The following is a 57,671-nucleotide window of genomic DNA, read 5'->3' as shown; positions in this document are numbered from 1 at the left end:
GCAAAGGCTGGAGAACTGACGAGGGGCTGGCCGTCTAGCTCGGTGACGATAACGGTGTCTAGCTCGCTGTCCCAATAGGCGCGGATTGGGCGACCGTTGAAATCGAGCTGAACTTCACCCTGATCGCGGATTTCAGCATTAACAAACTGGTGGCTCTCGCCAGAGAACTCATTGAAGGGGGTGGCGCTGTCGGCTTCCCAGATGTAAGTGATGTCTGCTTTGGGATGTAGCGATCGCTGCTGCTGGTTTCTTACCGGGAAGATGATATTGGTGTCGGTCAAATAGGTGCCGTAGGGATAGCGAAAATAGTCGCGATCGTACCCTGTGTCAGCAGACAGCACCTTAGTTTCGGGATGAAGGGCTGTCCATTTGTCCAACGTTGTCTTGACAACGGGGTAACGCTGTAAAGGCTGGTTCATTTGGGATCCAACGATCCCCAAACCCCATGGCTGAGAGAACAGGGAATCATCTGTGCGATCGTACATCACGAGACAACTTTGATAGAGTTTGCCAGATACGCCAAAAGTTGTTGCCCCTCGGTCAAACACAATGCCGGTATCGCACAGGGGACAGTAGGTGACGCTCACATTGACGCCACCAATGGTATCGTTGACAATCTCATGCCAGTTCAAAATGCCGATGGGATACGCGACGGATTCTCCATTGAGTTCTAAACCCAAAACTGGGGCATTGGCTGGAAAAGGCGATGCTGAAACGGTGTCAAATTGAGGCGTATCAATGCTGGGAATGCCGTCCTTGGGCGGGCCACCGTTCAGCAATTCTGTCAGTTCAATGCGGGTATTGGTCTCAGGATTGACCGACTGCTTTCGCAGGTCATCAAATTCAAGGCTCTGATTGTGAATGATCTGACTGATGAATCCATGCTGAAGCTTAAAGTTATCCCAGCCTCCGGCGTGAACCACGAGTCCTGTAAACGAGAAGGCGATCGCGCCCATAACCCCAAGCAGTAGCAATTTCAAATTTTTCTGCATCAATTGACTCCTAGCCTACCCGTCACCCCCTTGATTTTGTTTCAGCTTCTAAAGGAGGATCTGAATCCAACCTGAAAGTTTCCTGAGAAGACGAGCGATAGGATTAGTGACCTCACTTGAACAGAACGAAACCCCTTTGCTGTCGGCACTAGCCCAGGCCGCATCCCGACCGCACGCTGCTTTCTATGCGCCGGGTCACAAACAGGGGCAGGGCGCCTCAAATGCTTTGCGATCGCTGATGGGAACACAAGCTTTGCAAGCCGACCTGCCGGAACTGCCGGAGCTGGACAACCTGTTTGCTCCCGTAGGTCCCTTGCGCGATGCTCAACGTTTGGCGGCTGAGACCTTCGGTGCGGAGGACACTTTTTTTCTAGCTAATGGCTCAACCTGTGGCATTGAAGCTGCGATATTAGCGGTCTGCTCACCGGGACAGAAAATCCTGGTGCCTCGCAATGTCCACCGTTCGGTCCTGTCTGCCTTGGTGCTGTCCGGTGCTGAACCAATCTACCTGACCCCCCTTCACCAAGAGCCGTGGGATCTTGCCTTTGGCGTAACGGCAGAGCAGATATGCCAAGCCTTTGAGACCTATTCTGATCTGCAAGCTGTGCTTATCGTATCGCCGAGCTACCAGGGCGTTGGCGCTGACATTACGGCGATCGCTAACCTCGTTCATGCCAATAACTGCCCCCTGATTGTGGATGAAGCGCACGGGTCACACCTGAGTTTCCACCCTCAGTTTCCCCCCAGCGCGATCGCCAGCGGGGCCGATATCGCGATTCAATCCACTCACAAAGTCCTTTCTGCTCTATCTCAAGCAGCCATGCTTCATGTTCAGGGCAATCGCGTTGACCGCGATCGACTCAGACAAACCTTGCAGTTAACCCAATCAACGAGTCCCAACGCTTTGCTCCTGGCGTCCTTAGATGCGGTCCGGCAGCAGATGGCAACAGCAGGAACACAGCTGATGACAAAGACGCTGGAGTTGGCCAGCACTGTGCGATCGCACCTAATCGCTCTTCCCCCGCTCAGAGTCCTATCGTCTGAACAGGTCACAGACTCACCCGGGCATTTTCAACTGGATCCCACTCGCTTGGTGGTAGATGTCTCAGCTTTGGGGGTAACAGGATTCGCGGCAGATGAGTTTCTGCATACGCAACTGGGAGTGACGGCTGAGCTGCCTACATTACGCCAGTTGACCTTTATCTTGAGTTTGGGAAACAGTCAGGAGGATTGCGATCGCCTCGTCAATTCCCTAAAGACGCTCATCCAAACAGCACCCGATTTCAAACTCGATTGCAAACTCGATTGCAAACTTCAATGGCCTGCACTAGATCACAGCTCCCTCAAAAACATGCCGCTCTTGAGCCAGCCGCCCTTATCCCCTCGGCACGCTTTTTTTGCTGAGTCGGAAGTTGTCGAGACGATGGCCGCGATCGGGCGAATTTGTGCCGATGCAATATGCCCCTATCCTCCTGGCATTCCGGTGATATTGCCCGGCGAAATGATTACTGCTGAGGCGATCAGTTATCTACAGCGGATCCGCAACGCCGGCGGCGTCATCACAGGCAGTCCCGATGAAAGCTGTCAGTCCCTACGAGTGGTTCGTTAATTCACAAGCTGCGAGGTTCAATTTGTTCTGGTTGTAGGCCAAAGGAGGCGCGAAGCCGGTAGAGTTGCCTTATGCCCCATTGCAAGCAGCCGCCAGAAGCCCCACCGTCTGAAGCTTTAACCAACTTAAAAGCCCATAACCTCAGAAAGCGCTTCTAAGTTTGCCGGAATGCCCGTTTTGACCGCGTTCTTGCAGTGATCGATCGCGCTCGAAGGATCCTTCAACCCATTTCCTGTCAGCACACACACAATAGTTGCGCCCTCAGGCACCTGGTCTTTAACTTTGAGGAGACCTGCGACCGAAGCTGCACTGGCCGGTTCACAAAAAATTCCTTCCTCTCGGGCCAGGATACGGTAGGCATTTAAGATTTCGTCGTCCGTTACCGCATTAAACTGTCCCTGACTGGCTTCTTGGACGGCAACGGCTTTCTGCCAGCTTGCAGGATTACCAATTCGAATCGCGGTCGCCAATGTTTCAGGGTTAGCAACGGGCTCGCCGGTAACGAGAGGAGAGGCCCCGGCAGCTTGGAAACCCATCATCGTCGGCAGTTTCCGACAGGTCTGCTGCTGGTGATATTCACAAAAGCCCATCCAGTAGGCTGTGATATTGCCCGCATTGCCCACTGGGATGCACAGCCAATCGGGAGCATCTCCCAATGCATCAACAATTTCGAAAGCCCCAGTTTTTTGTCCCTCTAGGCGGTAGGGGTTGACGGAGTTCACTAAGGTTACGGGTTTCGTCTCGGCTAATTGTCGGACCATGGCCAAGGCGTCGTCAAAGTTGCCTTCAATGGCAAGGACTTCAGCACCATAGAGCAGCGCCTGAGCCAATTTGCCGAGGGCAATGTAACCGTCAGGCACCACAACATAGGCCCGCATACTTCCCTTCGCTGCATACGCGGCAGCGGCAGCAGAAGTATTCCCCGTGCTGGCACAAATAATCGCTTCCGCGCCCTCTTCCTTAGCCTTGGAAACGGCCATCGTCATGCCCCGGTCCTTAAAGCTTCCCGTGGGGTTGAGGCCGTCATATTTAATGTAGACCTGGACTTGGCGACCAATGTGGCTGGCGATCGCGGGTGCTGGAATTAACGGTGTGTTGCCTTCGTTCAGCGTCACCACAGGGGTGCGATCGCTCACAGGCAGATAATCCCTATAAGCATTGATCAACCCATTCCATCCCTGGTGGGCTGCAACAACGGAACCAACTCGGGCAGCTGGCATCGACAGTGGAGAGGGATTTAAGCTTAGGGTCACGACAGCCTACACATGCTTCAACATCATTAAATTTCTATGCAATGGCTCAGCTCAGACTTAATAGCATCACTAGATTAGCCACAGCTGACAAACCTGCATATCATCTATACCGAACAAACTTCGTGTCTCTTAACACACCGCGATTGCTCGCTACATCAGTTTACCGCGTTGGTTCTAGCTTTCTTGCTCAGCTAAAGATGCCCTTTATGGATTCAAGATTTCTCAGTCTATTGACCTTGCGCCTGGACCTGAGACGGCAAGCCGTTTGACTATGGGCTGCACCCGAATGCTATTGGCGGCATAAGCCTAGACGATGAAAGCTGTCATTCCAAGCAATTAGGAATCAGCTGTACCACTTTTCAACATCTTCGCTATCCTTAAACGCAAAAGTGGGGAGTGTGCCTCAAAGGCGGTGGATCACATGAATACAACGGCCCTATATCGACGACCTCAATGGCTCGTTATTGGTGCAGTCATTGCGGCAGCAGCGATCGGTGGAACCGTTCGACTTCTCTCGCTTCCAGACCGTTCTGGGAAGACAGGCGAGCTGACGACAACCGAGCAGCCAGCGCCAGCGCCAGAAACGACAACCCTGTTCGAATCACCTATGATCACACTGTCGACCGAACTCCGCAAAGCCGCAACGCCCAGTGAGTTGGTAAACTCGACTTCACGCGAAGAAAGGCTCTCGGATATTGTGACAGGCCGTGTTGATCCCTTTGCTCCCATTACCCAGAGAATTGGGGCAACTACGTCTTCTCAAACCGATGAGGAGTCTCCGAGTGACAGCACGCCTGCAACAGCGGTGAACCCAAGTCCAACTTCACTACCGACGGCTCCCGTGTCTAGCGTGCCTAACTTGCCCCCTGTTCCTGTTGCTGTCCCTGCGCCTCAGCTACCTTCGCTGCCCCCTATCCCAGTTGCTAGAGGACCGATTTCGATTCCGGCTGCGCCTGATCCAGGGATTCCTCAAGGAATTCCTCAAGCGCGTCCAGTTCCTCAAAGTCCGGTGGAGGCAGTTGAGCTGACTGGCGTTGTGCAGGTCGGCGATCGCGTTGGTGTTATTGTTCGCGAAGGTTACGGTCAAACAAGCCGACATCTTTTCGAAGGCGATCTGCTTGCAGGCGGACAGGTTCGAATCAAATCAATCGACCTATCTTCCCAAGAACCTCTCATCATCCTGGAATATCAGGGCAAGGAATATCCTCGAATTGTGGGCTAGAAAAACTGATTTCAGCGGAAAGGCAACAACTAAATTCCCGCCAAAAGTTACGTTTAGCGGAAAATGAGCTTTCTCCCAGGCAAAATTTAGGGAAGTATGGCAGCATTAGAGACGTGACTTCTCTTTTTTGTGAGACTTTAATACCTGCATCTGCAACGGCATGGCCCCACAAAATGAGCGCCTTCTGAATTTGAGTAGTTCCTATCCCTGTCCGGTTTGTCGTCAGGGAAAGCTGGAGGCCATTGTGCTGACGGATGCTTTTTCATGCACGTTTTGTCGCCATATTCTTGCTGCCAACTTGGAAGCACAGCAGGTTCAAATCGTTGATAGCACTCAGCCCTTGACTTGGTCATGGAACGGTGAGCAGTGGAGGTTAGTCAGAGGGGAAAATGCCGAAGGCTTTACAAGACTTGTGATTTTTACGGCTGTCGTGTTGACGATAGTGCCCGCAGGGCTAGTTTGGCTTTCAGGCTCTATTTTTCCTCCCCTTGAACCTCAACCCCACATTACTTTTTCAACAGCTTGGGCTGTGGTTACCCTGCTGGCTCACCTCACTTTCGTGCTGTGGCTAGTTGGAGAGTATTATCAAATTCCGTTCTACGTTGCGGCCAAAGTCCGCATCTTGCGACGGCGGCTATCGAGTAGACCCTAGCATCGCTACGCGGAATTGAAAACTAAGGCAGATCAGCTAGGTGCATCTCACCTTTGTAGCCCTCACTCTAAATCCTCTCCCAAGACTGGGAGAGGGACTTTCTCCGGCTCCCCTTCTCTCAAAGTGGGAGAAGGGGTTGGGGGATGAGGGCAGAATTGAAAACTGAGACCGATCAGCTTTAGCCCCAAGACGCTGGTTCTCAGCTAGCGTACCACTGATCCGATAAGAGGGAAGCAGTGAGCTGTTTCCGCATCATCACATGCATAATGCCAACTTCTGTAAAGGCGTCCCCTTCTCGTCGAAAGCCGAGCTTTTCATAGAACTTAATAGCGTGATATTGAGCTGCTAGAACAACTGCTTGATGATTGTCCTGCTGAGCAACCTCAAGCAGTTTTTGCATAATACTGAAGCCCACCCCCCGCCGTCGAATTGGACGAGATACCGCAACTCGACCAATTCGGCCTTTTGGAGTCAGACGGCCAGTACCCACTACTTGCCTTCCGCAGCAAGCTAAGACGTGCTGCGACAGCAAATCATCACTATCCTTTTCTATTGCCGCTGGGATACATTGCTCATTCACAAAAACCGCTTTTCTAATAGAGCGAATTAAGTCTTCATACAACCTGTAATCAACGACTGATACTGTAATAGTCGGCTTTGCAGGCAGTTTTTCAAGTGTAATTACCATCTTAGAAACTATTAGTAGATGCCGGTTTTATTTACTTCTGCTGCAGCATAATACTGCTGATTCAAGCCTGAAAATCGAATTATTCAAATGTCGTTCCCTATGACTTGGGAGTGTTCTTCAGCCGATTTTCAGGCTTACTTTCGTGATATTAAATCATGAAATGACCCAAAGAAATCCGCGATATTAGATAGAACACTTTCATGAAAAGGCACATCTCCGCAAATTCTCCCGTACCGCTGTCCATGCGCAAAAAAATGTTTAATTTCTGTACTTTAAAAGACGTTGATCACCCCAAAACAATCTCAATTAATGCCCACAACTTCAAGAAGAAGTGATCTTGACAGAAATAGATGTATTCCTAAATATTAAAGATCCGATTGAGATGCAAACAGCCATCACGATCGCAAGACAAAGGTAAGTCCATAAAGTTGAGACTCTTTTTGAAAGCGTCTTCGAAGCAACAAAAACCACTGGAACTTTATCAGATCCCATTCAGAATGTATAGTGTCTCAGACATAAGACTTGCAAAGCCTATTCTATTTCAAGACTGTCATGCATTGAAAAGAACAAATCTCATGTGACTTTGGTACAAGATTGAAGGTCCCTTTAACACCATAAGCATCAGCATGATCTAACAAAAGATCAAACCACGAATGAGGACGCAATATCGATTGAGCCAAACGTTACGCTAAAAGCTACGTTAAGGTTTTCAAACATTTTGACTAGCCATTCGACATTGTTTTGAGAGACTGCTTCGTAATGATTGAACAGAATGGAAAATCGCCTTTCAAGATAGGGTCTAATTTTACGGCAAATAAGAACAACTTTAAGGAGTAAGCTTGTTGCTAACAGCGGTCCGAGATTGTTAATCAAATCAATGAACACAAAGTGCTGAGGACAAATAGGCGATTCTAAAACCATGAAGTTAAGCAATTGACTACATGTTCTAATGACTAAGAAATCGCTGATTTGCTGTTCTTCATTCTGGGGAAAGATATTCTCTAATTGGCATGAAAGTAGCTTATTAAATTTACGAGAACCGTAAGCGGGATCAATAGAAGCGCTAAGATGCTCATAAAGGTCGCGCTTGAACTCGCCGAAGCTAGACATTTGGTTCCGCTGTAGGAAGACTTGAGCCGAGTCAGCATAGCTCCGGCCATGATCGACCTTGCCAGAGAACTGATTCAGAGAACTGACCAATTCGCGATCGCTCAACAGGGTTGGATTATCAATTGGGCGCAAACGAGATAGGATGTCAGGCTCCGAAGTCTGTCGTTTGAGACGAGCTTGACGCACACGGTAAGTGACATATTGAGAGAGATTGACCTCGAATTGTCGCTGGGCCTTAGCTTGAATCCGCCGAATGTTTTTATAGTGCTCCTCAGGACTACCTTCACTGACTAGGCAGTGCTCATAGAGGTAGGGATATCTCTGAATAAGATTTCCCAAAGGACGATTTTGGTTGTTGGTTAGGCGATCGGCATTAACCAACCGCGCTAAGCGCTTTAGCGTTAAATACTGCTCAGTTTCGGAGAACTTCCCCACGACCTGTCGCAATTGCCGGACCTGGCGGGTTCTCCCATAGTCTCTGATCTCTCGACAAGGCTCAAGATCAAAGACATCAATCAATAGTGGGACAGCATATTGTAGCTGTGGACGGCTATGCCAACGATTTAGCAAAATATGACAGCAGCGATTCAGGATGAAGTGGAAGTATTCTTCTATCTCCCCAGAGGACACAATTTGATCTAGAGCAATGACAGCCTCTGGGTCGGAATAACCTACTCCATCAATAAAGAGAGATTTGAAACGATTGATGAGCTGCTCTGGAGTTTCCTGCTCAACAGACTCCAGCAGGTGGTTATAGAGCGCCTGCTCATGAGGACTAATTGATCGACTTTGATAGGCTGTCCGTTGGCTCACAGTTTAAAACGCCTCTTTCTAGGCACAAACAGCAATCTCTTTATTCTTGATACCAAAAGCTGCATCCGGGAGCAACAGACTTGTTCTATCAACGCTTTGCTGGGGGCCGATTGATAACATCAAGCCTAACCAATCTACGTATGAATTACGTCAGTTTTTACACCTGAAATACAGACTCTTCATAAAAGGGCATCAGATGTAAACACCGAAGCTGAAGCCAACCCACCGACTGCTTATGTAGTAATAAAGCAGCCCTATGCCACTTTTGTAAATCGATAATCCCGCAAACTTGCCCAATGCTGAATTAAGAGAATCTTTACATTTCCCATAGGGAAATATAGCACTTTAGATTGAATTTGGCATGATCAACTTGAATTTATGAAAACCTTAGCTGAGAAGCCTTTCATTCTTGTTTATCCTCTCGGGCCTGTAAACTAGAATCCCAACAAATTGAGTCTAGGCAACCGTGTTTTTGAGGATGTAGCCTTGTTCATTGAACGTCCGTATCTCCGGCAAAACACGGACGCAGTGCCAAACGCACATTGGCGAATGTTCTTTAAGAGCAGTGCTGTAGCTGACATCTGCAGGAGCCAAGAACACTGAAATCTAGTCGGCAGGAAACTGCGCATTGCTAAACCAAATCAGCCAAGACTGACGCAGTTGAATCTGACTTCCTCCAAAAATTGAAGACAGGGGTCAAAATACACCAGCTCTGTCTTGTGCTGGGAGCCTTTGCCCTGACCTACCACTATCGTTTTTGCAGATGAAGGGGCGCTACTGTGGGAGAATTTGGGTTTAGAACAATAAGACTCGCTGGGTGTAGGTTTACCAATTCAGGATTTAGTGTGATTGAATCTGGTTTCAGTTCCCCAGCCCAATTCTGGAAAACCTAGATTCCAGAACTTTGTTGCATAAATCGGGGAATGAGCTAAATGGGTTTTCAGGCATCACTGCAAGCACTTGCTGATGTGACAGGCGCAACTATCGAAGCAGCAGACGCAGATAGTCGCTCAATATCAGCAAGGGGAATTTCGACAGATACTCGTTCCCTGAGACCACAGGACGTTTTTTTAGCACTGAAAGGCGATCGCTTCGACGGGCATCGATTTGCGCAACAGGCTTTGGATCAAGGCGTGGCGGCTGTCATTGTTCAGGAGCCAATAGGTCGGGGGCCACAGCTCATCGTGGAAGACACGCTGGCTGCTTATCAGGCGATCGCTCAGTGGTGGCGGCAAACGCTCGAAACTCCCCTCGTCGGCATTACGGGATCAGTGGGCAAAACCACGACCAAAGAGCTAATTGCGGCGGCTTTATCAACTCAAGCCACGCCGGTTCTCAAGACGCAGGCAAATTACAACAACGAAATCGGCGTACCCCAGACCCTGTTGGAATTGGATGAGACCCATCGCTACGGTGTGATTGAGATGGGAATGCGGGGACCTGGGCAGATTGCTCTCCTAGCCAAGATTGCTCAGCCTGAGGTGGCTGTGATCACCAATGTGGGAACGGCCCATATTGAGCTATTGGGATCTCGGCAGGCGATCGCCAATGCGAAATGCGAACTCTTGGCAGAGCTGTCCCCATCTGGCACTGCGGTGCTCAACGCCGATGATGAGCGACTCATGCAAACTGCTGCGGGCGTTTGGTCAGGCAAACACATTACCTTTGGGTTGGAAAGCGGCGATATTCGGGGTCAGCTTGTCGATCCCGATACCATTGAGGTTAACGGCATCTCGTTGCCGCTACCATTGCCCGGCAAGCATAATGCTATGAACTTTTTGGCAGCGATCGCCGTTATGGAAGCCTTTGAGCTGAACTGGCGCGACTGGCAAACTGGACTGGTGGTGAACTTGCCGAGTGGCCGCTCAACTCGCGTCGTCCTGCCCCACGACATCGTGCTGCTAGATGAAACCTACAACGCTGGCTTGGAGTCAATGAAGGCCGCGTTACAGTTATTGAAAGATACGCCTGGTCAGCGTCATATTGCAGTTTTGGGCACGATGAAAGAGCTTGGTGAACATGCCGTCAGTCTTCATCGTCAGGTTGGTGAAACGGTCCAGGCGTTGCAGATTGATCGTTTACTGACCCTCGCTGATCCCACTGAAACCGACGCTTTAATTGCCGGAGCCGCTTCGGTGCCCGTGGAGTCATTTAACAGTCCTCGTGCTTTACAAGACCGCCTACAACAACTAATTCAGCCAGGCGATCGCATTCTGTTCAAAGCCTCCCGCGCTGTCCTGTTGGACAAAGTTGTGGATGCCCTGAGAGACCATCTCAGCTCGACGCCTGTCTAAGGGGATCTCCAGAAAAGAATTTACTGCTGGTAGGATGTCATTAGAGCAGCGTAATCACCACAGCCGAGTGTTTTTAAGCCGTTGGCAGTTCCGTTAGGACAAGACAGCGAAAGCTACAGCAGCGACATATCCATGTCCGATGCAGTGGGAAGTGCTCCAATAGCATCTCGGCTTTGGTTGCCACACTGGATGCTGAGCGTTAAGTCGCTCATGCCCCAGACATCGAAAAATTGCTCCGATAAAATCTCGCTGGCAATTGTCATATCGCCATCTTCGCCAATGAGCCCACCTTCTAGAACTCTGCCGCGATCAGTTTCCAGATTAAGACGCAAACCATCCTCTTGGTGACTGATGAATAAACGTCCGTAGGCCAAGACTTGTCCCGCTCGGCTAACGATGGTGCAGCGCATAGAAGATAAACTCCGGTAAATACGAATCTGTTCATTCTGCTGAAAACGGGTGAAGCTTTACTCACCAGCAGAAAGACAAGGTGGTCAATAGTCGCCCCTTTACTACTTTAGACCGACAACAGCAGTAAGGGCGGTCTTGGTCTTGGTTGCAGAACAACTTGTGTAGAGCGGATAGAAATTTGGGGGTAAGGGGGCAAGACAGTCAGCACAAACTCAACTGCGAGATCTGAGTATAAAAAGATTTGAATCCTACAGGAGATAGAGGTATAAGGTTACGACTCTAAGGAAGATAGGAGTCTACCTTTTCTTGAAAGCATGACTGCCACATCGACAACCGTTTCTCATAGTACGAACGATCGCTGGGTTCCCAGCTCTATTCAATCGCCTATGGCGTTATCCAGTTCTTTGCTACAGGCTGCGATCAAGGTTGCTGACCATGCGGCTGTGCGGGCGGTCACACTGGATCGCACCGGTCAATTTCCAGCAGAAGAGTTTCAGCGGCTTGCTGATGCTGGTTTGTTATCAGCGCCTTTGCACTCAGATTTAGGGGGTGAGGGACTGGGGTTTCAGGCAGAGCAAACAGGGCTGCTCCTACAAATCTTGCAGCAAATCGGTCGCGGTAATTTGTCTTTGGGACGAGTTTATGAAGGTCATGTCAACGCGCTACAGCTGATTCAGACCTTTGGCTCACCCACTCAAGTGGAGAAGTTTGCCCAAGATGCCCATGACGACCGTATTTTTGGAGTTTGGAATGCTGAGGCTGAAGACGGCGTCAAGCTGTATCCCCTCAGTGGAAATTGTTATCGGCTAGAGGGAAGCAAGACGTTTTGCTCTGGATGCGGCTACGTGAGTCGTCCCTTTGTGAACGGTGTGCTGCCAGATGGCGGTTGGCAAATGTGCATCGTGCCGATGGAACAGGTCAACGTGCAGACCTACCCTGACTGGTGGCAACCTTCTGGGATGAAAGCCTCTGTGAGCTACAAAGTTGATTTTAGCGGGGTAGAGTTAACGGCTGATGATCTGCTGGGTCAACCCGGAGACTACTTTCGACAACCTTGGCTGACTGCGGGAGTAGTGCGCTTTGCAGCGGTGCAGTTGGGGGGAGCAGAAGCTCTGTTTGATGCAACTCGTGCCTACTTGCAAGACATGGACCGCACCGATCATCCGCACCAGCAAGCTCGTCTCGGTCGAATGGCGATCGCGCTTGAGCAGGGCAACCTCTGGCTACAGGGAGGGGCTGCTCAAGTCGCTGACTATGCTCCTGTGTTTGGGGGATTGCCCCACGCATCTCATCCCCAGACTGCACAGCTGACCAGCTACGCCAATATGGTCCGTACGGCGATCGAGCAAATCTGTATTGACACCATAGCGCTCGCAGAACGCTGTGTGGGTACACGAGGATTGCTGCCGCCTCACCCAATGGAGCGAATTATTCGAGACCTGACGTTATACCTGCGGCAACCCGCCTTTGATGTTGCTCTCACCAGTGTTGGGCAGCATGTGCTTGCCCACCCAGAGCCAAGCAGAGTGCTGTGGCATAGGAACGACAGAGAAAAGGAGACGGATGGTGGCGGTGTTGATGGGGCAGAATCATTCATCTGATGGCATTGAAGAGGATAAGGAATGAATGAATTTTAAGTTCTCAGTTTTGAGTTTTGAATGATTGAGTCATCGGCGAATCCAAAGCTCAAAGTTGATACTTCAATAAGTTCCCGTTCCTAAGTGGGAAAAAACCTGGAGACCAGTGAGGTCAAGGGAGCGCTGAATGGATCAGCTTTATACTGCTGCTGCAACTGAGATTGATAAATTGCCGTTGTATTCAGCGGATCAGGTTTTTTCGGAATGTCGTTGCGCGGTGGTGGTGGCCCCTCATCCCGATGATGAGAGTCTGGGCTGTGGGGGCGCGATCGCCCTTTTGCGGCAAAGCGATATCCCTGTGCAGATATTGGTCGTCAGCGATGGCACTGGTTCCCACCCTAATTCTCGCCGCTATCCGCCGTCCCAGTTAAGACACCTGCGAGAACAGGAAACCCGTTTAGCTGCCAAGCGTTTAGGTGTCGATGCTCAAGCTATTACCTTTTGGCGCTGGCCGGACAAAGCGGTTCCTGGCTTAGGAACTCAAGACTTTATCATTGCTGTGGATCAGGGGCGTCGTTATTTACGCCGTCACAGTCCGGCGCTGCTGTTTGTGCCTTGGCGAGGGGATCAACATTGCGATCATCGGGCTGCATGGCAGATTATCCAAGCTTGCTTACAGGACTGGAGCCATCCTCCTCGACAAGTCGCTTATGCCGTTTGGGGAAGTCGATCGGCCGGTTTACCCCTGTTGCCACCGGGTGAAACTGGCTGGAGACTCGACATCCGTTCTGTTGAGGAAATCAAGCGCTGGGCGATCGCGGCCCATCGTTCCCAAACAACCTTGTTAATCGACGATGATCCCAATGGCTTTTGTTTGACGCCAGACATGCTGGCTAACCTGATTCAGCCTTGGGAGACCTATTTAGACGTCACTGATAAAAGATAAGCCCTATGCCACGAGAATCTTTTGAATCACGGGTCAGTCGCAGTTCAGAGCGAAAGTCTTTGCCTTCCAGCTACTTTGATCAGCTATATGCAGCTGATCCAGACCCCTGGGATTTTGAGACGAGTGAGTATGAAGCGAAGAAATATGCCGCCACCTTGGCGGCGCTGCCCAAATTGCAGTATCGCTCTGCTTTCGAGATTGGCGGATCCATTGGGGTCCTTACTGAGAAGTTAGCCGAGCGCTGCGAATCCCTCCTTTCGATAGACTTGTGTCATCAAGCCCAGTCACGGGCCATAGAGCGCTGCCGCCACCTATCTCAGGTCGAGTTTGCCCTGATGCAGTTTCCGCAGCAGTCTCCTAATCGTACTTTTGACCTAACTCTGGTATCGGAGGTGGGGTACTACTGGGGTTGGGATGACTTGTCAAAAGCCCAGCAGCACATTATTCATCATCTTGAACCGGGTGGACATTTGCTACTCGTTCATTGGACTCCTCAAACGCGAGACTATCCTCTGACAGGTGATGAAGTGCATGATGCTTTTTTATCGCAGGTAGACATAGCTTTTCGTCATTTAGTAAGTCAGCGAGAACAGCGGTATCGGTTGGATTTGCTGGAGCGACTCCCAGATGGCTGAGTTGTCTAAGGGCCGTTCTGCAAGGGGTGACTGTCGCAGGGTTTGTATGCGCTTTCGCAAGTGCATATTAGCTGAGCTAATCTCTACCATCGCCTGCTGACCCAGATGAAAATCTAGCGTTTCTCTCTGTTCCGTTGTTAGGCTCTCGATGAGCGCTCCGAAGGTAGACGCGGTTGTAATTTTTTCCTGGATGTCTTTTTCGGAAAATCCTAGCCATTGAGCCAGTCTTTGGGTGGCAACTTGATTCTGAACTGGTGGCAGAAAACAGTTTTGTTTCAAACCTGTCCAACTCTGTCGCAGTTGATTGCGGACCACAATTCGAGCTTCTGTAATGTGGGGCGATTCGACCCAGACAGCTTGATGCTGCTGACTTGCCCTTGTGAGCTGATTTAAACGCTCCGCTAATCCGCCACTGGTTCGGCCAATGCGTCGTGCACTGGTCAAAACTCGGACGTGAGGACTGTGGCGAATCTTGGCATCCACCCGCTGTAGCTTTTTATAAAGGGCAACGTCTTCCTGGATTTTCACGTCAGGCACGCCACCTACACGACCATACAAATCGGCTAACACAGCCATATTGGCACCAAAGTGCTGATAATGCCGAGGCCATGAGTCGTGGGGTAGGGGATCAAGACACGCTTCTAGTTGTGCTGTCAGATATCGATGACCGACATAGCGCAAAAAGTAAAGAGAGGTTCTGGAATGGATATCTGCTTCGGAAGAGCGGCGGGTGAGAATGCGTCCGCAGACGACATCAACGCCTTGCGCAAACTCATCCGCTATCGAAGCCAACCAGTTTGGAGAAACCTCTGTATCGCCATCTGTCGAAGCGATGATGCGACGATTAAGCCCAATCTGAGACAGTCGTCGATAGGCTTCATTCATGACCATCTGACGAGCTTGACCGACGTTAGCTTTAGATTGAGGCAAGTCAACTGAGATAACGTGTAGTCTCAATTGAGGATAGGTCCGACCAATGGCGGCAGCGATCGCCTCTGAACCGTCACTACAGTTGTTAGCCAGTAGCAGAACTTCATAGCTGTCTGGGTTGAGGCGCTGCCCTTGATGATCAACCTGATGCGCCAATGCACCCAGCATTACAGGAAGGTGTTGGGCTTCGTCGCGCACGGGCACGACAACACAGACCTGACAAGTTTTCAGAGGAATATCGGAGGTTAGAGGAGGAAGTGTAGCTGCCTGTAGAGGCGCAGCCGCCTGCTCCACAAGAGTCGTGACCATAAATCGAGATGTAAAGGAAAAAGCGGCTTTAGTGAGCCTTCCAAATCTTTACAGGTTGCTCTACTCCGCATGTCCCTACAAAGTCGTATCTTCGATAACAAAACATGCGTATTTTATGGTTTTAGTCTCTAAGGCTTATAGCGGCATGCATTTATGACCACAGACGCGGTATGCCGCTTAAACGCTATTTAACGCTGGAGGTGAATTTTAGACGGTGGCGATGGCTGGCAACAGACTCGACAATACCCAACGCCATGAAATTAGTAATCAGAGCGGATCGCCCGTAGCTCATCCATGGAAGCGGAATGCCTGTCACTGGCGCTAAGCCGATTGTCATGCCGATGTTGATAACGACCTGAAAAATCAGCATTGAGAAAACACCGATCGCCAACAGCGAACCAAAATTGTCCTTCGCATTTTGAGCAATCAAGACCAGTCGTAGACAGATGAGCCAATAAGCCGCCACAACTGCCATCGCGCCAACAAATCCCCATTCCTCACCAATGGCTGAAAAAATGAAGTCGGTATGCTGCTCAGGAATGAAATTGAGCTGAGTCTGCGTTCCCTGATGGAGTCCTCGTCCCCATAGTCCGCCGGCCCCAATCGCAATGCGAGACTGAATCAGGTGATAGCCGCCGCCAAGGGGATCTTTATCGGGGTCAAGAAACAGAATTAGACGATCTTTCTGATAGTCCTTCAAAAGCCCCCAAAAGACCTCGCCGAGCTTACCTGAGATGAGATTGATAGCCGTGGCAGTGACCGTGCTGAACAAACGCCAGGGTAGTGTTAGCCAAGCGATAATGCCCATGCCAACAGACCACACGAGCCAAATTGGGATTGAAAAGTGAAAGATGATTGCGGCTACCAGGGGCGAAATCATCAGCACTAGCCAGCCAGGGTTCACATTGGCCCAATAGAGCATCCCTAAGGTAATCGCACCAAAAACGAGAGAGGTTCCCAAGTCAGGCTGGACGAAGACTAGGGACCAAGGCACAGCGGCGATCGCCAGCGCCCGTAGAACTCCTAACAGCGTTGTTGAGTGCTTCTCCTGTAGCTGAGAAGCCAGCATGATAATGAGACCGACCTTGGCGAACTCGGAAGGCTGCACATTAAAGCCAAAAATTGTGATCCACCGCTGAGCACCCATGCCCGTGGTGCCGATGAAAATAACGGCAATAAGGGAAAGATTGATTAGGCCATAAATTGCCCATCGCCACTGCAAGAGAACCTCATAACGAATCCGAGATATCCACAGCGCCAGCACAACACCAACCATAGCCAGCATGAAGTGATTCCAACCATACACGGTGGCTTCAAGGTTCAACTGAGTGCTGGCAATGACAACGCTGGCAAAGATCGACAACACAGTCGGCGTCAGCAACAGCAGCCAATCAATCTGCTGCCAGGTCTGGAACCAGCGTTTCCATTTCGGACTGGTGCGAAAAGAGTCAGCCATACGAGAAATCTGCTTGTGAACTCTGCAAAGGCAGAAGACAGTGCTATTGGCTAAGCGGTCAACGCTGCCACTGAAACTTTAGCAGCTACTGCTTTAGCAATGGTAACCAATGCTTGAGCTGAAGCTGAGTCAGGGGAGGCCGCCACAATGGGAATCCCGCGATCGCCCCCTTGCCGCACATCCATCTCTAGAGGAACGCAGCCCAGTAGTGGAACGCCCAGTTCTTCAGAGGCTTTTGCACCCCCTCCGGAACCAAAGATGTCGTATTTTTTATCGGGCATGTCGGGGGGAATAAAGTAGCTCATATTCTCCACAATGCCGAGAACAGGAACCTGAAGCTGCTGGAACATCCGTAAACCTCGGCGGGAATCGGACAGGGCAACATTCTGCGGCGTTGTCACAATCACAGCTCCTGCCATGGGCACAGCCTGCGCTAGGGTCAACTGAGCGTCTCCGGTTCCGGGGGGAAGATCAATGACGAGGTAGTCCAATTCGCCCCAAGTGACCTGATAGAGAAATTGACGAATCACACCATTGAGCATTGGACCACGCCACACAACGGGCTGGTCGCGATCGATCAAAAAGCCCATGGAAACCATCTTGACGCCGTGGTTAAAGGCAGGCTCTAGGACTTCTCCCTGTGCCCCCTGCTGGACCATCACATTGGCGTTTTCGAGGCCCAACATGATGGGTGCATTGGGACCATAGATATCAGCGTCAATCAGCCCTACTTTGGCTCCCACCTGAGCCAGCGCAACGGCAAGATTAACCGCGACGGTACTTTTCCCCACACCGCCTTTGCCACTGGAGACCGCGATGATATTCTTGACGCCCTCGATGCCTTGGCGATCAGGAAGCGATTTTTGCTGAGGTGTTTCAGCCGTAACTTCAACGTCAACCGTATTGACTCCAGGGAGCTGACGGACTGCTTTCTCGCAGTCTTCTACGATAAATTCTCTTAGCGGACAGGCAGGTGTGGTCAGCACCAGCGTGAAGCGGACCGCTCCCTCATCCACTGACACGTTCCGAATCATGTTCAGTTCAACTAAGCTCTTTTGCAGCTCGGGATCCTGTACAGGGCGCAGAACGTTGAGGATTGAGGGTACGTCCAAGGTCATGATTAAGAAGTGTTAAATAAGGCGATTGAGAGTAGCACGCTTGTAACGGCGCATTTCTTAATCTTAGAGGGTGATCTACGACCTTTGGATAGAAAGTATTCGAGATGTGGATTTAGAGGTTGGCTTTGCCTTTTGTCAGTTCAAAGCCCAATATTGTTCAAAAGTTGGGCAGTCAAGATTTGACGGTTTGAGCTGCGGTTTCTTCAGCAGCTTTCGCGATCGCCCCAGCAACCCGCGCGACAAAAGGACGCATGACTGACCAGGCCACAGGAGACAGCCATCCCCGCAAAACGATTGAGTATGACACTTGGGTGCCCAAGACAGTCGATTCCAGCCGATAGATGATCCGCTCTTCCAAACCGGGAACTGGAAATAGCCGTACACTCATTAATTCTTGAGGCGAAACTCGTTCTACAAAAATATCAACAGGCAACGGGAACCATCGAGGAATGACTCTGTAGATGAGTCCTGGCTTAGCTGTCAATCCTTGGGGAACGTTGGTGCTGTTGATCAACGGATGCCAGGAGGACATGTCTGCCAAATTGGTCAGCTTTTGCCATAGCGTTTCCACTGAAGCAGAACTCAAGGCTCGATAGGTTTTCTGCAAGAAGCGCTCTGAGCCAATTTGATGTGAGTATCTTGGAGCAGGCTTATGGATTTTTTTGCTGAAGAGGAACCGGAAGGTTTTCATGATAAAACGTTGGACGATGGAACTTAGCAGAAGGAATAAGGCCCAAATACGACTAGAGCGATGGCAAACGTCTTTTTACACACTCAGAGAATCAATTAGCCTGTCGCTCATACTCTGACAGCACGATGGGGATCTCCGTATACACCTAAATGGTGAATGTTTTCCTATGTTTGACAACAGCAGAGATTTCCACAGCTCGTGTCGTAAAAATTTAAGCTTCTCAATGTAGAGAAATGTTTTTCCAGCTAGGGTTGGGACCTCAATTCGCGATAGGGTGAGTTGCGTTTGGGAACAGTCTGCACTGAGGGACGGTTGCCTTAGCCACAGAGTTTCGGGGATCTGTTCCTGGCAGAATCTCACCGTCTATGTGGGCATCTCTATTGTCTGGGGAGAGCCATCTTCGCGAGATTGCTTTCTCCAGAGTGTCTGGCCTAGTTACGAAGCATTGGCTAAGACGCTATTTCTATAGGATAGAATGCTGCTTATCTTGAAGATGTACCTTTGTTGCAGGCTAATTCATTTGTTGGTTGGGTTGGTTAGTTCATGACGATTTCTTCTGCTCGCAATCTGAGTCAAGCTTCGAATACGACTAGTTCTCCTCCCCCTTCTGATTCTCGCGATCGCGTCAGTCAGTTTATGAAGGGAATTCAAGACGAAATTTGTCAGGGGCTGGAAGTTTTAGACGGTGAAGCAACTTTCCAGCAGGATCAGTGGGAACGCCCTGAAGGGGGGGGTGGTCGCTCACGAGTTGTGAAGCAGGGCCGCGTGTTTGAACAGGGCGGCGTCAACTTTTCGGAAGTGTGGGGCAAGCAGTTACCCCCCTCCATTTTGGTGCAGCGTCCTGAGGCTGCGGGCCACGGATTTTATGCGACAGGCACTTCTATGGTGCTGCATCCTCACAATCCCTACATTCCGACCGTCCATCTCAACTATCGCTATTTTGAGGCTGGACCTGTGTGGTGGTTTGGCGGTGGTATTGATCTCACGCCCTACTATCCTCAGGTGGATGATGTCCAGCACTTTCACCGGACGCTGAAAGAGGCGTGCGATCGCCATCACTCTGAATACTATCCGACCTTCAAGCGCTGGTGCGACGAGTATTTCTATCTGAAGCACCGGGATGAAACCCGAGGCGTCGGCGGCATCTTCTTCGATTATCAAGATGGGCGTGGTGAGCTATATCGGGGTCCTAGTGAGGATGGCTTGGCAGCCCAACACAGTCAGCAGGTCGGTGAGCTACCCCAGCGAAGTTGGGAAGACCTCTTTGGGTTTGTCGAAGATTGTGGGAAAGCGTTTTTGCCGGCCTATGTCCCCATTGCTGAGAAGCATCAGGACAAAGAGTATGGCGATCGCGAACGCGATTTCCAACTCTATCGTCGGGGCCGTTATGTCGAGTTCAATTTGGTTTACGACCGGGGTACCATTTTCGGATTGCAGACGAATGGACGCACCGAATCTATCTTGATGTCGCTGCCCCCCTTAGTCCGCTGGGAGTACAGCTATCAACCTGAGGCAGATACCCCAGAACGTCGACTTTACGATGTTTTCCTGAAGCCTCAAGACTGGTTGACGGATGACAGCCTCGCCTAAGCTTCCTGCAGGCTGCATTTTTATTCAAATTGCGTTGATACTTCATCCGGTTGGGCATTATCCTGTCATAATGTCCTTCTCGGTCTGACTCTACATAGATTTATGCCTGCCAAAGGTGAGATTGAAATCTCCATAAAATTCAAGGGTATTCCGCTAGTGAAATCGGATTCGCGGGGCGGTACTCGACTTGAGGTGTATTCCGACGGCTATGTCGTTTTGGCAGATGTGAAGACAAGAACCTACAAACGATTCGTTGGCAAAACGATGGAGTATGACTATTGGGAAGGCATCATTCACGGGAAGCTGAAATACATTCAGGGCCACCAGCTCATTTTGGATCATGCAGGTATTCAGTGTTACGAGCGAAAAGCGAAAAGCGGTGCCGCTTCAGATTAAGCTGTTGTCGATTTGGTACTCAATTTGGGTGAACCCTGACATTGATACAGAGCTTTCTTGCCGAAGATACAGGGGTTTAGACAAGGAATGAACCAAACCTATGCCGTCCCCCAGAAGTACAGGCATCACCGAAACGCTGATATGTGTCAGTAAGTTCTCTTTGATCAGCGTTTCGACCAAACGTCCACCGCCAACAACCCAGAGTGTTGCCACGCCCTGTCTCTTAGCCTGCTGTATGGCCGCAGCTGGGTTCCGCTCGTGTTGAAGATTGCATCCGTCCATCCGTGACACCTCTTGGCTAGTGCAAACCCAAGTCGGTTTGTCGCCATAGGGCCATTGCCCATGATGGTAAACAAAGACATAGGTCTTACGGCCCATTAGGAGTGCGTCGACAGTATCGAAAAAAGAGTCATAGCCAGTAGCCTGGTGATTGATAGTGAGCTTTTCGAGCCAGGCAACGCTTTCGTTGACGTCAGCAATGAATCCATCCAAGCTAGTGGCTAGGTAGTATACAACTTTCATCAATCCACCTACGATATATGTCGTTCCCAATCACTTGCTGAAGAAAACCTCTAGGCAGATCGCTTTTTGTCAGTCAGGTGCATGAGCATTTTTAGGTCATGCTTGCGGATGTGAAGAGCGAATCCCTGCCTGCAAAATTTTTAACCCATAACCCAAAGATCCAGGTTTAGCAACATCTAATCTTTCAATCAAATTGTTCAATATTGAATCAAGTTCAGTTAGTGTTTTATCTTGAAGTATTTTATGGATATCCCGACCAAGCAGATAGATACTGGCATTGAGAAATTCAATTGTTCCATCAGCGAGTTCTCCGGCCAACTCAGAATAGACACGCTCATCATCTTCATATTTCAATAGAACAAATTCAATATCTTCCAAATCTTTGTTTGTCCGTTCTCCTCGATCTCCCCAGGCAAAGATTTTGAGGACTACAAAAGCTGGCGTATCAATCACTGGGATTTCCAAATCATCAATAACAGCAGTTTTTGCGTGTAAGAGAGCTTCGGTGAAGCCTGAGACATTCATGGAATTACCACTGTCGGACCAAACAATTTTTTGATCTGGTTCGCTGATTTCTCCAAATGGAACTATGTCGACCTCGATTTCAGTTTCACTATGTATGAATTTATGGGGGTTTTTTGTAGACTTAAAACGCGGCGGTTTGCCAGTTGTTAGGTATTCACAAAGCCGCTGATAGGTTTCCCAGCTATCTATGGAAATTGCTATGTCCCAATCTTTTGTGCCTCTTCCTTCTCCAAATTTACGATCAAATATTAAAAGCCTAGCTCCTGCGCCAACTAAAATCATAGGCAAGTCTAGTGAGCCGACTAAATCGATCAAATCAACTAAAACTTGCTTTTCATCGGAGCTAATCATGCCTTTGTGCTAATTCCTCAATATATCTATCGTAGATAAGTTCAGCAGTTTCTTTTAATCGGCTATTTCCAGTTCGCATTAATTCTGCATGGATAAATAATGGATTGATTAGAGTTTGTTGAAATTTTCCAAGGTCATTTTGGTGATACTTAACATGACCAAAGGTTTGAAGGAATGTGATACTACCCTCAAGATCAGGTTTTAGTTTCAAATTGACAGCTAATTCACGACTATCAAAATTATTACTTAGATGTAAAGTCGCACTAATGGGTCGAAGATACTCAGTCATTATTGAAGCGGCAAGTTCACCACCTATTAGATAATCGTAACGCTCTGCATATTCTTCAATTTTATCTGCAACTTCTGAAAAACCAATGTTTCCGATGGGAGCGAAAATTCCAAGAGTTAGTTTTGCACGTAATCTTTCAGAATAGCCTAACTCCCAGCGTTCAAGAAGCCTGACATAATCAACGATTTCATATCTTCCGTGCCTGTATGTGATGTAATCTAAATCTTGAAGTTTTTTAAGCGTATTCTTCACCGTCTTTGGAGTAACACCGGAGATGCAACCAACCTCTTCATCGAAATCATATCCTTGCTTGAAAATTTTGGGTTGACTGAGTAAAGCGTATATAACTTGTAGTGAAGCAGCAGTAATTTCTAAAGATTTACTTGTGTTTTCTTTATGGATTTGATTACGGACCAATACATAGAACTTTGAGCTATTAAGATAAATGCTTCCATCAATATCTATAAACTCAACGTTTCTCTTTAAAAGTTGTTCTACAACCAAATTAGATAAACCACGCGTAATCAGCAGGGGTCTCTCGTTATGCTTTAGTCTTCTACCCAAATTTAAAAAATATTCAGTTACTTGTTCGACTACATCGTTTGTGAGTCCAGTTTTAATCTCGCAGACATAATCAACACGTTCACTTGAAGTATTAATTATTAGTTTCCCATCAGCTAAAACTTCATTGGAAAAATATGCTTCTCCTTGAATCACTGCCTTAATACTGGGAAGTGATTCAAGATAAGCAATGCATTTTTGGAAAAGTGGGTTTTTAGGATGCATTGAAGTAACTGCCCACTTAACTGAAAGAAGTATAGAAATTAATTATACACTTTTGATGGGATTTGAAGAAAGGCTTATGAGCGTTTTTATTTTACGATGTGGATGATTTTAAGGGAGTTACATTATCCAGGTGATTACTACGATACAGTTTTGTGTAGTCTGTTTGCTCCAAAAGTCGCGTAGTTCAACAACTTACTGCAGAGACTTCTATCTGAGATTTCTTTTACTTGATAAGTGTAGAAAGATTACTGGCAAAGATTCTTGCTAAAGGTTCATAGAGGAAGCTGCATCTGTCTAAGCTTCTCATACAAGCGAAGAATGGGGAGTCTTTTTAAGAAGCCAAGTGCTAGTCACACACCCATCGAATCAACATTCAATAACGTTGACGGCTAGGCCGCCGCGAGACGTTTCCTTATATTTCTCGTGCATGTCGTGTCCGGTGTCACGCATGGTCTTGATTACCTTGTCTAGATGTACGCAGTGCTGACCGTTGCCTTTGAGCGCCATGCGAGCCGCATTGATGGCCTTGACGGCCCCCATCGCGTTGCGTTCAATGCAGGGCACTTGTACCAGCCCACCGACTGGATCGCACGTCAGACCTAAGTTGTGCTCCATACCGATCTCAGCTGCATTTTCGACCTGCGCTGGGCTACCGCCGAGAACTTCCGCCAAGGCTCCCGCAGCCATCGAACAGGCAACTCCGACCTCTCCCTGACAGCCGACATCCGCCCCTGAGATAGACGCATTTTCTTTATAGAGAATCGCGATCGCTCCCGCCACTAACAAAAAGCGAACAACACCAGCCTCATTTGCGCCGTGACAAAAGCGACTGTAGTAATGAAGCACCGCTGGTATCACCCCCGCTGCTCCATTCGTAGGTGCCGTGACCATACGCCCGCCCGCCGCATTTTCTTCATTCACCGCCATGGCGTAGACATTGACCCAGTCCATCACGCTCAGGGGATCTGCTAAAGAATGTTCCAGTCGCTGCAAGTGTCGGTAGAGTGCTGCTGCCCGTCGCTTCACCCGCAGTCCACCGGGCAGCGTCCCTTCGGTATGACAACCCCGCTCAACACAGGTCTGCATGACTGTCCACAGACCCAATAGCTTAGTTTGAATGTCGGCCTGCGATCGCCACACCTGTTCGTTCGCCAGCATGATTTGACTGATGGAAAGACCGCTGTCCTGACACTGCTCTAGCAACTGCCGTGCAGTGGTGAAAGGGTATGGTAACGCCGAGCGATGCAGCTGCAACTGGTCGATACTCGCAGCGTTTTCATCGACGACAAATCCGCCTCCGATGGAATAGTACGTCTTGGCATAAAGCACTTTTCCTGCTGGGCCCAATGCTTTGAACGCCAATCCGTTGGGATGAAACGGCAACGGCTCCCAGTGAAAACTCAGATCCTGCTGATAGCAGAAAGGAATCGCTTGCTGACGTAAAACCCACACCGATCCTGTCTGCTGAATCCGCTGCCAGTGTCCTGCCACCATGGCGGGATTGACGCACTCTGGTGTTTCGCCCTCAAGACCCAACAGCACCGCGCGATCGCTGCCGTGCCCTTTCCCAGTGGCCCCCAAAGATCCATACAGATCAACCCGGATTCGCGCCACTCGCGTCAGGAGATTTTCTCTCGCGAGTTCCTGCACAAACCAACGAGCAGCCTTCATTGGACCTACTGTGTGAGAGCTAGAGGGACCAATACCGATTTTGAAGATGTCGAAGACGCTGGTGGACATAGGGGTGCATGAGTGAGGAGCAGGGGGCCGAATCCGAGAATCTCAATCGCGCTTTGCTTGAGCCGTTCCATCGCGATCATCGGTCATCAAATCAGTCATCAAAGACGTGATGAAAACCTCTGGATGGATTTTGAGGCAGCTGGGAGAGGTTTGTTTTCGCGATGATTTTGAGGGGAAATTGCAGGGGTGCCCAATCCTCGTCGTCTTTTACAGCAGCTTTTCAGTAACGGTTGCGGCTAAGGGCTGCCCAAAATAGTCCACTGAAACGCGGGTTCCCGGAGTTGCATAGGCCAGGGGCAAATAAGCGTAGGCCACGCATCGACCTAAACTGTAGCCATAGCCAGCGCTGGTGACGTAGCCCAACACTTTGTCGTCAGCGAGAACAGGCTCTTTACCCATGATGACAACATCGGTATCATCCAAGGTCAGGAAACAGAGCTTACGAGAGGCATACTCTCGTCGCTGGAGCAGGGCTTCTTTGCCAATAAAGTCGCCTTTGTTAGATTTGACCGCAAACCCAAGCCCCGCCTCGTAGGGATCATATTCCGTATGAATATCGCTGCCCCAGAGCAAAAATCCCTTCTCTAACCGTAGCGTTTCAAAGGCGCCAAGACCCGCCGCAATCATGCCGTAGTTTTGACCAGCGGCCCACAGCGTATCCCATAGGGTCAGCCCACATTCCGTTGGCGCGTAGATTTCCCACCCCTCTTCGCCCACATAGGAAACGCGCATGGCTCGGACGGGAATGTTGCCTATGTAAAAGGACTGATTGGTGAAGAATTTGAACGATCGCTTCGATACATCTATCGCGGTGACCGCCTGTAGCACTGCGGCAGCTTGTGGTCCCCAAAGCCCGACACAGCAGTAGCTGGAGGAGAGATCAGCAATCTGGACGGAGCCGTCCTGGGGGAGGTGCGATCGCATCCAGGCTAAATCATGTCCGTGAACGGAGCCCCCTGTGATCACCCAGTAAGTTTCTGGTCCAATGCGGCTTACTGTTAGGTCACACATGATGCCGCCATTGGGGTCCAACATAGCGGTGTAAATGACCTTGCCAACAGGCTTGTCCACATCATTGGCGCAGAGCATTTGTAGATAATCCACAACGCCCGGTCCTGTCAACTCAAATTTGGCAAAGGGAGACAGGTCATAGAGCGCCACTCTTTCGCGTGTCACCCAATGCTCTGCGCCTTGAATCGGCGACCAGTTGCGAGCTTCCCAACCCTGTCGAGCTGGAATGGGATACTCCTCTAGCAGAGCTGCATTGGCCTCAAACCACTGGGGTCGTTCCCAGCCCGCGCTGAACACAAACTGTGCTCCGAGTTCCTGCAAGCGCGGGTAAAAGGGACTCACTCGCAAGTTTCGAGAATGGGTCTGCTGATCGAGGGGATGAATGATGTCATACACCTCGTCGTATTGTTGTGCGCCCGCTTTAACAATGAAGTCGGCACTCTTGCAAACCTCTGGAAAGCGATATATGTCCAGCTCATGCAGATCGAGGCTAGAAACACCGTTGGTCATCAGTTCTGCAACGACCTTACCGACACCGCCGCCGTGAGTTACCCATACAGCTTCTGCAACCCAAAATCCTTTAGCCTTTGTGGATTCTCCAACAACAGAGCCGCTATCCGGCGTAAAGGAAAACATGCCGTTGATTTTGTCGGGTAGTTCGACATCGGTCAACGTTGGAAACAGCTCCTGAGTCGATTCCCAAGCCGGGCCAAAATGTTCTTCAGTGAAAGGCTTAACCGATGGCATTACGGGCGCTTCAGCATAGGGCAAGATGTTGTCTGGATCGACCAGCAAAGGCTCGTGCTGATAAGAGCCAATGCCCCAGCAGTCGCCATGCTGCCGAAAATACATGGCGTGGTCTTGGTGGCGCACGATGGGGTAAGACACTTCTTCAGTCGCGCCTGCCAGTGCTGAAATGGGAGCCGTTTTGACGTACTGGTGCTGTACCGGCGTTAGGGGAATGACCTCTCCGACCATGCGTCCGATGCGCGGTCCCCAAATGCCAGCACAAACGAGGATCTTAGCGGTCTCAATGCGGCCCTTATCCGTCACAACCGCCTGTACCTGACCCTTCATCACTTCAATGTCGGTCACCGTGGTGTGGCCTCGAAATTCTGCCGCACCCGCTGAAATGGCGTGTTTCGCCAGCGCTTCTGCGGCTCTCAACGCTTTAGCAATTCCATCGGTGGGAACAAAATAGCCGCCTAGAATTTTGGCTTCGTCGATGAGCGGCAGCTTGGCCTTGACTTCTCCAGGGGTCAACAAGCAGGCCCCCTCAACGCCCCAGGACTTGGCCCACCCTAATTTGCGCTGAAGTTCCTGCATCCGAGCGGGCGTATAGGCTACTTCAATACCGCCGACAGGATAGTACGCAGGTCCCTCTTGAGTCCTCAGCTGGCTATATAGCTCCACGGTGTACTGAGCTAACTGGGTCATGGTTTTAGACGGGTTTGTCTGAAACACCAGTCCAGGGGCATGAGATGTGGATCCCCCGGTGGCAAACAGCGGTCCCTGCTCGACAACAACAATGTTCTTCCAGCCCAGCTTGGCGAGGTGATAGGTTGTGCTACAGCCGACGATCCCAGCACCGATGACCACCACGGATGCATTGGATGTCATAGGAAATCTCCTGTTGAGTAGGGTGTACCCGTTTTTGAGTTTTGAGGCGTAAGGTGGGCGCTGCGTACCTTGGAAAAAGCTGGTTGAGGTGCAGGTGGGCAGCCCACCCTAAAGACTATGAGGGATTATCAACGGCTTGAGCGATCGCTTGTTGAAAAAGGTAGACTGGCTTTTCGAGCGCCGGAGAAAAACAGCCCCCATCGAAACGGGGAGATTGGCGGCCCACCTGCATCCGCTCAATCATTTCAATGTCTTCATCGTTAGTTTCTGTCCAAAGATCGATAGGCAGATGTCGCAAGGTTTCGGTCTCCGGGGTCATTGCCTCATCTCCCACAAAATAAAACAGCATCCTTTCCCGCGTTTTTGATGGGCTAAGGGGGTTAACGAGGAACATCAGAAAGTAATCGGGATGAACACCCAGCATGAGATTGGGAAAAACGGTGATGTATTCAGCAACCGTTTGTTTGTTGCTTGCCCCTAGTCCAGGAAAAGTGGGTAATGTCTTGCCATTGATCTGACCCCTGCGATAGCGCAGACTGCCTTGACCAACATGGGGAGCCCTGATCTCGAAGCTGAAGTGATCCTCCATGCGAGAGCAGCTGTTGAGAGCTGGGTGAACCCAATTCAAGTGATAGCTTTCGGAGAAGTTTTCGACGGCAAGTTTCCAGTTAGCATCGCACTGTAGGGTAACCTCGCGAGACTCTCGCCGGAGCAAGCCCAAATCATAGTCGGCCCAGCGATCGCGCACAGGCTGCAAGTAGTCCTCTAACGGTGGAGCATCTCCCGACAAGTTGACAAACACCATATCAAGCCACTGATCACAGCGAATAGCCTGGAGCCCCTTGCTGTCGCGATCAAATCCGTCGTAGCTGTCTTTGTAGTAGCCCCCAAAATGAGGTGTGCTTTTAAGGCTACCGTCGGCTCTGTAAGTCCATGAATGGTAAGGGCAGCGAATATGACCTCGCGTATTGCAGGGTTTTGCAACCAGCTGTAACCCTCGATGGCTACAGATATTGTGAAAGGCCCGTAGCGTCCCCAGGCGATCGCGCACCAGAACAATCGGCATACCTGCAATATCAGTAGGGTAAGCGTCCCCTGGATTAGGCACATCCGATGCCAGACCGACACAGATCCAGTATCGAGTAAACACCGTTTTGCGCTCTTGATCGAGATACTGAGAACGAGTGTAAGCTTCGGCAGGTAAGCCAGGACGACGGTAATCCTCCATCTGAATGACAGACGAACTGGGGCTAGGATCTCCTAACTGAAATCGAGTGCGATCGCCCAATACAGCCAGATCAGAAGGAAGATCAGCAACTTCTCGATGAGTCATACTTCGCCTCAGCAGCGGTATAAAAATCTCTGTAGCTCATAGCAGACGATAGAAAAAACACGGTGACTAGTCATAAAAACCAACTTGCAAAGACAATGCCTTAACGCTCACGATCCTCGCGTTCAAAACATATTATTACAAGCCATAAATGAACGTATCTTCTTTGAAAAATTGAAATTGTCTTCTGTTTGACATTTTTATTCTCATTTTTTCAAGAAGTATTGATATTTTGCTAATGGAATCTAACCAAAGCCTTCTATAGCTATCTTTCTACTTGAGTTGAAAAGTAGTTTGCTAAGAAAAATTGACTTGTAGTGACAACTGTAGCGGCAAAGACAGTTTTACCGAGAAAGAGGTCTTACTTTCAGCATAGACACCGCTTATTCTGTAATTAATGTATTGGTGCAAGCCCAGCATTCGGTAAGATGTTCTCTCTACGGCCTGTGCCGATAGCTTCATCCAAATCTGCCCTGGAGACACTGAAAACATTAGCCGGCTCATTCTGATTTTGACGTGGAAGGTTTTTGATATCAGTCTGGAGTGGGCTGTGCGCATTTTCAGATTCGGCATTAGCGTGCGCAAGAAGCTGATCCCTCCTCGCAAGGCGTTAGGGAAAATTGTTTGATTGAAGTAGAGGTATTACGGCTTTTTATTGGCTTTCTATTACTGTAGCTGGAGCTAAACAACAGTTATGACTACACAAGATCCTGGGAGGGAGTTCCCTGAAGCGCATTCTTTTGAAATGCCACAGCATGCACCAACTCGTAACCTTCGTCGTCGTCCGGGCGATCGCAATTTCGTCATAAAAGGTTTTGATTTTCACGCAGAGGTGTTTCTAGTTTCGGGGGGACTGATCCTCTTATTTGTTCTGTTTACGCTCATTTTCCAAGAGCCAGCCGAGACTGCTTTTGGTGCAGTGCAATCCTTTATTGCTGGGGTGATGGGTTGGTTTTTAATTCTCGCTGTTAGTCTGTTTCTCATTTTTACGGTGTGTATTGCCCTCAGTAAATTGGGCAGCGTGCGACTGGGGGGGCCCGATGCTAAACCCGAATTTCCCACCTTCGCCTGGATTGCCATGCTAATTAGCGCAGGGATGGGAATTGGATTGATGTTCTGGAGCGTGGCCGAGCCGATCTACCACTTTCAAGGTCCGCCTGCCTTACTGGGAGCTGTCGAAGCAAACACAGCAGATGCCGCTCAGCTAGCGATGGGCATCACCTTTTTCCATTGGGGGCTTCATGCCTGGGGCATCTATGCTCTCGTAGGACTGTCGTTGGCTTTCTTTGCCTACAATTGGGGACTGCCCCTGACGATTCGATCAGTGTTCTATCCCATTCTGGGCGAGCGAATTTATGGCTGGCCCGGCAATGTTGTAGATATCTTGGCGGTCGCGTCCACACTGTTTGGTTTGGCAACCTCGCTGGGTTTGGGGGTACAACAAGTCAATGCGGGCTTGAATTTTCTGTTTGGGTTGCAGATTGCTACTCCAATACAGGTCGGGCTGATTGCCATCATCACAGGTTTTGCGACGGCTTCCGTTGTGTCGGGATTAGGGAATGGTGTCCGTCGCCTCAGTGAACTCAACATGATTCTGGCCGCAATACTTATGGGATTTGTGTTGCTAGTGGGGCCAACCCTGTTTATTCTGAATTCCTTCGTTGAGAACTTGGGGTATTACGCAGCATCTTTGCCGACCCTCAGCTTTTGGACTGAAAGCTTTTCAGGCACTGATTGGCAAAACGGCTGGACCGTTTTCTATTGGGGCTGGTGGATTTCCTGGTCTCCTTTCGTCGGCATCTTTATTGCACGAGTTTCAAAAGGTCGCACTGTCCGAGAGTTTGTTATCGGCGTGCTGTTGCTGCCTTCAATGCTGACATTTTTGTGGATGTCTACATTTGGCGGCACTGCTCTCAATATGGAACTAGGCGAATCGAGTGGCGTGATCAGTGAAGCCGTTGCTGAGAATGTGGCCACGGCATTGTTTGTTATGCTGCAACAGTTGCCACTGACCGGAATTACCTCGTTTGTCGGCATTGTTTTAGTGGTGGTCTTCTTCGTCACCTCTTCAGACTCTGGTTCGCTAGTAGTCGACAGCCTCACATCTGGCGGCAAGTTGGAATCTCCTGTGCCTCAGCGCGTCTTTTGGGCTGCTATGGAGGGTGTTGTGGCGGCTGTTTTGCTCTTGGGTGGTGGTTTGTCTGCCTTGCAAACGGCGTCCATCACAACAGGGCTTCCGTTTGCATTGGTGTTGCTAGTGATGTGCTACAGCATCTATCGAGGATTGAGTTATGAGTATCGAGTTGTGATGGAGGCTCGGAAGCTGAAGGAAGCAGAAATGGCCTCGGAGGCGATCGCTCGATAGGGGATCTGTTTTCAGATAAAGCACTTTTGCACGGCAGTGAACAGCGGCAGGCGGGATGGGATTATGCCCATTTTTCTCATTGATTCATGCCGTACACGGCACGATCAACAACGGTTTCAGGGTTTCTAGGAGTTGGTTGAAATGACACGGCAGTTTGATGTCATTGTGGTCGGCGCTGGGGGAATTGGCAGCGCAACGGCTTACTACCTGTCTAGAGCAGGCAAAAAGGTTCTGCTATTGGAACAGTTCGAGCTGAATCACCAAAAAGGAAGCTCTTACGGATTTTCTCGCGTCATCCGATACACCTACGACAATCCTATTTATGTTGAGCTGATGCGAGATGCCTATCCGCTCTGGTTTGCCCTGCAAGAAGAAGCGGGCGAACAGCTCTATGTCAAGACAGGGGGACTGGACTTCGGTTTCCCTGAGACAGACACTTTTCAGCGGATGAAAACCAGCCTGGATGCAGCCAAGCTGGACTACGAGCATCTTGACAAGACAGAGATTGCACATCGCTATCCTCAGTTTTCTCTAGAGGACGGTATGGAGGGTCTCTTTCATGTCGATTCCGGTTTGCTAAGGGCGTCGCGCTGCGTGCTCGCTCATCTCAATCTTGCCCAGCAGCGAGGGGCAACGATAATTGACCAGACCCCAGTGCTAAAGATACGGCCTACTGAAAATGGCGTAGAAGTGCAGACAGCCGCAGAGACGTTTGCGAGCGATCGCCTCGTTGTTACTGCGGGTAGCTGGGCCAAGGAACTCCTCGCGAAGCAGGGCATTAACCTACCGCTGAAAATCATGCCCTGTCAGCTTGGATTCTATCAGCCAAGCAATGCTGCAAACTTTGAACCAGGCAAGTTTCCCGTCTTCTTTGCTCACATGAATGGCGACTATGGCGAAATGCCTTATGGAATTCCCCATGAGGATAACCGTCTTGGGATCAAAATCACGACATTCTATGGCTGGGACACGGTGGATAGCCCCAGCGAAGTAGACTATACCCCAAGCCATGACTGGACGGAGCGCATTCGTGATTTTGCCAAGCAGTATATTCCTGATGCAGCGGGTCCTTTAATCTCTACCCGACGCTGCCTCTACACGTTGACACCCGATAAGGACTTCGTAGTCGATCAGCATCCTGACTATCCTCACGTGGTCATTGGTGCAGGCTTCTCAGGACATGGTTTCAAATTTACAACGCTGATGGGCAAGATGCTAGCAGACTTAGCCACTGAAGGTCATACTCCCCATAACACCAGCCTATTTAAGCTGTCTCGTTTTCAGTTAGTCGCTGTATGAGTGGTCTAAAACGGACATTTCACAGGCGTTATTTTTAGGCTCTATTATGATCTTCATTCGCTAAGATGCCAAAGGTGATCAGCATACGATGACGTTTTCTATGGTTCCCAGTAGTCAAGGTATCGACAAGCAGCATTTGCACATCACAATTTCAGAGAAGCTTAAGCAAAAGATTGAGACAGGGGAATACGAGCCGGGTGAGCGGTTGCCTAGCGAATTTGATTTGGGTCAGGTGTTTGGGGTCAGTCGTACTACCATTCGCAAGGCGATCGGGAATCTCATTCAGCAGGGTCTAGTCACTACTCAGCAGGGGAAAGGTATTTTTGTCACAGAGCAGCACAAGATCAGCTTTTCGATGGCCAATCCCCTCATGTACTTTGATTCAGCCTTGAAACAACAGGGCTATGTGGGGCAAGTTCAGTCGCTTCGGTTTCAGCGAATCAAGGCAACGTCAGACGTTAGCCGCAAGCTTCAGCTACCCGCAAAAGACACTGAGGTCTATTGGCAAGAGAAAATTATTTATGCCGATGATTCCCCGATCGCTCTGGATGTGACTTATTATCCCGTCGCGATCGGAGAGTCCCTTGCAGAGAAGCTTCAGCAAGGATTTACCTACAGCACGCTGGTTAAAAACGGTATTCACCTCAATGCCGCAGAAGTCAGCCTCGAAAGTATTCCGGCCAGTTACGAGCTGAGTGAATATCTCGCTATTCCTTTAGGGATGCCGCTTTTAGTGTTCAACTATCTCGTCTACCACCAGCAACACCAGCCCGCTGTTTGTGGTAAAACCCTTTCCCGCTCCGACTGGACCTGCTACACCGCTGAAATTGAAGTCGATCAACCAGACTTCAGTACGCTCGTAGATCCTTTGTAGGCTAGGCTATTTGAAATGAACGTTATTAATTACGCTCTTTGAAAAATCATCCTGGCCGCTCGACCTTCTTCGCCCCACGGAGCAATATTGGTCATTTGAAGCACCAGACTGTTATCAGGTCTTTGGGATAGCTTACTTCGCCAACCCCAGTCAGGACCAGATGGGACCGGATAGACATATTCAACAGTGAAGAGACCCCAAGCATTCGTAAGATATCGACATTGCACAGGTTCGGGCTGATGCCAGCTATCTGTCCACGTTGCGCCGCTGTCATGAAATGTGAAAGCGCCTGTTTTGGTCTCGCCTTCGTAAGCCCACGTGTAAGAAAGTATCTCTGACCCAATGCTCAGCGTGCTCTCACTCATGTCAGCTTCGTTCCCTGCTGGATCAATCCATAATTCAGCCCTACCGTTCCATTCACTTCCCTGAAACTCGTCGATCCATGACTGAACCATGCTCATTTTCTTTGCTCCCATCTGAACCGCATTCTGCTGATTGGTCAAACATCTACTGGCCAAATCTTCGTCTGGGCGAGATAGCTACTGGTACCGCTGTGCGGAATTCAAAATTCAAAATACTCTGCGAGAAGAGCAAAGCTCTACAAAACTAAGGCAGATAAGCTTTCCGAGCGTTTTACAGGGTGAGCCTATTTCTGCCGTAGTGTACTAGTTAGCCCATGATCATTAGTTGTGCTAAACAAGGAGATACCACTACGAATGTTACTATTCAGGTCTAGTTCTAGTCGCACTCAACCTAAACATATAGGGATAGAGGTCATGATTTTTAACGAATAGGCGATGCGATCTGGAACAGAACAATAGTAGGTCTGTCGGCAGATTGGATATAGCCCTGTGCAGCTTGGTCAAGTCCATCTCAGTATCTTAGGGAAGTAGGGAACAGGGAACAGCTTAGTTCTAGCAACGGAAAAATTTGGGTCGTTAATGCTTGAATGGTTGCATTGCGGGGCAACTATTCCAACTGGATTGTCTCAGTGTGAGGGTGATACCATTCCACATAATCATCCACTGTAAGATGAGTTTGAAAGCCATCGAAAGCCTTATGACTGAGGTATTCTGATGACTTTAAGAGTACAACTTTTTAGGTGGAAACTTTCCCTCTAATTACGAGTTAGCTGGCTCTGTATAAGCCTTGTGCTACTTGTCTAAATTACAGTGTGTAAAAGCCACAGTTCCGTTAGGTTAGGAGAAATAAATGTTTGTCACGCTTTTAATGTCAATGAATTTCGCTACTTCTAGCTTTAATATCTCTGTTAATAAACTAGTTTCCGATACAGCTCTCCAACATCTAGCATCCATCTATGAAAGAAATGATGAATCTAATGTTCAGGTGGAATCGACAGATGGACATTTACTATCAGACGAACAAAGAACTGAGCTTTTACAATTGTCTGTTCCTATCGTGGTGCCTGATTTTGTACCAGAGGGATTTAGACTTACCCACGCAAGTGGTGAAATTGTAGAGTACCTTAATGGTGATGAATACCCAATTTATCGAATCCGGCACGAGAGTAATAATGGTGAATGCTTTACCCTCTACACTCCTGATAATTTTCCTTCTGGAACCGTTCTTGAGAATACACAGACAGAATTTGGATTAATTCCTGTATACATGTACGAGGATGGAGAGAGCTATGGGCTGTTAAGTCTAGTAGAAATAGAAATGGGTGCTGATGTTATGCTGTCTTCTTCAAACTGGGAGCGTGCTTATGTTTCTCAGGAAAATTCAGAAATGCTCCGATGCAAAGCATTAGATCCCGAAGTCTTCATTCAAGTTTTGGAGTCTTTAACATTATTACAATAATGCCTCTTTTAGGGAGCATTACTGATTTCAACAATTGTTTCACCTTGTCGTAGCTGTTCTAGCGCATCGGGTAAGGTAACAGTCAGCAACTGTCGTAAATTGCGATTTGTAACGTTGCCGCAGGTTAACCATAAAATCTGAGGTGGTGTTCCCAGACGGCAGACCAAGTCAATGAAGTCACTATCTTTAGTCATAATTATGGCATTTTCAGCTCGTGCTGCTTCAAAAATTTCGATGTCTTGAGCATCTCGAAGGGACAAATTTCGTAGAGCAGATGCTTCTAACCCAAACGTCGTTGACAACCAATTTGCTAGAGTTGGAGGTAGTTGGGCATCAATCCAAATTTTCATGCCGTGAGTCTGGGGAAATCAGTACGGCGGGCTGCGAAAAGCAAACAAGCTTGGATATCTGCTGGTTCCAGATCAGGAAAGTCTTCCAAAATTTCAGCGGCACTAACGTTTTCTGCTAGCATCTCCAGAATGTCCGTGACCCGGATTCGCATTCCTCGAATGCATGGACGACCACCGCATTGACCAGGAGTTTGGGTGATGCGCGTGAGCAAACTAGGCATTGAGTTCATAGGAGTATCCTTAAGATGCTTTGTTTACCTCTATATTATCGAGCAATTATGCCCACATCCGCTAGCTAACAATTCAAATGCAGCGGACGGTTGAAAACCTCTGATGACGAGTTCAAAGTCATATGCCGCCGCTGATTTGAGTCGTTATGCCGCCTCAACTATTCTGTTAGGGCGCAACCGAATAAACATGATTTTTATAGTGACTGGCAAAAAGAACTGCGCTACTTTTTCTTTAGGTATGAAGAGTATTTATCGAAAATGAATGGCTCTCAACTTAACCAAATTCTATGGAATGAGATATGGGAATCGAATCCGAACAATACAATAGAACATATTTTACCTCAAGATAAAAGTGATCCTGGTTGGAGTCACATTGTTGAAACTAAGCATAAAGAGCTTTTGCACTCTATAGGGAATTTGTGTCTACTCTCACCACCTCTCAATTCAGAGGCAAGTAATAAATGTTTTGAAGACAAAAAGGAGGTTTACAAGAAGGCTAATCTTATGCACTTGAAAGAGATTGTTTCCGACACTGATGTTGATCGGGAGATGTGGGATGAGGAAGCAATTAAAAATAGGAGAGAACACTTAATTCAGTTCGCTATAGATCAATGGCAAGATTTGCAACAGTAAAATCGTTTACAGAATAAATAACTGCTATGGAAACTAAAACGATCACAATCCGTGTGAATGCTGAGGTTGCCCGTATTTTTGAGGCAGCCTCTGAAGAGCAGCGTCGCAAGTTAGAAGCATTACTCAGCCTAAAGCTTGGTGATGCAACTCGACACAAAAGACCCCTGGAAGAAGTGATGAGTGATATTAGTCGGAATGCTCAAGCGCGAGGGTTAACCCCAGAAATTTTGAACTCAATTTTGGATGAAGAATGAAGTGCGCTACGTTTTTGATACAAATGCTCTTATTAGTGCGCTTCTGTTTGAGAACAGCAAACCTGCTCAAGCACTTCGATACGCTTTAGCAAATGGAGAAGTATTAGTGTCACTCGACCTTTTGGAAGAGTTGAATGAGGTTCTTGGGCGTGAAAAATTTAATCGTTATTTAACAACTGAGGAGCGAGAGGAATTTTTAGAAGCTTTGATAGAGCGGGCAGTTTTAGTTGACGTAACTGAGAATGTGCAGGAGTGCCGTGATCCAAAAGATGACAAGGTGTTGGAGTTGGCATTGAATGGGGAAGCACAGTACATCATTAGTGGCGATAGGGATTTACTTGTATTGCATCCATTCCGTGATGTGCTAGTGATTACAGCAGATGAGTTTCTAAAGACGATTGAGTCTAGGTAGCGACGACGGCATAACTTGGTCGTTATGCCGCTTAGCTCTCGGTGAGGGCATACTTGAAGCCTACCTATTGATATCAAAAGCAACGACAGTCGGTATATGCTTGCAGTAACCCAATTATTCTATTTTTTGTGCCAGCAAAAGATATCTATCACGACACTGTAAAGCATGCCTTACAAAAAGATGGATGGACAATTACGCATAATCCCTTTCCGCTTCAGATTGGGAAAAAGCGTTTATCGGCTGATTTGGGTGCAGAGCGCCTGATTAGTGCTGAGAGAGGCTTGCAAAGAATTGTTGTTGAAGTGAAAAGCTTTGTTGGGCAGTCAGATGTCAGAGATTTAGAGCAAGCACTGGGTCAGTACGTCCTGTATCATCAGATTCTTGATGAAATGGGCATTGAGCGTAACCTTTATCTAGCGGTATCACAAGCAACCTTTAATAGTGTGTTCACTATAGGAATTGGGACAGGTCTTACTCAAGAATCGAGTGGTCAAATTAGTTGTCTTTGATGATGATAGTGAGGCGATCGTGCAATGGATACCCGATTAGAATATCAAAGCATCATCAAGAACATTCTTCAAAATCATGTTGATTATCGTGCAACTCTGCCCGATGGCTATACTTCTCAGCTCATTTTTGATGATGAACGAGGGCAGTATTTAATTCTAGATATGGGCTGGTCTGGTGACAAATACCTTCATTCAACCCCAATCCACATCAGCTTGATTGGCGATAAGATTTGGATTCAATACGATGACACTGAGGAAGGGGTCGCGACTGACTTGATGGCAGCAGGTATTTCCAAAGAAGACATTGTGCTGGGTTTTCGCCATCCTAAAATACGGCAACATACGGGTTTTGCAGTAGCTTAGTTAGCAAGAAGCATGGCAACGCAACATAACAATCCTAATGCACGCTGACCGCCAAGAGACTGCCGCTTGGAATGTGGGGTTGCCGGCAGCGGGTTATGGGCACCGCTAAAACTAACCGAATAGTTGCCCGAGACGCGGCAACTGGTCTCCAGGCACAGCCAGGATTCATCCAAATCGGGTGAACGACAGATCAAGCGGTTCAAACCATAACTTGGAAGCGATTTAGTCCAGAAGTAGTTCGCAGGCTATTTTTGAGCCTTAACGACCAAAATTTTTCCGCTGTTAAAACTGAGCCGGAACGGGGTGTGTTTGACTCAAAGACATGCCGCTATATCTTTGCCAAGTGAGGGACAGTGAAAGATCTTGATGGGCTGGAGCGATCGCCTTCTCCAAACAGAGCCGCGATCGCCCCTAGACTCCTCCGTACCCGTCAATTAGTTGCTACTCAAACAATCTGTCGCGCTGCAAATATCGCAACACGTCACCGGGGTCTTGGCGAATCAGCACGCCGTTTTCGGGGACATCGATCTTGGGACTCCACTCGATGCGCTCGATGCAGTTTCGTAGGTGGAACAGGTCGATCGCGCTTTGGGTGTCTGCTTCGGTGCCGACGAGATACAGGCGCAGGCGTTTGTGTCGTCGCTGGGGATGAGCACGGTTACTCGGCAACGACGGCGGTGCCGCCTCAGCGTGGTGAGACGGCAGAAAGTATTGAATGGTAATCACGAGGATTCCTCCAAAGAATTGGATTGGGTGGGAATCCCCGAAGATTCAGTCGCCCTTAGACGAAGCGCTTCGGTGGGGCGACCTAAAATAGGCAAAGCCCGTACGACAGGTCTGTTCTGTCTATGGGTTAGGCGCTGGTTTGTGTTGTGACCACTTACCAGTGCCGCCGACCAAATTTTCGGGGAAGCAAGCTGCACGGATGCAGCTATGGTTGGTGATAATAATTCATTTGATCCTTTAGAGCAACCGTATGCAGCAGATGCCGTCATTCAAGCTGCTGGACGTCGTTGCGCACTAGGCGTTGGGCTTTTGACCTGCGATCGCCTCTATCGTCCAACCTGGTTCAGCGAACATTTCTAGCACGTGCTGATGATATGGCCTCAGAGAAGAGCGATGGCCGACACTGATGAAAGTGGTCTTCGTTGACTGCAAGGCTTCATATAGCTGTGCTTCGTTGGACAAATCTAGGGCGCTGGTAGCCTCATCCAATAGGGCATAGTGGGGAGACTTCAGTAAGAGTCGCGCGAATGCAAGGCGCTGCTGTTCTCCGCCAGAGAGGGTTTGGATCTCTTCAATTCCGCCATCTAGGCCACCCCAGCGCTCTAGCAGCTCGGTCAAGTTGACTTGCTTGAGGACGGCAATCATGACGTCGTCCGAGATTTGGGAGACATTCCGAGCTGATTCCTGAGCGCGGTCTCCTGAATTCCGATTGCTCAATGGGTCCTTCGAGACGACCTGACTTGGGCTTACCGCTCCTGCTGGATAGAGAAGCTGCTGGCGTAGCGACCCCTGGATGAGGTAAGGACGCTGGGGGAGAAACATCATGTCACTGGGAGTGGGGGCCGTGATGGTGCCGGAGCCAATTTGCCAGAGTCCTGCGATCGCCCTCAGCAGGCTACTTTTCCCGACTCCACTCGGCCCCACAATCAGCAGATGCTGCTGGTTGGGAACTGACACAGACAGGTCGCGCACTAAGGTGGTTTGACCATCGGGGGTTTGGATGGTGAGATGGTGTAAGGCGATCGCGTCACCGGGTTGTCGCTGGATATAAGTGAGACTGCCACTGGGGCTGCTAGGGTGGGCCTGCTTGAGAGCGTAATCCAGCTGACCGAGTCGCTGGGCCGCTGCGGCAAGATTGGTGAGCTGTTGCATTTGCAGCACAATCAGCGCCAGTGCTCCCAACATGAGGCTAAAGGCGGCTCCGGCTTGAGTAACGTTACCAATTTCAAGTTCTCCGGCAAACAGACGCGGTGCCAGAATCAGTCCTGGAATGACGAAGGTGGCATAGCGGTAGTGATTTTGGAATAAGTTGAGACCCAACTGCCAGCGGATCAAGCGTTTAAAGTTGTAAAAGGCGGATAGAAATTGCTGCCAGCTCTGACGTAATTCGGGGGTTTCGCCGCGATAAAGGGCGATCGCTTCAGCATTCTCGCGAATACGGGCTAATCCAAAGCGAAAATCGGCCTCTCGCCGCAATTGCTCATAGTTGATGCCGACCAACATGCGACCAAAAAAGAAGGTGGCGATCGCGGTACCCACCACGGAATACACCACCAAAAATACCGTTAGCGGCTGAGAGATGGCCCACAACACTCCGGCAATCCCAATAAGCTGAAAAACAGATTCCAGACCAATCATTAAAAATCTGAGGGATTCTTGCGTCAGGGTGCGGATGTCGGCTTCGAGGCGCTGATCGGGATTATCCACCCGCCCCTGAAGGCGAAGCTGATAAAATTGGGCATCGTCTAGGTAGCGGTGCAGATAGCGCCGAGTCAACCATTCCCGCCAGTACAATCCCAGCTCGGCACCGAGATACCCGCTTAAAGATGCAAAGGGGACTCCTACGGCCAGGACCCCTAGAAAGATGAAAAGGGCCTGCACGAAGCGATCGCGATCCTGTGCGGCTAGGGCCGAAGTCAACTCGCCGCCAAAAATGAGGAAAAGAACCTGTAGCCCTGTTCGGATCAGCAATATAACCACTAGCAGCAGCAACAGTCCCCACGCCCCCCATTTTTCACGAGAAACCCAGTAGGCCCTGAGCACGGGCCAAATGTGTTGCCATCGCTGGCGATAGGAAAGAGGCTGAGGATCAAGCAAGGGGAGCTTCCTGAGTAGGGTGAAGAGACCAGCTGCGATCGGGAGATAACGTCAAAACTTGAGTGTGATAGGTCAGCAAGCTAGGACGGTGGCCCACGCTTATGGCGGTGATTCCGGCTGCCACGAGCTGTTGGTACAACGCCTGTTCTTGCTCCATACTGACCGCGCTCGTGGCCTCATCCAAAATGGCGTAGGCCGGACGCTGGAGTAAAAGACGAGCAAAGCTCAGCCGCTGCTGTTCTCCTAAAGAAAGACGTTGGGACCAATCGTCTACCGTATCGAGTGGGAGTTGGGCGAGGTGAAGCAGCTCTACCTGAGTTAGAGCGCGGACCAGTGATTCTGGTGTTGCCGTATCGTTGCCGTGGGGATAGAGCAACTGCTGACGCAGGGATCCCAAGGTGAGATAGGGCTGCTGCGGCAAAAATAAACTGTCGGCAGGCAGTTTGAGGATTCCCTCTCCAGCTGTCCAGATGCCTGACAGCGTTTTCATCAAAGCACTTTTGCCCACTCCACTGGGACCGACAACGAGCAAGTTGCTCTCTGGGGGAACTTCAAGTGATAGCTCCTCGCACAGGCAGCGTTGGCCATTCGGCGTTAGAACCGTCAAGTCCTGCACAGACAGCGTTGGACCAACTGACTGTTGAATTGAGGTCGGTTCCGCTTGCTGAAGCGCTTGCAAGGACTCGGCAAGGGTGCTGAGTCGTCCGATACTAGCCGCTAGTGTGGTGAGTAGTTCGAACTGCACGACGATGAGACTCAGCGACAGCCAGATGCGATCGAAGGCCGCTTGAGACTGAACGATCGCACCCACTTCCAGCTGACCGGCGAGAATACTCGGTGCTAAAATCACGCTGGGCAAAATGAAGGTCAAATACTGATAGCTGTTTTGAAAGAAATCGAGTCCTAGCTGCCAGCGAATCAGCCGATTGAAGTTCGCAACGACGGCTGTAAAAGACCGATTGAGCAGGGTGCCTTCAGCCTGCTGTCCCTGATAGAATGCAATCGATTCGGCATTCTCGCGCACATTAATTAGGCCAAAGCGAAAGGTTGCTTCACGCTTCAGCTGTTCAGCATTGATGCGGGTCAGACGTTTGCCAAAAAAGAGGAGGGCGATCGCAGTCCCCAGCCCGGCATAAACCATCAACACTCCTGTCAGCACGGTAGAAAGCGCCCATAAGACGCCTAAAAAACCGATCAGCTGCACGCCTGATTCTAGGGCAATTACGATGACAATTAATGTCGTTTGAGTCACTAGCCGGATATCTTCGGACAGTCGCTGATCGGGGTTATCAATGTCGGCACCTGCCGAGGGCAAAGTGAGCCGATAGTAGTGTCTATCGGCTAAATAGGTTTCTAAGAATTGGCGGTTCAGCCCCTGTCGCCAACGCAATCCAGCGGTATCTCGAACAAAGGCTGACAGAGAAAGCAGGAGAGCACTGCCGATGAGGATGCCGATAAAGGTAATCAGCGATCGCTGAAAGCGCTCTGCGTCTCGGGCTGCCAACGCTGAGATGAATTCGCCCCGCTGAATGCTTTCCCAAACCAGGAAGCCACCGCTAGCGATCGCCAGCAATACCATCAATCCCAGCAGTCCAGCAATCCGCCGAGTTCGCAACATGGGGCTGGATATTTGCCAGAGCGTATGCAGCTGAGTCCAAAAATTCGGCGGCAGGGCACCAGGCGATCGAGTCATTCCGTAAGTTCCTGAAACAGGACTTCCTAAATAGGAATCAGTCTCATAATATACAGGTTATTTGCTCGCCGTTTCAGCCCAGTCGCGATTCTAATTTGGCAAAATGACCTCTATGGAAAGATCCTTGCGAAGGGAGATTGTAATCAGACGCTTCGCTGATGACCGCTGAATGTATCCCTAGCGATCGCGCTAGCCAAACATTGCCTATCCAGCCATCTCTCTGGATTTTTCTCTATTGCCTGACAGGGCTGTTAATCTGCGATCGCCCCTAAAGCTTTCAGCGATTCTATTTGAGCCTCAGTCAACCCCTGAACATCAGTAATAGTCATGGCTTCATAAGGTCTTGGCGCTCTCAATGTCATAAGGCAGTCACCCGAAGACACATTCCAAAGTCGAATAGTTTCGTCACTGCTGCCGCTCGCTAGTGTTTGACTATCAGGCGTAAATGCCAAAGCGTTAATCCGACCTTGATGCAAGTCAAACGTTTGTAACAGCTGACCCGTGTTAATGTCCCAAAGCTTGATCGTTTGGTCGTCACTGCCACTGGCTAACAGGGATCCGTTAGGACTTGATTCGATTACCCAAACACCAGCAGTATGTCCCTCGAAGGTCCGTAAAAGCTCACTGGTTTCGGCACTCCACAGCTTGACGGCTTTATCCTCTCCACCCGTAGCGAGGCAACGACTATCGGCACTAAACGTGAGTCCCCAAGTTGAGCTTTGCTGGCTTTGCCAAGCGCGAATTAACGCAGCCGTTTCCGCATTCCATAGTTTGATAAGACCATCCATTCCCGTGCTGGCAAACTGTTTTCCATCAGGACTAAATTGAGTGTCGAAAACCCAACCCTTGTGGGCTTGAATTACTTTTTTGGCTTGTCCAGTGGTTACATCCCAGAGTCGAATGGTTTGATCGAAGCTGCTACTGACCAATTGCTGGCCCTCTGGGCTAAATTCCACTGACCAGACGGGGGCATCATGTCCAAGCAGCTTATGGCAAAGTTGTCCTGTTGACATGTCCCAAACATAAATCGTGCCATCGTTGCTGCCACTTGCGATGGTTTGTCCGCAGGGGCTAACAGCCACATTCAAAATCCAGTCGCGTTGTCCGGCTAATGTTTCGATCAGCTCACCAGTTGCAGCGTTCCAAAGCCGAACTTTGCAGTCCCCACTCCCACTTAATAAGACCGGCTCATCGGGATGAAACCGGATTGCAGTGACCCAGCTAGAACACCCTTGTAAGGTTTTATAGAGTCGCTTTTTGGGCATTTCCCACAATCGAATAGTGGGGTCATTGCTGCTGACGACGAGATATTGACCATTGGGGCTGAACGCAAGACGCCAAATCGAATTGATATAGACCGTAGTGACGCGCAGGAGTTGACCCGTTTTAGGATTCCAGAGTTTCGTGACGGCATCAACACCGCCGCTGGCAAGATAATTCCCACAGGGGCTAAATGCAAGTGATGAAATCTGAGATTGATGAGCTGGTAGCGTCCATTCTATTTGCTCAGTTTGGAGATTCCAAAGACTCATCGTGCCATCATACTGACCAACGGCCAGATGGTATCCATCGGGACTAAAACTGATGCATTGCGGCTCAGCGTCACAGGGCCAATTTTTGACCGTTTCCCCGGTTCGGACATTCCAAAACCGCAGGGTTTTATCCACGCTGGCACTCACAATCTGTGTCCCGTCGGGGTTGAAGACTGCTGCATTGATTTGTTGAGTGTGGCCGACTAATCGATGTATGGGTTCACCTGTATCTAAATCCCAGAGGATGAGATGGGTATCAACGCTGCCACTTACCACCACATTTTCTGTAGGGCTTGCAGCCACTGTCCACACAAGACTGGTGTGACCTTCCAGCGTTTTGAGCAGCTGACCTGAAGTAACGTCCCAAACATTGAGGACATTGCTTCCTTCACTCACCAATTGCCGACCGTCATAACTAAAATCCAGGTCTACAACCCAACTGGTTGATCCTTTGAATGTCAGAATTGGTTTTTGGTCAGTTATTCGCCAGATGACAATGCGTCCCCCGCCATCGCCTGTGGCTAAAAGCGAGCCATCTCGGCTGAAAGCCATACTACAGACTGGATCAAAGGGCTGATTGAAGACGACGTCTCTAAAGGTTGCACGATTGAAGTTCACCTGATGCAGACTGACATGTTGTAGATAAGCTTGATAGATGGTCAGTCCAGATAGATCCAACCCTGTGAAGTTGATATTGAGTGCCCAGATGAGGTTAATGAGGTTGCCAGCACTATAGCCTGTGAATGTATCCTGATTGGATTGAAGCGTTTTAAGATGATGATGAATTGCGGTCTCCGGAGCTACAAGCGACTGTTTTAGCTGCTCGGCTATGGGTGCTAAAATCAGCCTTTCTTGGCCTTCGCGAATAAAGTCTTTGACGGTTGTTTTGAGCAAAGGAAAGGCTACGACTGCCAGAGCGCTGTTAGGTTGAGCTGCAAAACAGGCAGAATTAGATAGCTCGTTACTAACTTGGTCAATCAGACTCTCGATCACATATTCCATGATGACCGATTGTTGGGTATAGGTATTTCCCCGACGCTGGATGAGCGATCGCCAACATAATGACTCCAGAGCTTCCAGCAGACGCGCTGTAGCACAAACAGGATAAATATCAGTCTTAAGTTCCGCTAGACTCGTCCAGTCGCGATTGATTGCTAGCCAAGTCATGACTGTTTTTTCAAGGGCACTGAGGCGTTTGAATTGCAGCTCCAACAGGCGCTTTGCCTCGTTAAACAGGACGACGTCTTCTTCTAAAAAAAGCGCAATATCTCCGGCAAAAATATCCTGAATGGAACTGCTCACAATTTGCAAAGAGAGGGGGCTATGGTCACACCGTTCACAGAGTTGTTCTTTCTCCGCTTGAGTGCCCACTAATTGCTTGCTGTCGACTAGGGCTAAGGCCACTTCTGGCGAACCGTCGAGTTGTAGCGACCGGACAGCGGGATTGGTATCGACAAAGGTAGCCACTTCAGGAGGTTTTTCGCGACTGGTGAGTATCAAACAGCTTGAATGATTGGCCTGTCCTGTCACTGAAAATAATTCACCGTAATTCTCATAACCGTCACGGTATTGGCCTGCTTTCTCGCCGCCTTTGAAGAGGGTCTCTACATTGTCCAAGATGATCAAGCATCGCGACTGACGTAGCCAATGAATCAGGCGAGTTATGGAGTAACTCATCTCTTCCTGGCTGGATATGAAGGGGATCAAATCTTCCAGCAGGTCGTCTAATGGGGGTGCATTTCGCAGCGATCGCCAAACGATGAAGTTAAAGTCTGTTTGTAGGTCATAGGTAACCTTTGCTGCTAGAAAGGTTTTGCCAATGCCTCCAATACCCAGTATGGCTACCAAACGACAGTGGTCTTGCTGAATCCAACGCTGTAACTGTGTTGCTTCCTCCAAGCGACCATAGAAAAACTGAATATCGGGTGCTCCGCCCCAGTCAATTTGGTTCGTGCTCGACGGAGTTGCTTTCGGTTCAACTGAATCAGGAGCGGCTGTAGATTCTGGAGGCTCTGGTCTGTTAGGTGCTGGCGGCGAGACGGTGATCTCGTCGGCCAGCAGATGCTCATAAAACTGACGGGTTTCAGCGCTGGGGTCAATACCCAGTTCCTCCCGCAGTAGGGTCATACACTGGTGATAAACCTGTAAAGCAGCGGGGCGATCGCCCTGTAGAGCGTAGACCTTCATCAACGTTAAATAGCCGACTTCACTTAACGGCTCGTGCTGAATCAGCTGTTGACCATAATCCATACCACTGTGCACGTCACTTAGATAAACGGCTAGGTGGCACAGATCGCTGAGCGCCTGAATGAAAAGCTGAAACAGCCGTTCCCTTTCGGGGAGAATCCAATCGCCATAACAGGTCGGGAGCAAATCTCCTTGATAGAGCGCGATCGCCTGCTTCAACGTAACGACTTGGGTTTGAGGATTCTCGGTTTGCTGCGCGGCTTGGAGGGTGCTTTCAAATTCAGCCACGTCCAACCAAACCGTTAGTTGCGGCTGCCACTGGAGCGTTGTTGAGGTGATCTGTAGGATGCGATCGGCTTCAGGTAAGACTTGTCGTAATCGAAACAACTCTCGTCTCAGACTGGCCTTGGCCTGAGCCTCTGAAACATTGGGCCAAAACACGGTTGCCATACGAGAGCGAGGCTGGGGCGTTTGAGCATTGAGGATCAGGTAGGCCACCATCGACTGATAGCGCTCTGTTTGCAACCCTGCGACAGATTGTTCTTCAAAAATTAACTGAAAATGGCCTAATAGGTTGATACAAAGCTGTCTGGAGGATCGCATTTCGATAAGCTGGCCCTGCCATCGTACCAATGCGTTGACAGGGATGCAGGTCTAATCATGCATCAGATCTTAGCGATTGATGTGTCATCACGCTAATGAAAGGGCGTAATGGCCTACCGTATTGCTTTCTGAGGACTGTTCTGACAAACGACTTGCTTGCTACAGGTCCGATAACTGCGAAAAGGATCTCAGCAAATGAAGCCTCGTCGGCTCGACGCTGACCGTTTCAACGTAAGCCGATGTCAAATAAGGACGATACGCTTCATTCTCTAGTAAATGGAGATGCCCGTGGGCGATCGCAAGCGTCACCGTCAGGTTAAACAACCATTGTTCCGTTTCGTTAAAGCCTTCAAGCACATCCCCTCGGGGATACACCAAATCCAGAACTGCCCGAGTTAGGGCTGTGGTGTGGGAAAGGTTTTCAACTAAATAGAAATACTTTTCGGAGGTCGTGAGCCACTGGAAGGCCGTCAACTGTTCTAGAACAATCGGCGTAGCAATATCGTAAGCGCCTCCTATGATGACTGTGGGTACTTGAATTTGCCCCATCCCCTGTTCCCCAAACAGATTACTTAAGGGAGCAAAGGTCATCACCATGCCGACTCTTTCATCGGCTAGGCTGCCGTCGGTTAATTGGCGCATTGCTTCGGGGGACGCTTCTAGCTCCAACAATCGACACTGGATTAAGAGGGCAATATTGACGGTGTCAGGGGCGAAATCTGTTTCTGGATCGCACTGTTGCCGTAGACGATTGACATCAACGGTGGCTCCAGCTGTTGCCAGGGCTGTATATCCTCCAAATGAGTGACCAATGAGACCAACGCGATTTAATTGGAGACGTCCTTGAAAGTCAGGATCATTTCGTTGCTCCAGGGTGTCGAGCAGAAACCGAATATCCAAAGGGCGATTGATAAATTCCATCGCATCAAACGATTCCTGGGTTAGCCCCCTAGCCAGCTCATCCTGGTAAGCTTTGTTGCTGCCAATATGTTCTGGAACAGCTACTAAAAATCCATTCGCAGCTAGGCTACGAGCGGCAGCGACTATTTCAGGGTGGGTGCGTGTATCACCATAGCCATGAGAGAAAATTAGGACGGGGATAGGACCTGCGATCGCATCAAGGTCGTTCGGCCAGTAAAGATCTGTTGGATAGGTCCGATTGCGTTCCTCATCGTGTAAAAGCAGCGACCGCTCCTGCACTGCAAACGAGCCAGTTTCGGCCAACATTGGCAGAGCGCTGTAGTCTAAGGCCGGGGCACTCGCCGCTGCTGCTTCAGAGCCTTGAATGGCCGCATCTACTAGCCAATCCGTTGTCTCAATGTTGGTGTTGATGGCCTCAGCCAGCGTCAAGATTTTCGGTAGATTTAACCGGACACCGCCAGTGGGATAGAAACGTATGAGGTTGATGAGCGAAAGCCCCTCTGGGTCCGCTGCGGCCAAAACGACGGCTGAACGCAAGGCATGCTGACCATTCTGACGCCCCTGCGTTTGGATCAACTGTCCAGTTGTCAACAAAACAAGATCACCTATAGGCGAGTATAGCCACTGGGACAGGACAACAGGATCACTCATGTCCTCGGGTACCCCTGAACTCAGAGACGATAAAGGCGTGCTCAAGAGCGTTTGAATGTCTTCTTTGCTTTCTGGGGATAAGTCATTCAGGTAGGGGGTCAGTTCATCATCGATAGTGCCATCTGCGACAAAGGCTTCTAGGGACGAGGTGGAGAGCGATCGCCCCAAAAGACCATAGTCAAAATAAATCGTTTCGGCTGAGTGGCCTGGTGAGGCAACCATCATCCCAGGTATCAGGCATAAGGCCGCGGTCAGCAACAACCGTTGCGTTGGTTTTGGGTCAGTACTTCTGAAGAGCATGATGGGTCAAGTATTGGAAAAATCTGAAGGAATGGAAAGATGGCGAGATTATCATTGTTCAACTGTGCAGTGAAGCCAGAAATCTAACGAATGTTTTCCTGTAAGGCTTGCTTGACCGCAGAGAACGAAGTTGAAATAAAGCCCGGAGAGAGTGCTGGGTGGGGGAGTAAATCAGCCATAGCGAGTATTAAGAGGCCAGCGATCGCCAGTCGAACTGGCTTAATGTGTCCGCTAAAGACAGTGTTCTTCTGGGAGCTTGTTGTCTGTCTAGGATCCGCGCTCTTAACACGTTTACCCGACACGATCAGCTGGCAAACGGTTGCTCGACGCAGAGATTTCGGTTCAGCCGTTAGAATGTGTCCCTGTTCTGCGATTGCTTTCATCGTAAATTCTCCTTGCGTCTAAAGGAGCCATTGAGTAAGAAGGGTTGATCTAATGCTAGGAATTCGGCGTCTCCAAAGCGTTTCTGAAACGTCTCAAATCTTCATGCTTGTATCTTTTGAAAAGTGCAGAAAAAGACTCCTAAAATCTTTAATTCATCAGCATTTAACGATAGCTGCGCCATTCCAGTGCAGGAGGATTATCCCCCATCACGCTGATAATAGTTTCATTCACCGTGCGTAGCTCTTCATAAGTGACTTTCCCGTCTTCCCAAATGAGCGACTGAATCTGCTCAACTTCATAGATGGAGAATTGACCATCTTCCAGAGCCTTTTTAACGACAGCTCTGAGTATTTCAAGATGGGCTATTTCTTGAGAAGATAAGGGTTTGGCATTAGGAGATTCGATTTTCATGATGCCGCCTCTAATATGGGTAAAGTTGAAAAGAACACTGGCCTACTTTGACTTTCAGAAAAGAGCTAATAAATTTATTTCGTGACAATATTTTCCATTTTTGAGAGCGTTTCTGCATTGAATATCTTAGAAAATGATGGATGCGGCGACAAGTCTGTAATAGCAAATACTAAAACACTTGCGATCATAAATTGTTCAACTTTGATGTTTGCCAAAAGCATGATTTCCTCCGAATCAATGCTGGACACAATTTCCTTCTATGGGTAACGCTTTCTAACGTTATTGACTTGGATGTTTAGAAAAGCTCCAAGGCTCCAACAACTAACTGATGAAAGCTATACGTCATTGCTTTTTGATGACTTCACTGTAGTGAAATAGGCGTCTCTAGGGCGTCTCCAAGGTGTCCATCTCTTTCTCATTCCCTAAACCCCAAAGCTGTAAGGCGACCATCGCTGTCGCCAGTTCCATCAACGAGACGGCAAGCCATCTGGCTATGCACTCAGTACCCGGATGCTATTGGGTGCATTAGCCTAGATGGCTAACGCTGGACTAGGGAGCGATCTCCAGTTGCTTATGCTGGTTTGTAAAGACCCATCGCAACAGGGGAGGTGCGACAAAAGTGGTTGCAATCACCATCAGGACAATCGCCACATTCACCGATCCTGATAGGGCACCGGTAGCAGCTCCCAGGCCAGCAAATACTAGCCCTACTTCACCCCGAGGAATCATGCCAGTCCCTATAGCTAAGCGATCAACTCTGTCTCGGGTGAACACGAAATAGCCCGCGGCTAGTTTGCCTGCGATCGCCACCACGGTTAGAAACAGCGCAATGACCAAGCCATCCCGACTCTCAGGATTAGCCAAGTTCAGCACGCTGAGATCGGTCTTGGCCCCGATGGAGACAAAGAAGATAGTCGCGAATAGGGCGACTAAAGGCTCACAGGCTTGTTCCAGAGCGTGAGTTGCTTTGGTGTCACCGAGAACAATCCCAGCGGCAAAACAGCCCAGAATGGCCTCCAAGCCAATGGTCTGAGCCACGGTCGCCATCAAGAATAAAAACACAATTGCTCCGACAAGGATGCTGTAGGGATTATTGAGTTTGTCGAGGAAGTTGATGTAGCGCGGGCCAAAGACCTGGTTGAGGGCGATCGCGCCTAAAACAAACAGGGTGGCGCTGACGATGATGCCCAAAACGTTGGCAATCTCGACGGTGCCATACTCGGCAATCCCTACCGCCACAGCCAGAATCGCGATTCCCAAAATGTCATCCAGAACCGCAGCCCCCAAAATAATCTGCCCTTCTTTCGTATTCAAAACCCCCATATCCTGCATGATGCGTGAGGTAATCCCAATGCTAGTAGCCGTCAAAGCAGCCCCGCCAAAGATTGCCGGAATTGTCCCCAGTTGAAAAAGCAAAGTTAAGCCCCAAAACCCAGCAACGAAGGGAAGAACCACGCCTGCCACCGCTACCGATGCCGCCTGCGGTCCCACCTTAATGAGTTCCTTCAAATCGGCCTCCAGGCCAATTTTGAATAACAGCACCCCCACGCCGATTTGGGCATAATCGTCGATTAAAATTCTCACCGGGCCAGCAAAAATGTCGCGGATGGTAGCGCTATCACCGCCGGAAATGAGCTGAACGACCATCACTGCCCAATCCGCCACCTGCCCGCCATTACCCAGCATGACTAGATGAACGCCTGAAACGCCGATAATGAATCCAGCAATCAGTTCACCTAGCACCGCTGGCAGGCCAATCCGAACCGCGATTTCGCCCAAGATTTGAGCTGAAACAAAAATCGCGACGGTTGCCAGCGTCACCGCCACAGCCAGTATCTTTGCAGCAGCCTCCCCCTCAGCCCCACCTGTCGAGGCCAGGAGTGTAGAGGTAGACATGAGCGGGGAGAGAATCATGATTGACTCCAATATTTGGAAAAGTGAAGAATAAAGGAATTGGAAGATAAGGGCGTTGGAGTTCCGTTAGGACAGGACGAGAACCCTCTGACAATGCGCTAGGTTTAGAGGCTATTGGACGCACCAAGCCTAAATGGCTAACGCTATAGCCGTCGCCAGTTCCGTTAGGACAAGACGGCGAGCCATCTGGCCTATGCTAAGCACCCAGATGCTATTGAGAATGCACAAGCCTAGGGAACGGGAACGTATTTAAGTATCAACTTTGAACTTTGGATTCGCCGATGACTCAATCATTCAAAACTCAAAACTGAGAACTTAAAATTCATTCATTCCTAGATGGCTACAGCTATATATTTTCTCGGCACGCTTTACCTGGGTCGGCGGAGCATGGGAAAGAATGGCGGTGATGTCTCTACCTGAAGTGTGCCGAGTACCTCAAATCCATGCCGTTCATAAAAGGGGATACTCTTGACACTCGAAGATTCTAGGTAGGCGGACACTTGATCGCGATCGCACTGGGCCAGCGTATGGTGCATTAATGCTGATCCATATCCTTTGTTCCGTTGGTAGGGATCGACTCCCAAGAGTGGTAGATACCAATGCGGCTCATCTGGGTGATATCTTTCCAGCGTTTCAAACACGGTGAAGATGTCTTTTTGGAGCGGCTTGGACACTGTGTTTTGCAAGAAATCAATCAGTTCATCGTCGTTAGGATAAATGCCTGGGGGAAGCCACAAGGCAGCACCCGCATAACCGTCAATGTAATAGGCACTGCCATTAACAAATGCTTTCCCCCCAACGGCCTCGACGAAGCTAGGGAAATGGGCCACGTACTGCTGTGGATCAGGCCACGTCCAGCGGGCAATCGGATCTGCGCTAAAGGCTAATAAGAGGACATCAACAGCAGGCGATTCGTGCATTGCTGTGGCGATCTGGATTAATGGAAGAGAATTGTCTGTGACGTTTGCTTTAGGTTCTGGATTTTGTTTTTCGAACTGAGAAACCATTTCTTTAAGCGCTCCTACGGCCTAAGTTTGCCGTTGAGTCAATACGCACCGTTAAGGATGAATAAACCTTAGTGGAGCTAACGTCTCGGAAGCGTCTCGCAAGTGTCCAGGTATTGCTACAGGGACGTTTTACCGGTAATCTCAATGGTCTGAATCAAGTGTTTGGCTTAATACGGTTTGGCTCAATGGTGACGACGATTCATCGTTCCATCCATTGCCTCTCCGCAGCAGGTCCTCATCAAGTCCAGGCTCGGAAGAAGGTGTTGTCTTGCCAAACAGCGACGGTCCGCTGCTCAATCTCGGCTAAGCTAGGCCCATCTAAAGTCTGAAATTCTGTGGCGACTCGCACGTTGTCTTCCAATTGTTCCAGTGTCTCGGCTGCAATGACCGCACAGTGAACGCCCGGCTGCGAGAGCGTATACCCTAGCGCTTGGTGCATGCCATCGAGTACTCCTGGCTTGAACAAGCGCCCATAAGCGGGTACCTTCATTGCGGTGATGCCAATGTTCTGTTCGTGAGCAAAGGGCAACACGCCTGGAATAAAAGATCGAGGATGATGGATATCTGCGGCATTCACCGGAATCAGAGCGTGATCGAATGGATAGCGCTGAAGACCTGTGGCAATAACCTGAGGTTCATGGTGACCTGTGATGCCACTAAAGCGAACCAATCCTTGCTCTTGCGCTTCTTCTAATGCTTGGATGGCACCGTTGTTTCCCAGTAACGTGTCGAGTTCGGAGTCAAAGGAGACATGGTGAAACTGCCAAAGATCGAGATAATCGGTCTGGAGTCTATCTAGCGATCGCTCTAATTCACGCCAAGCACCGTCATAGTCAAGAGCGGCTGTCTTGCTAGCTAAAAAAACGTCGCTCCGATAGGGGGGCAACACTTTGCCCAAATAAGACTCACTGGGGCCATAACTCGCTGCCGTATCGAAGTAGCGAATCCCCAAAGTCAATGCGTGTTGAATCTGTTCTAAAGCTGCCTGCTCTCGATTCGGATCTGATAGCGGTGTCTTCCCAGCCCCTCCCAATCCCAAAACAGGCAGCTCTACGCCAGTTCGTCCTAATATGCGCGTTGGTATGGCGGATGTCGCGGATGGTGTTGATGACAGATTTAGCGATGCAGCATCGGACAAAGATGTCTCAGGAACAAGCAAATTGCTCGATGATTCAGACGTCGTCCCCTGCTGTTGCTGAAGGGTCGAACATCCAATAATGCCTAATGACGTGGAAAGGCTTGCTGTGAGAAATTGTCGCCGAGTTTTTCTACGATGGATTGTCATGATGTTGCGACTGTTTAATGTCAGCGATCGCTCCTTCTTATCATAGAGGGTGCCAATGGCTCGGCGGAGAACCTAGATAACGCCACTGAATAAAGTCAAGGTTGGCTGGGCTCAGTGGCAATCCCCAACTTCGCTCCCTCCAAAGTCCGCAGCTCATCCATGACAGCAACAACTTCGCCGTGATAAACCTCTTCATCCGCTTTGATAGTGATGATAGCCGTTTGCTCAGGAGACAAAGATTCCTCAATGGTGGCCCGTAGATTCTCTAACGCTACAGGCTGTTGCTCCAGAAAAATGGCACCATCGGGCTGCATGGTGACGGTGAAGTCGGTTTGGTCCTGGGGTTGGGCGCTATCCGCATCCGGCAGATTGACGGGCAGTCCTTCAGATTGGGTCAGGTAAAGCGACGACAGGATGAAGAAAGCCAGAATTGCAAAAATGACGTCAATCAGCGGCAGGATATTGACTTCCAGATCGTCATCCGTATCGTTATCTTTAACGAGCATAGGTTTCCTCCGCGGGCTGCTGAGTTCCTCTCATTGCGAAATAGTAACGCCCATAGAGAATCTCAAGTTGGCTACCGTATTCCTCAATCATGGCAACTTGTCGCTTGTAGAGTCCCCGAAACAGGTTGGCAACCACTAGCGTAAAGATGGCAACCACCATGCCTGCAGCGGTTGACACCAGAGCTTCGCTAATCCCACCGGTAACAGCAGTGGCGTTTGCGCCGACTTCTCCCAGTCGGATAGTGGCAAAGGATCGAATGAGTCCTAGAATAGTTCCCAACAGCCCTAGCAAAGGGGATACAGCAACAATAGTCTGAAACACTGTTCCAAATCGCTTAAGGAAAGGCAACTCTGCCTGGGCCGCTCCTTGCAGAGCTAAGCGAAATTGGCTCGGAGGCTCACCTTCTAGCTCAAGGGCCTCCAGAAAAATACGAGCAATGGGAAGGCTAGCGTGCTGCTCAAGCTGCGTTCGAGCGACAGAACGGTCAGCGCTGTAGGTTTGCAAAAAAGAATCAATCGCTGCCCGCTGACGACGACTTATACGAGACCAAAAGAAAATACGTTCGATGGAGAGCGCGATCGCGGTAATCGAAAATAACAGCAGCGGTATCATCACGATGCCGCCTGCTCTAAACACTTGAACAATAGACATGCCAATAGCCTTACGGAAATCTTGAACTACCAAAAGGCAGCTTCAAGAGAGGAGCAAGAAACACAGATGCATTGTTGAAAATAGAGTTATTGAGATTTAATGTCAAGTAAAATGAGCCAAAGCTCTCATCTCTTTCCGATAGGATATTGCTCTCTGAACTTTGTAAGGAGCAGAGATGAGACGAATAAACAGTATCTCCTTAAAAAGCATGTCTTTCCTCTCTTCGTCACAAAACAATAGTTCTGTTCCAACCGCTTATCTCTCATCAACTCTGGTGGTTGTTGATGCTGGAGTTAATGACATCTCTGCGCTCATTGAAGACGTTTCAGGCAACGCTCAAATTCTTCTATTAGATAAGGGGCGAGATGGGGTTGAGCAGATTACCGCAGCCTTGCACAAATACCCAACCATTTCCAGTCTGCACATCGTATCCCATGGTGCGCCAGGCTATCTACAGCTGGGTAACACGCAGCTTAACCTGGATACCTTTGCTCAATACGCAGAACACTTACAGGCTTGGGCAAGCTTTCTCCATGAGCAGGAGATTCTGCTGTATGGGTGTCAGGTTGCCAAGGGGACGACGGGCTATCTGTTCCTGCGTCAGCTACATCAGTTTACGGGAGCAAACATTGCAGCGTCGAGCGATCGCGTCGGTCGAGTAGGCACAGAGCGGAACTGGACTCTGGAAGCTCACATCGGCAACCCAGAAGCTCAGCTTATCTTCTCACCTCAGCTACAGCAAAGCTATGAGGGGCATTTCGAGACCGTTAACTTTAGTACTAATACCGATACGGTTGTTGAAAATGAAGGCACCCTTTACAGCTTTAACTTCACAGTCGATGGCCCCATTCCTGCCGGCGGCAGTGTTGTTCGTTTAGAGGGCAGCTTTCCCCAAGCCATTAACCAGTGGAATCTTTTTAACCTTAGCTTCAGCGGGCTGCAAGGCGGCTTAGATACAGGCATCATCGACGTTTCGCCAGCACTGGACTTTTCTGCCTTTAACCTCATCATCACTGAGCCTAATGCCTCGATTAATTTGCCGATTTTCAATGATTCTTTGGACGACAGTCCTCAAACAGTGACGTGGACGGTGACCCCTGTTTCAGCCGGGACGACGGTGACCAATGGTTCTGCCACCGTAACCATCTTTGATGATCGCAGCGAGGTGCCCATCAGCCCACCCCCATCAGCCCCACAACCCTCCTCTACTAACGCAGCGCTGAACCAGATTGGCGGTTTGGACGCGGGCTTTTACCTATCCATTTACCCGGATGTTGCGGCTAGTGGCCTTGACCCACTCACTCACTTCGTCAATTCTGGAGCTAGGGAAGGACGCTCTCCCAGAATTCTCTTCGACACGCTATTCTATCTATCTACTTACCCTGACATTGCTGATGCAGTGGCTAGTGGTGGGCTTGAAAATGCTCTGGTTCATTATGTGCAATCGGGAGCCGCTGAGGGCCGTGATCCAAGCGGTTACTTCGATACCTCTGACTATTTGCTCAGAAACCCAGACGTTGCTCAAGCCGGAATAAATCCGCTGGGTCACTATGTTCAGTTTGGTGGGCGAGAAGGACGGGACCCCAATGCCGTTTTTGACTCTGATTTTTACCTCAGCAGCCATCCCGATGTGGCTGCGGCTGGTTTGAACCCACTAGAACACTACATCCAATTTGGATCGTCTGAAGGTCGAGCTGTTAGCGCTAGCTTTGACCCCGACAGCTATCTGGCAGCCAACCCTGACGTAGCTAGCGCTGGCATTGAGCCGTTGCTTCACTATCTAACGTTCGGAATTGCGGAAGGACGCGCAGTCGCCTAGAACAACTCAGGCCCAATTTGATATTTCGATGGGTGTCAATCTGGCCCAATAGATAAGAACTTATCTCATCTATTGGGTTGGAGTTCTTGCAGGGGTCCTTTATCTTTATCAACATACTATTGAGAATTTGTTGCATCGGCTAGCAGACTTGGGTATCTTAATAGCATCAATAATCAACAAATAATTTTCTCTATTGGTATCGACAGGCTATTGAAAACAGACGATTTCTCAAGGAGCTGCGGGCTAATTCCTGCCAAGGGCTATTCTCTGCCTCTAAAAGACAGTGGACGCCCCAATTGAGAATCATTGGTTATAAAACCAAGTTCTATTCTTGAGCCGTTTAGCAGGAGGCCATGGCATAAGGGGTAGATAGCAAAATCAATCCCTCATGGGGCACGAGTACGCACTGTCTTGGTTGTCCCTAGCTAAACGGCGACGGTCATAGTTCTAATTTCATGGGCGAAAGGGTATGGAACCTTCAGAGGCTGACTATTTATCTTCAGGCAATGGCTTAAGCATTGAGCTGGATCTTGACACCACAACCCGCTGGGATGTTTATTTTCACCTGCAGAAGTTTTCAGTCATCTGTGAATGCAAATTTGGTCATCCGTTACGAGTGCAGGTTCGCAATGTAACGGATGCCATTCATCTATGGAGTGCTGTTCAATTTCTAACGGCTCCTAAAACAATCTTGATACAGCGCCTAGAGCGTTGCTGGCAACACAAGGCAGTTATCTGAGGCAACAGTCTTTCGGTATAGCGTGCACCTTAATGCGCTTGCGATCGCCGAGTCCGCTGCCTACAGTCACACCCATGTTGATCAATTGAGCTTCAAACTATCGCGGGTCAAGAAATGCTCTAGGTGATAGGCGCGTTCTTCAGTCTTCAGCAAGATTCTTTCATAGAGGTAGCGAGTGGCGCGATCGCCTAAGCTTTCGGCTTGACTGGCCTGCCGCCGCAGGAGTTCGATGACTGACTGCTCAGCGCCGAGGTCGTGCTCAATCATT

The 57,671-nt window shown here is 49.5% G+C and carries 50 protein-coding genes and 1 pseudogene (2 of these 51 cut by a window edge); 20 read left to right on the top strand and 31 right to left on the bottom strand.

Annotated elements, in window-relative coordinates:
* Positions 1-992 carry the 5' portion of a DUF3179 domain-containing protein gene (locus PN498_RS25620; RefSeq protein WP_272066296.1) on the bottom strand. 25 nt of this gene lie to the left of the window's left edge, so 992 of the gene's 1,017 nt are visible here — the first part of the coding sequence; it begins with the start codon at positions 990-992; the stop codon falls past the left edge of the window.
* Positions 993-1,098: 106 nt separating this feature from the next.
* Between PN498_RS25620 and PN498_RS25615 the strand changes: the two genes are divergently transcribed.
* Entirely contained in the window at positions 1,099-2,601 is a 1,503-nt protein-coding gene (locus tag PN498_RS25615; RefSeq protein ID WP_272066295.1) for an aminotransferase class I/II-fold pyridoxal phosphate-dependent enzyme, read from the top strand.
* A gap of 125 nt (positions 2,602-2,726) precedes the next feature.
* On the opposite strand, the gene thrC is transcribed toward PN498_RS25615, so the two are convergent.
* Positions 2,727-3,821, bottom strand: a complete 1,095-nt coding sequence (thrC, locus tag PN498_RS25610) for a threonine synthase (RefSeq protein WP_272066299.1) — start codon at positions 3,819-3,821, stop codon at positions 2,727-2,729.
* Between the two features lie 454 nt (positions 3,822-4,275).
* Between thrC and PN498_RS25605 the strand changes: the two genes are divergently transcribed.
* Positions 4,276-5,076, top strand: coding sequence for a hypothetical protein (locus tag PN498_RS25605; protein ID WP_272066294.1), 801 nt, complete (start codon positions 4,276-4,278; stop codon positions 5,074-5,076).
* A 160-nt stretch (positions 5,077-5,236) separates the two neighbouring features.
* Positions 5,237-5,728, top strand: coding sequence for a hypothetical protein (locus tag PN498_RS25600; RefSeq protein ID WP_272066293.1), 492 nt, complete (start codon positions 5,237-5,239; stop codon positions 5,726-5,728).
* Positions 5,729-5,927: 199 nt separating this feature from the next.
* On the opposite strand, the gene PN498_RS25595 is transcribed toward PN498_RS25600, so the two are convergent.
* Positions 5,928-6,416 (bottom strand): GNAT family N-acetyltransferase, encoded by a 489-nt coding sequence (locus PN498_RS25595; protein ID WP_272066292.1) that lies wholly within the window; start codon positions 6,414-6,416, stop codon positions 5,928-5,930.
* A 642-nt stretch (positions 6,417-7,058) separates the two neighbouring features.
* A complete protein-coding gene (locus PN498_RS25590) occupies positions 7,059-8,339 on the bottom strand; it encodes a hypothetical protein (RefSeq protein ID WP_272066291.1) in 1,281 nt (426 codons plus the stop codon).
* Positions 8,340-9,271: 932 nt separating this feature from the next.
* On the opposite strand from PN498_RS25590, the gene PN498_RS25585 reads away from it, so the two are divergent.
* Entirely contained in the window at positions 9,272-10,633 is a 1,362-nt protein-coding gene (locus PN498_RS25585; protein WP_272066290.1) for a UDP-N-acetylmuramoyl-tripeptide--D-alanyl-D-alanine ligase, read from the top strand.
* Between the two features lie 113 nt (positions 10,634-10,746).
* On the opposite strand, the gene PN498_RS25580 is transcribed toward PN498_RS25585, so the two are convergent.
* Positions 10,747-11,043 carry a hypothetical protein gene (locus PN498_RS25580; protein ID WP_272066289.1) on the bottom strand — a complete coding sequence of 99 codons (297 nt, stop codon included), beginning with the start codon at positions 11,041-11,043 and terminating at the stop codon, positions 10,747-10,749.
* Positions 11,044-11,358: 315 nt separating this feature from the next.
* On the opposite strand from PN498_RS25580, the gene PN498_RS25575 reads away from it, so the two are divergent.
* From PN498_RS25575 to PN498_RS25565, 3 genes are all read left to right on the top strand, one after another.
* Entirely contained in the window at positions 11,359-12,645 is a 1,287-nt protein-coding gene (locus PN498_RS25575) for an acyl-CoA dehydrogenase family protein (RefSeq protein ID WP_272066288.1), read from the top strand.
* A gap of 163 nt (positions 12,646-12,808) precedes the next feature.
* A complete protein-coding gene (locus PN498_RS25570) occupies positions 12,809-13,567 on the top strand; it encodes a PIG-L deacetylase family protein (RefSeq protein ID WP_272066287.1) in 759 nt (252 codons plus the stop codon).
* Positions 13,568-13,572: 5 nt separating this feature from the next.
* A complete protein-coding gene (locus PN498_RS25565) occupies positions 13,573-14,202 on the top strand; it encodes a class I SAM-dependent DNA methyltransferase (protein WP_272066286.1) in 630 nt (209 codons plus the stop codon).
* Here the strand turns inward: PN498_RS25565 and PN498_RS25560 are convergent.
* From PN498_RS25560 to PN498_RS25545, 4 genes are all read right to left on the bottom strand, one after another.
* Complete coding sequence (locus tag PN498_RS25560; RefSeq protein WP_272066285.1) at positions 14,140-15,441, bottom strand: glycosyltransferase; 1,302 nt, start codon at positions 15,439-15,441, stop codon at positions 14,140-14,142. The two genes, PN498_RS25565 and PN498_RS25560, sit on opposite strands and share 63 nt — an antisense overlap.
* A 184-nt stretch (positions 15,442-15,625) precedes the next feature.
* Entirely contained in the window at positions 15,626-16,897 is a 1,272-nt protein-coding gene (gene rodA / locus PN498_RS25555; RefSeq protein WP_272066284.1) for a rod shape-determining protein RodA, read from the bottom strand.
* 50 nt (positions 16,898-16,947) lie between these two features.
* Complete coding sequence (locus tag PN498_RS25550; RefSeq protein ID WP_272066283.1) at positions 16,948-18,015, bottom strand: Mrp/NBP35 family ATP-binding protein; 1,068 nt, start codon at positions 18,013-18,015, stop codon at positions 16,948-16,950.
* A gap of 172 nt (positions 18,016-18,187) precedes the next feature.
* Positions 18,188-18,601, bottom strand: a complete 414-nt coding sequence (locus PN498_RS25545; RefSeq protein ID WP_272066282.1) for an SRPBCC family protein — start codon at positions 18,599-18,601, stop codon at positions 18,188-18,190.
* A 648-nt stretch (positions 18,602-19,249) separates the two neighbouring features.
* Here PN498_RS25545 and hemF point away from each other — a divergent pair.
* Positions 19,250-20,296 (top strand): oxygen-dependent coproporphyrinogen oxidase, encoded by a 1,047-nt coding sequence (hemF, locus tag PN498_RS25540; protein WP_272066281.1) that lies wholly within the window; start codon positions 19,250-19,252, stop codon positions 20,294-20,296.
* A 102-nt stretch (positions 20,297-20,398) separates the two neighbouring features.
* Positions 20,399-20,692: a hypothetical protein gene (locus PN498_RS25535; RefSeq protein WP_272066280.1), complete on the top strand. Its 294-nt coding sequence runs from the start codon at positions 20,399-20,401 to the stop codon at positions 20,690-20,692.
* Here the strand turns inward: PN498_RS25535 and PN498_RS25530 are convergent.
* The 6 genes from PN498_RS25530 to PN498_RS25505 all read right to left on the bottom strand — a co-directional run bounded on the left by PN498_RS25530 (position 20,684) and on the right by PN498_RS25505 (position 28,869).
* Positions 20,684-21,214, bottom strand: coding sequence for a dihydrofolate reductase family protein (locus PN498_RS25530; protein ID WP_272066279.1), 531 nt, complete (start codon positions 21,212-21,214; stop codon positions 20,684-20,686). The genes PN498_RS25535 and PN498_RS25530 overlap by 9 nt on opposite strands.
* 96 nt (positions 21,215-21,310) lie before the next feature.
* Entirely contained in the window at positions 21,311-22,090 is a 780-nt protein-coding gene (locus tag PN498_RS25525; RefSeq protein ID WP_272066278.1) for a hypothetical protein, read from the bottom strand.
* Positions 22,083-23,165 carry a type IV toxin-antitoxin system AbiEi family antitoxin gene (locus PN498_RS25520; RefSeq protein WP_272066277.1) on the bottom strand — a complete coding sequence of 361 codons (1,083 nt, stop codon included), beginning with the start codon at positions 23,163-23,165 and terminating at the stop codon, positions 22,083-22,085. Before PN498_RS25520 ends, PN498_RS25525 begins: the two co-directional genes overlap by 8 nt.
* Positions 23,166-23,531: 366 nt before the next feature.
* Positions 23,532-24,905, bottom strand: a complete 1,374-nt coding sequence (locus tag PN498_RS25515; RefSeq protein ID WP_272066276.1) for an L-serine ammonia-lyase — start codon at positions 24,903-24,905, stop codon at positions 23,532-23,534.
* 207 nt (positions 24,906-25,112) lie between these two features.
* Positions 25,113-27,536 (bottom strand): GcvT family protein, encoded by a 2,424-nt coding sequence (locus PN498_RS25510; RefSeq protein ID WP_272066275.1) that lies wholly within the window; start codon positions 27,534-27,536, stop codon positions 25,113-25,115.
* 115 nt (positions 27,537-27,651) lie between these two features.
* Positions 27,652-28,869: an aromatic ring-hydroxylating oxygenase subunit alpha gene (locus PN498_RS25505; protein ID WP_272066274.1), complete on the bottom strand. Its 1,218-nt coding sequence runs from the start codon at positions 28,867-28,869 to the stop codon at positions 27,652-27,654.
* Positions 28,870-29,611: 742 nt separating this feature from the next.
* Between PN498_RS25505 and PN498_RS25500 the strand changes: the two genes are divergently transcribed.
* The 3 genes from PN498_RS25500 (at position 29,612) to PN498_RS25490 (ending at position 33,404) form a co-directional block, all read left to right on the top strand.
* Positions 29,612-31,231 (top strand): BCCT family transporter, encoded by a 1,620-nt coding sequence (locus tag PN498_RS25500; protein WP_272066273.1) that lies wholly within the window; start codon positions 29,612-29,614, stop codon positions 31,229-31,231.
* A gap of 141 nt (positions 31,232-31,372) precedes the next feature.
* Positions 31,373-32,530, top strand: coding sequence for an N-methyl-L-tryptophan oxidase (gene solA / locus PN498_RS25495; protein ID WP_272066272.1), 1,158 nt, complete (start codon positions 31,373-31,375; stop codon positions 32,528-32,530).
* 88 nt (positions 32,531-32,618) lie between these two features.
* Positions 32,619-33,404, top strand: coding sequence for a GntR family transcriptional regulator (locus PN498_RS25490; protein ID WP_272066271.1), 786 nt, complete (start codon positions 32,619-32,621; stop codon positions 33,402-33,404).
* A gap of 29 nt (positions 33,405-33,433) precedes the next feature.
* On the opposite strand, the gene PN498_RS25485 is transcribed toward PN498_RS25490, so the two are convergent.
* Complete coding sequence (locus PN498_RS25485) at positions 33,434-33,859, bottom strand: hypothetical protein (RefSeq protein WP_272066270.1); 426 nt, start codon at positions 33,857-33,859, stop codon at positions 33,434-33,436.
* A 757-nt stretch (positions 33,860-34,616) separates the two neighbouring features.
* Between PN498_RS25485 and PN498_RS25480 the strand changes: the two genes are divergently transcribed.
* Positions 34,617-35,225 (top strand): hypothetical protein, encoded by a 609-nt coding sequence (locus tag PN498_RS25480; protein WP_272066269.1) that lies wholly within the window; start codon positions 34,617-34,619, stop codon positions 35,223-35,225.
* A gap of 8 nt (positions 35,226-35,233) precedes the next feature.
* Here PN498_RS25480 and PN498_RS25475 read toward each other — a convergent pair whose 3' ends face one another.
* Positions 35,234-35,575, bottom strand: coding sequence for a DUF5615 family PIN-like protein (locus PN498_RS25475; RefSeq protein WP_272066268.1), 342 nt, complete (start codon positions 35,573-35,575; stop codon positions 35,234-35,236).
* A complete protein-coding gene (locus PN498_RS25470; RefSeq protein WP_272066267.1) occupies positions 35,572-35,805 on the bottom strand; it encodes a DUF433 domain-containing protein in 234 nt (77 codons plus the stop codon). The genes PN498_RS25475 and PN498_RS25470 overlap by 4 nt, the downstream gene beginning before the upstream one ends.
* A 183-nt stretch (positions 35,806-35,988) precedes the next feature.
* On the opposite strand from PN498_RS25470, the pseudogene PN498_RS25465 reads away from it, so the two are divergent.
* The 5 genes and pseudogenes from PN498_RS25465 to PN498_RS25445 form a co-directional block, all read left to right on the top strand.
* A pseudogene (locus tag PN498_RS25465) lies at positions 35,989-36,438 on the top strand (HNH endonuclease family protein); the annotation flags it as partial.
* A 26-nt stretch (positions 36,439-36,464) separates the two neighbouring features.
* Positions 36,465-36,692 carry a hypothetical protein gene (locus PN498_RS25460; RefSeq protein ID WP_272066266.1) on the top strand — a complete coding sequence of 76 codons (228 nt, stop codon included), beginning with the start codon at positions 36,465-36,467 and terminating at the stop codon, positions 36,690-36,692.
* Positions 36,682-37,104: a putative toxin-antitoxin system toxin component, PIN family gene (locus PN498_RS25455; RefSeq protein ID WP_272066265.1), complete on the top strand. Its 423-nt coding sequence runs from the start codon at positions 36,682-36,684 to the stop codon at positions 37,102-37,104. Before PN498_RS25460 ends, PN498_RS25455 begins: the two co-directional genes overlap by 11 nt.
* Positions 37,105-37,232: 128 nt before the next feature.
* Positions 37,233-37,613, top strand: a complete 381-nt coding sequence (locus tag PN498_RS25450; RefSeq protein ID WP_334312292.1) for a XisH family protein — start codon at positions 37,233-37,235, stop codon at positions 37,611-37,613.
* A gap of 24 nt (positions 37,614-37,637) precedes the next feature.
* Positions 37,638-37,976 carry a XisI protein gene (locus tag PN498_RS25445; protein ID WP_272066264.1) on the top strand — a complete coding sequence of 113 codons (339 nt, stop codon included), beginning with the start codon at positions 37,638-37,640 and terminating at the stop codon, positions 37,974-37,976.
* A 441-nt stretch (positions 37,977-38,417) separates the two neighbouring features.
* Here PN498_RS25445 and PN498_RS25440 read toward each other — a convergent pair whose 3' ends face one another.
* From PN498_RS25440 to PN498_RS25385, 12 genes are all read right to left on the bottom strand, one after another.
* The gene (locus tag PN498_RS25440; RefSeq protein WP_272066263.1) at positions 38,418-38,702 is read right to left on the bottom strand and encodes a hypothetical protein; all 285 of its coding nucleotides are present in this window, start codon (positions 38,700-38,702) and stop codon (positions 38,418-38,420) included.
* A gap of 294 nt (positions 38,703-38,996) precedes the next feature.
* Positions 38,997-40,799, bottom strand: coding sequence for an ABC transporter ATP-binding protein/permease (locus PN498_RS25435; RefSeq protein ID WP_272066262.1), 1,803 nt, complete (start codon positions 40,797-40,799; stop codon positions 38,997-38,999).
* Positions 40,792-42,492, bottom strand: a complete 1,701-nt coding sequence (locus PN498_RS25430; RefSeq protein WP_272066261.1) for an ABC transporter ATP-binding protein/permease — start codon at positions 42,490-42,492, stop codon at positions 40,792-40,794. Before PN498_RS25430 ends, PN498_RS25435 begins: the two co-directional genes overlap by 8 nt.
* Positions 42,493-42,743: 251 nt before the next feature.
* Positions 42,744-46,814: a BTAD domain-containing putative transcriptional regulator gene (locus tag PN498_RS25425; RefSeq protein WP_272066260.1), complete on the bottom strand. Its 4,071-nt coding sequence runs from the start codon at positions 46,812-46,814 to the stop codon at positions 42,744-42,746.
* A gap of 159 nt (positions 46,815-46,973) precedes the next feature.
* Positions 46,974-48,611, bottom strand: coding sequence for an alpha/beta hydrolase (locus tag PN498_RS25420; protein ID WP_272066259.1), 1,638 nt, complete (start codon positions 48,609-48,611; stop codon positions 46,974-46,976).
* A 158-nt stretch (positions 48,612-48,769) separates the two neighbouring features.
* The gene (locus PN498_RS25415) at positions 48,770-49,069 is read right to left on the bottom strand and encodes a hypothetical protein (RefSeq protein WP_272066258.1); all 300 of its coding nucleotides are present in this window, start codon (positions 49,067-49,069) and stop codon (positions 48,770-48,772) included.
* A 163-nt stretch (positions 49,070-49,232) separates the two neighbouring features.
* The gene (locus PN498_RS25410; protein WP_272066257.1) at positions 49,233-49,481 is read right to left on the bottom strand and encodes a hypothetical protein; all 249 of its coding nucleotides are present in this window, start codon (positions 49,479-49,481) and stop codon (positions 49,233-49,235) included.
* Positions 49,482-50,030: 549 nt separating this feature from the next.
* Positions 50,031-51,377 (bottom strand): cation:proton antiporter, encoded by a 1,347-nt coding sequence (locus PN498_RS25405; RefSeq protein WP_272066256.1) that lies wholly within the window; start codon positions 51,375-51,377, stop codon positions 50,031-50,033.
* 386 nt (positions 51,378-51,763) lie between these two features.
* Positions 51,764-52,402 (bottom strand): GNAT family N-acetyltransferase, encoded by a 639-nt coding sequence (locus PN498_RS25400; RefSeq protein WP_272066255.1) that lies wholly within the window; start codon positions 52,400-52,402, stop codon positions 51,764-51,766.
* Between the two features lie 238 nt (positions 52,403-52,640).
* Positions 52,641-53,687: an aldo/keto reductase gene (locus PN498_RS25395; protein WP_334312291.1), complete on the bottom strand. Its 1,047-nt coding sequence runs from the start codon at positions 53,685-53,687 to the stop codon at positions 52,641-52,643.
* A gap of 95 nt (positions 53,688-53,782) precedes the next feature.
* Positions 53,783-54,193 carry an ExbD/TolR family protein gene (locus tag PN498_RS25390; RefSeq protein WP_272066254.1) on the bottom strand — a complete coding sequence of 137 codons (411 nt, stop codon included), beginning with the start codon at positions 54,191-54,193 and terminating at the stop codon, positions 53,783-53,785.
* Positions 54,183-54,845 carry a MotA/TolQ/ExbB proton channel family protein gene (locus tag PN498_RS25385; protein WP_272066253.1) on the bottom strand — a complete coding sequence of 221 codons (663 nt, stop codon included), beginning with the start codon at positions 54,843-54,845 and terminating at the stop codon, positions 54,183-54,185. The genes PN498_RS25390 and PN498_RS25385 overlap by 11 nt, the downstream gene beginning before the upstream one ends.
* Positions 54,846-55,053: 208 nt before the next feature.
* Here PN498_RS25385 and PN498_RS25380 point away from each other — a divergent pair, with 208 nt between their 5' ends.
* The gene (locus PN498_RS25380) at positions 55,054-56,664 is read left to right on the top strand and encodes a DUF4347 domain-containing protein (RefSeq protein ID WP_272066252.1); all 1,611 of its coding nucleotides are present in this window, start codon (positions 55,054-55,056) and stop codon (positions 56,662-56,664) included.
* Positions 56,665-57,133: 469 nt separating this feature from the next.
* On the top strand, positions 57,134-57,403 hold the full coding sequence (locus PN498_RS25375; protein WP_272066251.1) for an Asr1405/Asl0597 family protein: 270 nt from the start codon (positions 57,134-57,136) through the stop codon (positions 57,401-57,403).
* Between the two features lie 81 nt (positions 57,404-57,484).
* Here the strand turns inward: PN498_RS25375 and PN498_RS25370 are convergent, their stop codons facing one another.
* Positions 57,485-57,671, bottom strand: partial view of a Dps family protein gene (locus PN498_RS25370; protein WP_272066250.1) — the 3' end only. Its footprint extends 347 nt past the window's final position; the window shows 187 of its 534 coding nt (coding positions 348-534); the start codon falls outside the window, past its right edge; its stop codon occupies positions 57,485-57,487.

Source organism: Oscillatoria sp. CS-180 (assembly GCF_028330965.1).
Lineage (GTDB): Bacteria > Cyanobacteriota > Cyanobacteriia > Phormidesmidales > Phormidesmidaceae > Halomicronema.
This window is presented reverse-complemented; position numbering and strand designations above follow the sequence as displayed.

Excerpts from the sequence above, each read along its gene's own strand:
- PN498_RS25375 (WP_272066251.1), top strand. The coding sequence starts at position 57,134 with ATGGAACCTTCAGAGGCTGACTATTTATCTTCAGGCAATGGCTTAAGC.
- PN498_RS25455 (WP_272066265.1), top strand. The coding sequence starts at position 36,682 with ATGAAGAATGAAGTGCGCTACGTTTTTGATACAAATGCTCTTATTAGT.
- PN498_RS25445 (WP_272066264.1), top strand. The coding sequence starts at position 37,638 with ATGGATACCCGATTAGAATATCAAAGCATCATCAAGAACATTCTTCAA.
- PN498_RS25480 (WP_272066269.1), top strand. The coding sequence starts at position 34,617 with ATGTTTGTCACGCTTTTAATGTCAATGAATTTCGCTACTTCTAGCTTT.
- PN498_RS25550 (WP_272066283.1), bottom strand. The coding sequence starts at position 18,015 with ATGACCTTGGACGTACCCTCAATCCTCAACGTTCTGCGCCCTGTACAG.
- PN498_RS25580 (WP_272066289.1), bottom strand. The coding sequence starts at position 11,043 with ATGCGCTGCACCATCGTTAGCCGAGCGGGACAAGTCTTGGCCTACGGA.
- PN498_RS25425 (WP_272066260.1), bottom strand. The coding sequence starts at position 46,814 with ATGCGATCCTCCAGACAGCTTTGTATCAACCTATTAGGCCATTTTCAG.
- PN498_RS25405 (WP_272066256.1), bottom strand. The coding sequence starts at position 51,377 with ATGTCTACCTCTACACTCCTGGCCTCGACAGGTGGGGCTGAGGGGGAG.
- PN498_RS25595 (WP_272066292.1), bottom strand. The coding sequence starts at position 6,416 with ATGGTAATTACACTTGAAAAACTGCCTGCAAAGCCGACTATTACAGTA.
- PN498_RS25520 (WP_272066277.1), bottom strand. The coding sequence starts at position 23,165 with ATGCATCCTAAAAACCCACTTTTCCAAAAATGCATTGCTTATCTTGAA.
- PN498_RS25430 (WP_272066261.1), bottom strand. The coding sequence starts at position 42,492 with ATGACTCGATCGCCTGGTGCCCTGCCGCCGAATTTTTGGACTCAGCTG.
- PN498_RS25535 (WP_272066280.1), top strand. The coding sequence starts at position 20,399 with ATGCCTGCCAAAGGTGAGATTGAAATCTCCATAAAATTCAAGGGTATT.
- PN498_RS25560 (WP_272066285.1), bottom strand. The coding sequence starts at position 15,441 with ATGGTCACGACTCTTGTGGAGCAGGCGGCTGCGCCTCTACAGGCAGCT.
- PN498_RS25510 (WP_272066275.1), bottom strand. The coding sequence starts at position 27,536 with ATGACATCCAATGCATCCGTGGTGGTCATCGGTGCTGGGATCGTCGGC.
- PN498_RS25415 (WP_272066258.1), bottom strand. The coding sequence starts at position 49,069 with ATGAAAGCAATCGCAGAACAGGGACACATTCTAACGGCTGAACCGAAA.
- PN498_RS25410 (WP_272066257.1), bottom strand. The coding sequence starts at position 49,481 with ATGAAAATCGAATCTCCTAATGCCAAACCCTTATCTTCTCAAGAAATA.
- PN498_RS25475 (WP_272066268.1), bottom strand. The coding sequence starts at position 35,575 with ATGAAAATTTGGATTGATGCCCAACTACCTCCAACTCTAGCAAATTGG.
- PN498_RS25565 (WP_272066286.1), top strand. The coding sequence starts at position 13,573 with ATGCCACGAGAATCTTTTGAATCACGGGTCAGTCGCAGTTCAGAGCGA.
- PN498_RS25525 (WP_272066278.1), bottom strand. The coding sequence starts at position 22,090 with ATGATTAGCTCCGATGAAAAGCAAGTTTTAGTTGATTTGATCGATTTA.
- PN498_RS25585 (WP_272066290.1), top strand. The coding sequence starts at position 9,272 with ATGGGTTTTCAGGCATCACTGCAAGCACTTGCTGATGTGACAGGCGCA.
- PN498_RS25395 (WP_334312291.1), bottom strand. The coding sequence starts at position 53,687 with ATGACAATCCATCGTAGAAAAACTCGGCGACAATTTCTCACAGCAAGC.
- thrC (WP_272066299.1), bottom strand. The coding sequence starts at position 3,821 with ATGCCAGCTGCCCGAGTTGGTTCCGTTGTTGCAGCCCACCAGGGATGG.
- solA (WP_272066272.1), top strand. The coding sequence starts at position 31,373 with ATGACACGGCAGTTTGATGTCATTGTGGTCGGCGCTGGGGGAATTGGC.
- PN498_RS25575 (WP_272066288.1), top strand. The coding sequence starts at position 11,359 with ATGACTGCCACATCGACAACCGTTTCTCATAGTACGAACGATCGCTGG.
- PN498_RS25400 (WP_272066255.1), bottom strand. The coding sequence starts at position 52,402 with ATGGTTTCTCAGTTCGAAAAACAAAATCCAGAACCTAAAGCAAACGTC.
- PN498_RS25600 (WP_272066293.1), top strand. The coding sequence starts at position 5,237 with ATGGCCCCACAAAATGAGCGCCTTCTGAATTTGAGTAGTTCCTATCCC.
- PN498_RS25505 (WP_272066274.1), bottom strand. The coding sequence starts at position 28,869 with ATGACTCATCGAGAAGTTGCTGATCTTCCTTCTGATCTGGCTGTATTG.
- PN498_RS25490 (WP_272066271.1), top strand. The coding sequence starts at position 32,619 with ATGACGTTTTCTATGGTTCCCAGTAGTCAAGGTATCGACAAGCAGCAT.
- PN498_RS25530 (WP_272066279.1), bottom strand. The coding sequence starts at position 21,214 with ATGAAAGTTGTATACTACCTAGCCACTAGCTTGGATGGATTCATTGCT.
- PN498_RS25515 (WP_272066276.1), bottom strand. The coding sequence starts at position 24,905 with ATGTCCACCAGCGTCTTCGACATCTTCAAAATCGGTATTGGTCCCTCT.
- rodA (WP_272066284.1), bottom strand. The coding sequence starts at position 16,897 with ATGGCTGACTCTTTTCGCACCAGTCCGAAATGGAAACGCTGGTTCCAG.
- PN498_RS25570 (WP_272066287.1), top strand. The coding sequence starts at position 12,809 with ATGGATCAGCTTTATACTGCTGCTGCAACTGAGATTGATAAATTGCCG.
- PN498_RS25500 (WP_272066273.1), top strand. The coding sequence starts at position 29,612 with ATGCCACAGCATGCACCAACTCGTAACCTTCGTCGTCGTCCGGGCGAT.
- PN498_RS25390 (WP_272066254.1), bottom strand. The coding sequence starts at position 54,193 with ATGCTCGTTAAAGATAACGATACGGATGACGATCTGGAAGTCAATATC.
- PN498_RS25605 (WP_272066294.1), top strand. The coding sequence starts at position 4,276 with ATGAATACAACGGCCCTATATCGACGACCTCAATGGCTCGTTATTGGT.
- PN498_RS25485 (WP_272066270.1), bottom strand. The coding sequence starts at position 33,859 with ATGGTTCAGTCATGGATCGACGAGTTTCAGGGAAGTGAATGGAACGGT.
- PN498_RS25470 (WP_272066267.1), bottom strand. The coding sequence starts at position 35,805 with ATGAACTCAATGCCTAGTTTGCTCACGCGCATCACCCAAACTCCTGGT.
- hemF (WP_272066281.1), top strand. The coding sequence starts at position 19,250 with ATGACGATTTCTTCTGCTCGCAATCTGAGTCAAGCTTCGAATACGACT.
- PN498_RS25460 (WP_272066266.1), top strand. The coding sequence starts at position 36,465 with ATGGAAACTAAAACGATCACAATCCGTGTGAATGCTGAGGTTGCCCGT.
- PN498_RS25380 (WP_272066252.1), top strand. The coding sequence starts at position 55,054 with ATGTCTTTCCTCTCTTCGTCACAAAACAATAGTTCTGTTCCAACCGCT.
- PN498_RS25420 (WP_272066259.1), bottom strand. The coding sequence starts at position 48,611 with ATGATGGTTGCCTCACCAGGCCACTCAGCCGAAACGATTTATTTTGAC.
- PN498_RS25385 (WP_272066253.1), bottom strand. The coding sequence starts at position 54,845 with ATGTCTATTGTTCAAGTGTTTAGAGCAGGCGGCATCGTGATGATACCG.